This is a genomic window from Stenotrophomonas sp. CASM110 (genome assembly GCF_049384345.1).
Classification (GTDB): Bacteria; Pseudomonadota; Gammaproteobacteria; order Xanthomonadales; family Xanthomonadaceae; genus Stenotrophomonas; species Stenotrophomonas muris.
This window is the reverse complement of sequence record NZ_JBMRGI010000003.1, coordinates 165235-221656: the sequence shown is the minus strand read 5'-3', so window position 1 is coordinate 221656 and position 56422 is coordinate 165235. Positions and strand designations below refer to the sequence as shown.

Below are 56422 nucleotides of genomic sequence, written 5' to 3'. Positions count from 1 at the left end.
AACCGGTGCCGCAACCGCTGCGGCCCCTGCTGGAGAGCGTGTGCCGCCTGCTGTCGGCCCAGGCCAGCGCGCGTGGCCTGGCGCTGCACGTGCAGATCGATCCCGAGCTGGCGCCGGCCCACGAAGTGGACGGCGTGCGGCTGCGCCAGATCGTGTTCAACCTGCTCAGCAATGCCATCAAGTTCACCGCACAGGGCGAGGTGCGCCTGCAGCTGGAGGTGCTGGGGCCGACCAGCGAAGACGGCGTGCAACCGCTGTGCCTGAGCGTTACCGACACCGGCATCGGCATCGCACCGGAACAACTGCAGCACCTGTTCGCGCCCTTTACGCAGGCCGGTGCCTACATCCAGCGTGACCACGGCGGCACTGGCCTGGGATTGAGCATCTGCCAGCGACTGGTGCAGATGATGCAGGGCGAATTGACCCTGCACAGCACGCTGGGCGAAGGAACCCGCGCCGAAGTGCGGGTATCGCTGGTGGAGGCCGGCAGCGAGGACGCGGCGGCACTGCTGGCCGAGCAGGACCAGTCCGCGCTGCTGCCCGCCGCGCTGCGCCAGGCGCGGGTGCTGGTGATCGAGGACCACCCGACCAACCAGGCGATGATGGCGTGGCGGCTGCAGCAGCTGGGCGTGCCCCATGTGCTGCTGGGCGATGGCCAGCAGGCGCTGGATCGCCTGTCGTCGGAGAGCTTCGACCTGGTGATCACCGACTGCCGCATGCCGGTACTCGATGGATTTGGCTTCACCCGCCTGCTGCGCGAACGCGAGGGCCGTACCGGCCAGCCGCGGCTGACGGTGCTGGCGCTGACCGCCAGCGTGCTGGACGACGATGCGCGCCGCTGCCGCGAGGCCGGCATGGACGAGGTACTGGCCAAGCCGCTGTCGCTGGCCACGCTGCGTGCGGCGCTGCTGCGCTGGCTGCCGCAGGCCCAGGGCCAGTCGTTCGAGGTGCCGGTGCCGGAGGTTGCCGCCGACGACGGTGAAGCATTGCCTGATCTGGCCACCCTGCAGCAGCGCTTCGGCTCGCGCGTGGTGGCCGAGCAGCTGCGCGACAGCCTGTTGCAGGCCAGCGAGGGTGACCTGGCCGCCGTGCAGCGCGCCGTGCAGGCTGGCGACCGCCAGGCTGCGGCGCTGCACCTGCATCGCCAGGCCGGCGGGCTCGGGGCGATCGGGGCCACGGCACTGGCCCAGCAGGCCAATGCCCTGGTCGAGCGCCTGCAGGATGCGGCAGAGGCCGATACGGCGCCGTTGTTCGCCACCGTAACGACGTTCGTGGCGCGGCTGCAGCAACAGCTGCAGCGCCTGGCTCACTGAGCCGACTGCTGCTGCAGGTAGGCGATCACCAGGGCGCGGCGTTCTGCGCTGGGGAAGGCGTTGTACATGCGGGTGCCCGGCACCAGGTGCGTGGGTGACTGCAGGAAGGTATCCAGCGTCTGTGCGGTCCAGGTGATGTCGGCGCGGCGCATGCCGTCGGAATACCCATAGTCGGGCAGGCTGCCGGCGCGGCGGCCGATCACGCCGTGCAGGTTGGGTCCGAAGCGGTGGATGCCACCGGGCTGCACGGTGTGGCAGCCGGCACACAGTTCGAACGCGCGCTGCATGGCCTGCTGCCGGGCCTGTTCGGGCGTGGCCGGCACCGCGGGCGGGCGCTGGCAGGCCGTGGCAAGCAGGGCCACGGCAACGGCGGTGAGCAGGCGGCAGGCACGCATGGGTGGGCAGGATAGCGGTGCGGTGGAGCGGTCGGGCTGCGACACACGGTCGCAGCCCGGGGCGATCACATGCCCGAGTAGTTCGGGCCGCCGCCGCCCTGCGGGGTCACCCAGACGATGTTCTGGGTCGGATCCTTGATGTCGCAGGTCTTGCAGTGCACGCAGTTCTGCGCGTTGATCTGCAGGCGCGCGTTGTCGGCTTCGCCAACGAACTCGTACACACCGGCCGGGCAATAGCGGGCTTCCGGGCCTGCGTACTCGGCCAGGTTCACCTTCACCGGAATGCCGGGGTCCTTCAGCGTCAGGTGGCTGGGCTGGTTCTCGTCGTGGTTGGTGCTGCTCAGGAACACCGAGCTGAGGCGGTCGAAGGTCAGCACCCCATCCGGCTTCGGGTAGGCGATGCGGGTGTGCTTGGCGGCCGGTTCCAGGCAGGCATGATCCGGCTGCGTGCGGTGCAGGGTCCACGGCGGGTTGCGCACGCCCAGCTTCGGCAGCAGCCACTGCTCGACGCCGGTCATCAGCGTGGCCACGGTCTGGCCCTTCTTGAACCACTGCTTGAAGTTCTTGGCCTGCTGCAGTTCGGTGAACAGCCAGCTGGCTTCGAACGCCTTCGGGTAGGCGCTCAGTTCATCGTGCTGGCGGTCGGCGGCCAGCGCGTCGAACGCGGCGTCGGCGCACAGCATGCCGGTCTTGATCGCGGCATGGCTGCCCTTGATGCGGCTGGCGTTGAGGTAGCCGGCCTCGCAGCCGACCAGTGCACCGCCCGGGAACACCGTCTTCGGCAGCGACAGCAGGCCACCGGCGGTGATCGCACGCGCGCCGTAACCGATGCGGGTACCGCCTTCCAGATGCTTGCGGATGGACGGATGGGTCTTGAAGCGCTGGAACTCTTCGAATGGGCTCAGCCACGGGTTCCTGTAGTCCAGGCCTACCACGTAGCCGATGGCGACCTTGCCGCCGTCGGCGTGGTACAGGAACGCGCCGCCGTAGGTGTCGCTGTCCAGCGGCCAGCCGGCGGCGTGAACCACCAGACCCGGCTCATGCCGGGACGGGTCGATCTGCCACAGCTCCTTGATGCCGATGCCGTAGGCCTGCGGGTCCTTGCCTTCGTCCAGCGTGTAACGCGCGATCAACTGGCGGCCGAGATGGCCGCGCGCGCCTTCGGCGAAGATCGTGTATTTCGCCTGCAGCGCCATGCCGCGCTCGAACGCCGGGCCGATGCTGCCATCCTTCTCGATACCCATGTCGCCGGTGGCCACGCCGATCACTTCACCGTTGTCGCCGTACAGCACCTCGGCTGCGGCGAAGCCGGGGAAGATCGCCACTTCCAGCGCCTCGGCCTGCTGCGCCAGCCAGCGGGTCACTTCGCCCAGGCTGATGATGTAGTTGCCTTCGTTGTGGAAGCACTCCGGCAGCAGCGCGTTGGGCGTGCTGCGCGCGCCGGTTTCGCTGAGGAACAGGAATTCGTCACGGGTGACCTTCTGCTTCAGCGGTGCGCCGCGCTCGGCCCAGTCCGGGAACAGCTCGGTCAGCGCGCGCGGATCCATCACCGCACCAGACAGCACGTGCGCGCCTGGTTCGGACCCCTTCTCCAGCACGCACACCGACAACTCGCGGCCGGCTTCGAGCGCGCGCTGGCGCAGGCGGATCGCGGTGGCCAGGCCGGCGGGGCCGGCGCCGACGATCACCACGTCGAACTCCATTACTTCACGCGGGGGCAGGGCGTTGGCTTCAGCGCTCATCGATTGCATGACTCGTGGGTAGGGCCGGCATCGGGGCCACCGGCGGTGCCTGGGAATCGCGCGTGCGGCCACGGGCGAAACGGTTGTTTGAATGTGTCAGGGTACCGGGCCGCGCGTGATCGAGCTAGATCGCCGATGTTCACGTCACGATTGCTGCGGTGCAGCGTAAGGCTGCGGCCCGGGTGGGTGCCGACCCTGGTCGGCACGCTCTGCCCGGATGACCGACAATGGCCGGGTCCTGACTGCGCGTGAGTGCCATGGCTTTGCATCCGTACGATCTGTTCGATGTCCGTTCCCTGCTCAATGAGGAAGAGCGCGCGGTGCAGGAGAGCGTCGCCCGCTTCACCAACGAGCGCGTGCTGCCGATCATCGGCGATGCCTTCGACCAGGCCCGTTTCCCCTCTGAACTGGTGCCGGAGATCGCCTCGCTGGGCCTGCTGGGCGCCACCCTGCCGGCCGAATACGGCGGCGGTGATCTGGGTGCGGTCAGCTACGGCCTGATCTGCCAGGAGCTGGAGCGCGGCGATTCGGGCCTGCGCAGCTTCGTCTCGGTGCAGAGCTCGCTGTGCATGTACCCGATCTATGCCTACGGCAGCGAGGAACAGCGCCAGCAGTGGCTGCCGGCGATGGCACGCGGCGAGCTGATCGGCTGCTTTGGCCTGACCGAGGCGCATGGCGGTTCCGATCCGGCCAGCATGAAGACCCGCGCGGTGCGCGACGGCAGCGACTGGCGCATCAGCGGCAGCAAGATGTGGATCACCAGCGGCCCGGTGGCCGACCTGGCCATCGTCTGGGCGCAGACCGAGGACGGCATCCAGGGCTTCGTGCTGGAGAAGGGCATGGCCGGCTTCACCACGCAGGAGATCAAGCACAAGATGAGCCTGCGCGCGTCGCTGACCGGCGCGCTGTTCTTCGATGACGTGCGCGTGCCCGACAGCCATCGCCTGCCGAACGTGAAGGGCCTGAAGGGGCCGCTGGGCTGCCTGACCCAGGCCCGTTACGGCATCAGCTGGGGCCCGATCGGTGCCGCCGTTGCCTGCCTGGATGAAGCGCTGGGCTATGCCAAGGAGCGCGTGCTGTTCGGCCGCCCGCTGGCGGCCACCCAGAGCGCGCAGATCAAGCTGGCCGAAATGGCCCGCCGCATCACCACCGCGCAGCTGCTGGCCCTGCAGCTGGGCCGCCTGAAGGAAGCCGGGCAGCTGCAGCCGCAGCAGGTCAGCCTGGCCAAATGGAACAACTGCCGCATGGCGATCGACATCGCCCGCGAATGTCGCGATCTGCTGGGTGGGGCCGGCATCACCACCGAACACGTGGCGATCCGGCATGCACTGAACCTGGAATCGGTGATCACCTATGAAGGCACCGAGACCGTGCACCAGCTGGTGATCGGCCGCGAACTGACCGGCATCAACGCGTTCTGAAACCTGGTTCCGGTGGGTGCCAACCTTGGTTGGCACATCTTTCCAGAAGTTTCTGCAGCCGCCTTGACCTGTCTTTGGTAGGTGCCAACCTTGGTTGGCACACTCCTTCGGCACGCGACCGGGGAACAGTGCGGACCAAGGTCCGCACTCACCAGAAGCAGGTCACACCCACCAGCGGCGATCCACAGCCACCCCGGAGCGGTTTACGCGCCGCCGGCAAACCCATGCTGCCGCCACGCCTCGTACATCACCACGGCAACGGTGTTGGAAAGATTGAGGCTGCGGTTGCCCGGCCGCATCGGCAGGCGCAGGCGGCGGCCATCCGGCAGCGCATCGAGCACGTCCTGCGGCAGGCCACGGCTTTCCGGGCCGAACAGGAAGGCATCGCCATCTTCGAACGCCACGCTGTCGTAGCGGACGCTGGCACGCGTACTCAGGGCGAACAACCGCTTCGGTGCGATCCGCGCCAGCGCGGTGTCCAGGTCGGGGTGCACCTGCAGGCGCGAGTACTCGTGGTAGTCCAGGCCGGCGCGCTTGAGCTGCTTGTCTTCCAGTGCGAAGCCGAGCGGCTCGACCAGGTGCAGCTGCGCGCCGGTGTTGGCGCAGAGCCGGATCACATTGCCCGTGTTGGGCGGGATTTCCGGTTGGAACAGGATTACGTGGAACGGGGGCGCGGCATTCATCGGCGCAGTGTACCTGCGACGGCGGCCGCCTCTAGGGCGCACGCCCTGCGCTGGGCAGGGCGGCACCGCTTACGGGCGCAGCAGGACCTGGGCGGTTTCGGTGGCCAGGGCCTGCAGGTCGGCAGCGCTCGGACGCACCTGCAGGGCCGGCAGGTTGACGATCACCTGGTTGGCGACGCTGGTGGCAGCGGCAGCCAGGGTGGCGGCGTAGCGCTGGGCTTCCAGTTCGGCGGCCAGGGCGACGCGCTGTTCCAGGCTCGGGCGCACTTCCACCGAGGCCAGGGTGGTGATCGGCATCGCGGCGGCGACCGGGGCGGCGACGTAGCCGTTGCGCTCGGCCAGCTGGTCGGCGCTCGGGCGCACTTCCACGGTGGCCAGGGTCGGGATGCCGCTGGCCTGTTCCCAGGCCTGCTGGGCCAGCTGGTCGGCGGCCGGGCGAACCTGCACGGTGGCCAGGGTCTTGATGGATTCGGAGGCCTGCACCGACGAAACAACCGCGGTGCCGGCGATCAGGGCGATGGCGATGGCAATGGTCTTGGCGTTCATGACGGGGCCTGTTTAGTGTTGGTGATCAGTGGTGTGGTAGTAAGGTAGTACACCAATTCTGGGGATGCAAGAAGAATTTTCGATTTCCTGCATTTGTTCAGTCTTCAGTCAGTTTGCGTCTGAAGCCCTTCCTGGCGCAGGAAGTACCAAGCAATCCCCGTGCCAACTTTTATTCATTGATTTACAAGGGTTTTTTATCAATCGAAAAGTGTCCGGTGGGCGGACACCTGTCCATTCGATATGCCGCGGACACTGTCCGGACGCCTTCAGCCGGCACATGTGACGGTTCACGCCCCCCGGCTGGGGCCGGGCCGGATGGCCTTCAGGGCAAACACCCCCAGTGACTGGCGACCGATTCCTGCCGTTGCCTGCGCAGGCTAGGATCGGGATTCACCTATGTGACCAAGGATCCGGATATGTCTCTCGCCCTTCGCCCGCGCGCCGCATTGCTGGCCGTCGCCCTCAGCACCGCCCTGGGCACGCTTGCGCCCACCTCCGCGCTTGCCGCCAGGCCGACGGCACCGGCCAAGGTCGATATCCCGTACGAGCAGTTCACCCTGCCCAACGGCCTGCGCGTGATCGTGCATACCGATCGCAAGGCGCCGATCGTCGCGGTCAACGTCTGGTACCACGTGGGCAGCAAGGATGAGCCGGCCGGCCGCACCGGCTTCGCGCACCTGTTCGAGCACCTGATGTTCCAGGGCAGCGAGAACCACGACGGCGAATTCTTCGAACCGTTCAAGCAGGTCGGTGCCACCAACCAGAACGGCACCACCAACACCGACCGCACCAACTACTTCGAGAACGTGCCGACCACCGCGCTGGACATGGCGCTGTGGATGGAGTCGGACCGCATGGGCCATCTGGTCGGTGCGATCGACCAGGCTGCGCTGGACGAGCAGCGCGGCGTGGTGCAGAACGAGAAGCGCCAGGGCGAGAACCAGCCCTACGGCCAGGCCTGGGACCAGATCAACAAGGCGCTGTATCCGGTTGGCCACCCGTACCACCACGGCGTGATCGGCTCGATGAACGATCTCAACGCGGCCTCGCTGGATGACGTGAAGACCTGGTTCCGCACCTGGTATGGCCCGAACAACGCGGTGCTGGTGCTGGCCGGCGACATCGATCTGGCCACCGCCAAGGAGAAGGTCGCCAGGTACTTCGGCAGCATCCCTGCTGGCCCGACCATGGCGCAGCCGGCGGTGAACGTGGCCAAGCGCAGTGCCGATACCCGCGAGACGATGACCGACAAGGTGCCGCAGGCGCGCATCTACCGCGCCTGGAACGTGCCGCAGGTCGGCACCGCCGACATCGACCAGTTGCAACTGTTCTCCGAAGTGCTGGGCGGCGCCAAGTCCTCACGCCTGAGCCAGCGCCTGCAGCACCAGGACAAGCTGGTGGACAGCATCGGCTCGGGCCTGTCGACCTCGCAGCTGGGCTCCAACTTCGTGATCGTGGCGACCGTGAAGCAGGGCCAGGACCCGGCCAAGGTCGAGAAGATCATCGACGAGGAACTGGACCGCCTGATCAAGCAGGGCCCGACCGCGGCCGAGCTGGAGCGCGCCAAGACCGGCGCCCGTGCCGGCTTCATCCGTGGCATCGAGCGCATCGGTGGCTTCGGCGGCAAGGCCGATGCGCTGGCCGAGTGCGCGGTGTTCACCGGCGACCCGGGTTGCTTCCGCACCTCGCTGGCCAACATCGAGAAGGCCAGTGCCGCCGATCTGAGCCGCCTGGGCGCAGAGTGGCTGGACAAGGGCAGCCACACCCTGGTGATCGCACCGGGTGAGCGCGTGGCGCTGAAGGAAGAACCGAGCCAGACGCCGAAGCCGTTCACCGTGCCGGCGGTGGACCCGAAGTACAGCACCCTGCCGGAACAGGTGGACCGCAAGGCCGGCGTGCCGCAGACCCGCGAGTTCCCGCAGCTGAAGTTCCCGGCACTGCAGCGCGCCACGCTGAAGAACGGCACCCAGGTGATCCTGGCCGAACGCCACGAGATTCCGGTGGTGCAGTTCAGCTACCAGTTCCCGGGCGGCTTCAGCGCCGACCAGGGCCGCAAGCCCGGCACCGCCAACTTCACCATGAGCCTGATGACCGAAGGCGCCGGCAAGCTCGGTTCGCTGGCCTTCGCCGACGCCGCCGACGCACTGGGCGCCAGCCTGGATGCCTCGGCCGGCCTGGACTCGATGAGCGTGGACCTGTCGGCGCTGAAGGAAAACCTGGCACCGTCGCTGGCGCTGTACCGCGACCTGCTGCGCGAACCGCGTTTCGAGCAGGGCGAGATCGACCGGGTCAAGGCGACCTGGATCGCCGGCATCCAGCAGGAGAAGGTGAACCCGGGTGCGGTGGCCATGCGCGTGCTGCCGCCGCTGCTGTACGGCAAGGGCCACCCGTACGCCATCCCGTTCACCGGCAGCGGCGACGAGGCGGCGATCAACGGCCTCACCCGCGAAGATCTGGTTGATTTCCACCACGACTGGCTGCGCCCGCAGAATGGCACCCTGATCGTGGTCGGTGACACCACCCTGGCCGAGATCGTGCCGCTGCTGGACAAGCAGCTGGGTGACTGGAAGGCGACCGGCGAGGCGCCGCAGGTGAAGGCGGCCACCGATGTCGCGCTGCCGAAGGGCCCGCGCGTGTTCCTGATCGACCAGCCGGGTGCGGTGCAGGCCAACCTGTTCGCCGGCCAGGTGGTGGCGCCGTCCAGCGCCGCCAGTTCGACCCGCTTCGACATTGCCAACGGCGTGATCGGCGGCGACTTCACCTCGCGCCTGAACATGAACCTGCGCGAGGACAAGCACTGGTCGTACGGCGCGCGCAGCAGCGCGACCAGTTCGGTGGGCCAGCGCCCGTGGATGGCCAGTGCGCCGGTGCAGATCGACAAGACCGGCCCGGCACTGGCGGAAATGCGCAAGGAGATCGCCGCATTCGCCGACGGCAGCAAGCCGGCCACCGCTGCCGAAGTCAACCGCATCCGCAACATCCAGACCCTCAGCCTGCCCGGTGCCTACGAGACCGCCAGTGCCGTGGCCGCGACCATCGGTTCGATCGTGCAGTTCAAGCGCCCGGACGACTATGTGCTGCGTCGCAAGGCCGAGATCGAAGCGATGACCCCGGCGCAGGTGCAGCAGGCCGCTGCCGAGATCAAGCCGCAGGCCCTGACCTGGGTGGTGGTGGGCGATCTCAAGCAGACCGAAGCGGCCGTACGCGCGCTGAACCTGGGCGAGGTGACGGTGATCGACGCCGAGGGCAACCCGGTCAAGAAATAAGGCACGACCCGGCCCGCCTGTGGCGGGCCGGCTCCCCCGGTAGTGCCGGCCGCTGGCCGGCAACCCCTTAAGGGGTCGGAGCCCCCGCAGGGGGCTCTGACCCCTCCGCCGACCTGGGGTCGGATCCCCCGCAGGAGGCTCTGACCCCGGCCCCGGCTACCCCCGATTCAGGCTGTTCAGGCAGAATCGCCCCATACCCTTCCAGGATCTGCCCATGCGCGTTCTGCTGCTTTCCTCTCTGCTGCTCACCGTCACTGCCTGTACCTGGGTGCCGATCGAACCGGCCGGCAAGGCGACCCGCGTGTTGCCGGCAGGTCCGGTTCCGGCCGGCTGCATCGCCAAGGGCGAGGTGGTGGTCACCGTGAAGAGCAAGGTCGGCTTCTACAACCGCAACCCGCTGCGCGTGCAGGAAGAGCTGGAAACCCTGGCCCGCAACGAGGCCCCGAGTGCTGGCGCCAACGCCGTACAGGCCGCCGCCGCGCCCGCCGATGGCAGCCAGCGGTTCGCCGCGTTCCAGTGCCCGCCGCGCTGAACGCTTCACCATACGGCCAAGCCTGAATTCGTAAAGATGCGGTGAAGGCCCCGGGGGTTATAGAATAGCGCCCCCTTTTGCCTGAGCCTTGGCGCTAACCTCGATGCTCTTCAAGAATGTCTCGATCGCCGGCCTGGCACACGTTGATGCGCCGCATACGCTGACGACCAAGGAAATCAACGAGCGGCTGCAGCCGACGTTGGATCGCCTCGGTATCCGCACCGACGTGCTCGGCGATATCGCCGGCATCCATGCCCGCCGCCTGTGGGACAACGGCGTGCTTGCGTCCGATGCCGCCACCATGGCCGGCCGCAAGGCGCTGGAAGACGCAGGCATCGATGCGACGCAGGTCGGCCTGCTGGTCAACACCTCGGTCAGCCGCGACTACCTGGAGCCGTCCACCGCCTCGATCGTGTCGGGCAACCTCGGCGTCAGCGACGAGTGCATGACCTTCGACGTCGCCAATGCCTGCCTGGCCTTCATCAACGGCATGGATATCGCGGCGCGCATGATCGAGCGTGGCGACATCGACTACGCGCTGGTGGTGGATGGCGAGACCGCCAACCTGGTGTACGAGAAGACCCTGGAGCGCATGACCGCCCCGGACGTCACCGCCGACGACTTCCGCAACGAGCTGGCCGCCCTGACCACCGGTTCGGGCGCCGCCGCGATGGTGATGGCGCGCTCGGAACTGGTGCCGGATGCACCCCGCTACAAGGGTGGCGTGACCCGTTCGGCCACCGAGTGGAACCAGCTGTGCCTGGGCAATCTGGACCGCATGGTCACCGATACCCGCCTGCTGCTGATCGAAGGCATCAAGCTGGCCCAGAAGACCTTCACCGCCGCCAAGATCGCCTTGGGCTGGGCCGTGGAAGAGCTGGACCAGTTCGTGATCCATCAGGTCAGCCAGCCGCACACCGCTGCGTTCATCAAGAACTTCGGCATCGACCCGAAGAAGGTCATGACCATCTTCGGCGAGCACGGCAACATCGGCCCGGCCTCGGTGCCGATCGTGCTGAGCAAGCTCAAGCAGCTGGGCAAGCTGAAGAAGGGCGATCGCATTGCACTTCTGGGCATTGGTTCCGGCCTGAACTGCTCGATGGCTGAAGTGGTCTGGTAAGCAGCCCGCTGCCCGACCTCCTGTAGAGCCGAGCCATGCTCGGCTCACGCGCGCAGCGCGGCTCTTCCGCAGCGGACCGGAGAGCAGCCGAGCATCGGTTCGGCTCCACATTGCGCCGCGACTCTCCCTAGGTGCTCCGCATGCGCGATCTTCCCGGTTACCCCGCCCACCCGCAGCGCTTCGAGGTTCGCCCCGGCCTGTCGATGAACTATCTCGACGAAGGCCCGCGCGATGGCGAAGTGGTGGTGATGGTGCATGGCAACCCGTCGTGGAGCTATTACTGGCGCACGCTGGTGGCCGGCCTGTCGGACACATACCGCTGCATCGTGCCGGACCACATCGGCATGGGCCTGTCGGACAAGCCCGATGACAGCCGCTACGAGTACACGCTGCAGTCGCGCGTTGACGACCTCGATGCGCTGCTGAAGCACCTGGGCATCACCGGCCCGGTGACCCTGGCGGTGCACGACTGGGGCGGCATGATCGGTTTCGGCTGGGCGCTGTCGCACCACGACCAGGTCAAGCGCCTGGTGGTGCTCAATACCGCCGCGTTCCCGATGCCTGCGGCGAAGACGATGCCGTGGCAGATCGCGCTGGGCCGCCACTGGAAGATCGGCGAGTGGATCATCCGCAGCTTCAATGCGTTCTCGTCCGGTGCCTCGTGGCTGGGCGTGGAGCGGAAGATGCCGGCCGACGTGCGCCGCGCCTACGTGTCGCCGTACAACAGCTGGGCCAACCGCATCAGCACCATCCGTTTCATGCAGGACATCCCGCTGTCGCCGGCCGACAAGGCCTGGTCGCTGCTGGAGCGGGCCGGCAAGGCGCTGCCGTCGTTCGCCGACCGACCGGCCTTCCTCGGCTGGGGCCTGCGCGACTTCGTGTTCGACCACCACTTCCTGAAGGGCTTCCAGGCCGCGTTGCCGCAGGCCCAGGTGCATGCCTTCGAGGACGCCGGGCACTACGTGCTGGAAGACAAGCACGAAGTGCTGGTGCCGGAGATCCGCGCGTTCCTGGACGCCAACCCGATCTGATCGGTGTGCCGACCAACGGTCGGCACCCACCCCTTCCTCTTCCGGTGGGTGCCGACCGTTGGTCGGCACACCCGAAGGGTTCATGAGGTTGCCGGCCAGCGGCCGGCACTACTACGCCGCGACCGGTGCCTGCGGCGGTGAGGACGGGCTGTTGCCGTTGTCGTCCGGGTGATCGTCGTCATTATCGGCATCATCGCGCCAGCGCCAGTCGGCCAGCGTCAGCGGGTCCAGGCCATAGGCGATGCGTGCCTTGTCGCACTGCGGGCTGGCCTTGCCGTACTCCCACGATGCATCCACCTCACGGCACACGCTGGGCCGGTTGGGGTGGATGGTGCAGCGTGAGTACACGCCGATCTGCGCGTCCAGCGCCACGCAGCGCACCGGCTTGGAGTGGGTGCCGCGCATGCACAGGCGGTGCGGGTCCAGCACCTCGGTCAGCTGGTGCGGCACGCCGCCGGGGGTGACCTCGTCCGATTCCATCCAGTGGAAGGCCACGCGGTATTGGGTGCAGCAGGCGCCGCAGGTCATGCAGGGATGTTGCATGGGCAAGCCGCCTCGGGCGGCAGTCGGAATCAGGAACGAGGGTGCGGATTTTCCACGAAGTGGGCCGCCGCGCAAGAAATTCCGTAAGCGGCGACAATGAACGGATGAACCGACCCTGCAACATTGCCGCGCGCCTGCCTGAACTGGCGCGTGAACGCCCTGACCAGATCGCCATCCGCTGCCCGGGCCGCCGGGGCGCCGGCAACGGCATGGCCGCCTACGATGTCACCCTGGATTACCGCCAGTTGGACGCCCGCAGTGATGCCATGGCCGCCGGCCTGGCCGGCTATGGGATCGGCCGTGGAGTGCGCACGGTGGTAATGGTGCGGCCGTCGCCGGAGTTCTTCCTGCTGATGTTCGCGTTGTTCAAGCTGGGCGCGGTGCCGGTGCTGGTCGATCCGGGCATCGACAAGCGCGCGCTGAAACAGTGCCTGGACGAGGCGCAGCCGCAGGCCTTCATCGGCATTCCGTTGGCGCACGTGGCGCGGCTGGCGCTGCGCTGGGCGCCGTCGGCGACCCGCCTGGTCACCGTTGGCCGCCGCCTCGGCTGGGGTGGTACCAGCCTGGCTGCGCTGGAGCGCGCCGGCGCCAAGGGCGGGGCGATGCTGGCCGACACCGATGGCGAGGACATGGCGGCGATCCTGTTCACCAGCGGCTCCACCGGTGTGCCCAAGGGCGTGGTCTACCGCCACCGCCACTTCGTGGGCCAGATCCAGCTGCTGGGCAGCGCGTTCGGCATGGAAGCGGGCGGCGTGGACCTGCCGACCTTCCCGCCCTTTGCCTTGTTCGACCCGGCGCTGGGCCTGACCTCGGTGATCCCGGACATGGACCCGACCCGGCCGGCGCAGGCCGATCCGGCACGCCTGCACGATGCCATCCAGCGCTTCGGCGTGACCCAGCTGTTCGGCTCGCCGGCATTGATGCGGGTGCTGGCCCGGCATGGCCGGCCGTTGCCGACGGTGACCCGGGTGACCTCGGCCGGTGCGCCGGTGCCGCCGGACGTGGTCGCCACCATCCGCAGCCTGCTGCCCGCCGATGCGCAGTTCTGGACCCCGTACGGCGCCACCGAGTGCCTGCCGGTGGCGGTGGTCGAGGGGCGTGAGCTGGAGCGTACCCGCGCGGCCACCGAGGCCGGCGCCGGCACCTGCGTGGGCAGCGTGGTGGCCCCGAACGAAGTGCGCATCATCGCCATCGATGACGCGCCGCTGGCCGACTGGTCGCAGGCGCGCATGCTGGCGGTTGGCGAAGTGGGAGAAATCACGGTGGCTGGCCCGACCGCCACCGACAGCTACTTCAACCGCCCGCAGGCCACGGCCGCAGCTAAGATCCGCGAGACGCTGGCCGATGGCAGCACCCGCATCGTCCATCGCATGGGTGACGTGGGCTACTTCGATGCGCAGGGCCGGCTGTGGTTCTGCGGGCGCAAGACCCATCGCGTGGAAACCGCACAAGGGCCGCTGTACACCGAACAGGTCGAGCCGGTGTTCAATACCGTGCCCGGCGTGGCACGCACGGCACTGGTCGGCGTTGGCCCGGCGGGTGCGCAGGTACCGGTGCTGTGCGTGGAACTGCAGCGTGGCCAGAGCGACAGCCCGGCGTTGCAGGAAGCGCTGCGTGCGCATGCCGCAGCGCGCACCCCTGAGGCCGGCCTGCAGCACTTCCTGATGCATCCCGCGTTCCCCGTCGATATCCGTCACAACGCCAAGATCGGCCGCGAGAAGCTCGCCGTCTGGGCCAGCGCCGAACTGGAGAAGCGCGCATGAAGATCCTGGTCACCGGTGGTGGTGGTTTCCTTGGCCAGGCGCTGTGCCGCGGGCTGGTCGAACGTGGCCACCAGGTGCTGGCGTTCAACCGCAGCCACTACCCGGAACTGCAGGCCATGGGCGTGGGCCAGATCCGCGGCGATCTGGCCGATGCGCAGGCAGTGCTGCACGCGGTGGCCGGCGTCGATGCGGTGTTCCACAACGGCGCCAAGGCCGGCGCCTGGGGCAGCTATGACAGCTACCACCAGGCCAACGTGGTCGGCACCGACAATGTCATTGCGGCATGCCGCGCGCACGGCATCAACCGGCTGGTCTACACCTCAACGCCCAGCGTGACCCACCGCGCCACGCATCCGGTGGAAGGCCTGGGGGCTGACGAGGTGCCGTACGGCGAGGACTTCCAGGCACCGTATGCGGCGACCAAGGCGATCGCCGAACAGCGCGTGCTGGCCGCCAACGATGTATCGCTGGCGACGGTGGCACTGCGCCCGCGCCTGATCTGGGGCCCGGGTGACCAGCAGCTGGTGCCACGCCTGGCCGAGCGTGCACGTCAGGGTCGCCTGCGCTTGGTCGGCGACGGCAACAACAAGGTCGATACCACCTACATCGACAACGCCGCACTCGCGCATTTCCTCGCTTTCGAGGCATTGGCGCCGGGTGCCGCGTGTGCGGGCAAGGCCTACTTCATTTCCAACGGCGAACCGCTGCCCATGCGCGAGCTGGTCAACCGGCTGCTGGCCGCTGTTGGCGCGCCGACGGTGGACAAGGCGATCAGTTTCAAGACCGCCTATCGCATCGGCGCGGTCTGCGAACGGCTGTGGCCGCTGCTGCGCCTGCGTGGCGAGCCGCCGCTGACCCGCTTCCTGGCCGAGCAGCTGTGCACGCCGCACTGGTACAGCATGGAGCCGGCCCGCCGGGATTTCGGCTATGTGCCGCAGGTCAGCATCGAAGAAGGGCTGCGCAGGCTGAAGGCTTCATCTGCTGCATAGATCGCCGTCACTGGTTGCACACCGCAGGATCGGGAGGATGGACCCACGCCATCCAAGGCTCGACCACCCGCGAGGAGCGCCATGCTGCATTACGCCATCATTTTCTTTGTCATCGCCATCATCGCCGCCGTTCTGGGCTTTTCCGGCATTGCCGGCGCCGCAACGAACATCGCCTGGATCCTGTTCGTGGTGTTCCTGATCCTTGCGGTGATCTCGATGTTCCGCAAGCGCGGCTAGCCGGTAGTGCCGGCCGCTGGCCGGCATCGCTTTCCGCAGAGTCGAGCCATGCTCGGCTCTGCGGGCGATCACAACGCTACGCGGCGCTGTGCAATCCGCGATCGGCTTCGTGACGCTCCAGTGCCAGTTCGATCAGGCGCGTAATCAACGTCGTGTAATCGACTCCGCTGGCACCCCACAATTTCGGGTACATGCTGATGCGGGTGAAGCCCGGCAGCGTGTTGACCTCGTTGATGACGATCCCGCCGCCCGCAGTTAGGAATACGTCCACGCGCGCCATGCCGGCACACTCCAGCGCCTGGTAGGCCTGCAGTGCGATCTGCTGGATGCGCGCCTGGGTTGCGGCATCGATATCCGCAGGTACCACCACCTCGGCGCCAGTTTCGTTGATGTACTTGGTGTCGTAGGCGTAGAACTCGTCGTGCACCACCACCTCGCCGCACAGGCTGGCCTGCGGGTGCGCGTTGCCCAGTACCGCGCACTCGATCTCGCGGCCGACCACCGCCGATTCCACCAGCACCTTGTGGTCGTAGCGCAGCGCCAATGCCAGTGCGTCGGCGAAGCCCGCTGCGTCCTTGACCTTGCTCACGCCCACCGACGAACCCTGGTTGGCCGGCTTCACGAACAGCGGCAGACCGAGCTGTGCGATCACCGCATCGACATCGACCGTTGCCGCCTGGTGGCGACGGATGCACAGCCACGGTGCCACCTGCAGGCCAGCGTCGCGCAGCAGGCGCTTGGTCACGTCCTTGTCCATCGCCACTGCCGAACCCAGTACCGGCGAGCCGACGAAGGGCAGGTTGGCCATGCGCAGCAGGCCCTGCAGCGCACCGTCTTCGCCCAGCGGCCCATGCACGATCGGCAGCACCACATCGATCTGGCCCAGCGCGCTGGCCGGATCGGACGGCTGCAGCTGTGCCTGTTCCGCACCCGGGCGCACTGCCAGCGACTGGCCCGAGCGATGCAGCGCGATGCGCGACGGATCATCGGCGTTGATCAGGAAGGTGTCCGGCTGGTTCAGATGCCACTGGCCCTGCTTGTCGATGCCGACCAGCACCGGCTCGAAGCGCTCGCGATCAAGCGCATCGAGGATGTTCTTCGCCGACTGCAGTGAAACCTCGTGCTCGGAGGATTTGCCCCCGAAGATGATGCCGACCCGGGTCCGTGCCATGGGAATGCGATGTCCTGTGCGTTGCGTGGCCGTACAGCATGAACCTTCCATAGCCACCCAGGTGAGGCACAGATGAATCACCGGGCTGCCGGCTCGGGTAGCGGCCAACCATGGTTGGCCCCCTGACATCCAGCGCCGACCAAGGTCGGCATCTACCAACGCCAGATCCCATCAGCATTGGGGTCAGAGCCCGTTGCGCAGCAACGGGACCCACCCCGCCATCCCACGGATCGCCAGCTTTTGATGTTGATCTTGCCGGCCAGCGGCCGGCACTACCGCGGGTGCGGGGCGGCAGCCCGGCGCAAGCCCCCCACCCACGCAGGTAGAATGCGCACATGGCTCTTTCCCTGCTCAAGTCCCTCAAGCCGGTCGCTGGCCGCGCCCTGCAGATCGCCCTGAACCGCGCGCTGGCGCTGGATCCGGATACCCGCCATGCACTGGCCAGCCTCGATGGCCGGCACATCGACCTGACCCTGGAAGCGCCGTCGCTGGCGATGCGCATCAGCGTCGACGGCGACCAGCTGCGGGTCGGCCCGGTGGATGCGCAGGAAGCCGACCTGGCCGTGCGCAGCAGCCTGGCCGGTGTGCTGGCGCAGCTGCCGCTGCTGGCCAACGCACGGCGCGGCGAGTCCAACAACAAGGGCCGTGTACGCGTGGCCGGTGACGCCGAACTGGCGCGACGCCTGCAGCAGCTGGCCAAGGGTTTCGATCCGGACTGGCAGCAGCCGTTCGTCAGCGTGTTCGGCGAGGTACTGGGTGTGCAGGTGGCCAACACCCTGCGCAGCGCCCTGCAGCACGCGCGCCAGGGTGCGATCGATCTGGCCCACAGCGCTGCCGAGTTCATCACCGAGGAATCGCGCGACGTGGTACCGCGCGCCGAACTGGATGCCTTCCACGATGATGTGGACGTACTGCGTGATGACGTCGAGCGCCTTGGCGCGCGCGTCCAGCGCCTGCGGGGTGCCGCATGAAGGCCGTGCTGCGGGCAAGCCGCATCGGCCGGGTGATCCTGCGCTACCGCCTGGACGACCTGCTGCACGGCACGCCGGCTGAGCGCTGGCTGCGCCTGGCCAAACCGTTCGTGCCGCGTGCTTCGGCCGACATCGCTGTACAGTCGCGCGGTGCGCGCCTGCGCCTGGCGCTGCAGGATCTCGGTCCGATCTTCGTCAAGTTCGGCCAGATCCTGTCCACCCGCCGCGACCTGGTGCCGCCGGACGTGGCCAACGAACTGACCCTGCTGCAGGACCGGGTCAAGCCGTTCGACGGCGATACCGCGCGCCGCATCGTCGAGGAAGCACTCGGCCTGCCGGTCAGCGAGGCATTCGCCAGCTTCGATACCGAACCGCTGGCCTCGGCCTCGATCGCACAGGTGCATGCGGCCACGCTGGCCGATGGCCGCCAGGTGGTGGTCAAGGTGCTGCGCCCGGGCATCGAGAAGCAGATCGACGCCGACATCGCCCTGCTCAACTCGCTGGCCGCCCTGGTCGAGCGTACCCATCCGCGTGCCGACAAGATCCGTCCGCGCGAAGTGGTGGCCGAAGTCGAGAACACCCTGGCCGCTGAGCTGGACCTGCAGCGCGAAGGCGCCAATGCCAGCGTGCTGCGCCGCTTCTGGGAAAACAGCGACGACCTGTACGTGCCGGAAGTGATCTGGAGCCACACCGCCGAGCGCGCGCTGACCCTGGAGCGCGTGTGGGGCATTCCGTCCGATGACATCGCTGCACTGGACAAGGCCGGCATCGACCGCAAGGCGCTGGCCGCCAAGGGCGTGCGGGTGTTCTACACCCAGGTGTTCCGCGACAACTTCTTCCATGCCGATGCGCACGCCGGCAACATATGGGTCGATACCGATCCGTCGCGTCGCGCCAACCCGCGCTTCATCGCGCTGGACTTCGGCATCATGGGCCAGCTGTCGCAGGAAGATCAGTACTACCTGGCCGAGAACTTCATGGCCATCTTCAACCGCGATTATCGCCGCATCGCCGAACTGCACGTGCAGGCGCGCTGGATGCCGGACAACGTGCGCATCGATGATCTGGAAGCGGCCGTGCGTTCGGTGTGCGAGCCGTACTTCACCCGCCCGCTGTCGCAGATCTCGCTGGCCGAAGTGCTGATGAAGCTGTTCCGCGTGGCGCAGCGCTACCAGCTGACCCTGCAGCCGCAGCTGATCCTGCTGCAGAAGACCCTGCTGAACATCGAAGGTGTCGGGCGCCAGCTGGATCCGCAGATCGACATCTGGGCGGTGGCCAAGCCGGTGCTGGCGAAGATCCTGCGCGAGCGCTACAGCCCGCGTCGGGTCGTGCGCGAGATCGGCAAGCGCTTGCCGGAAATCATGACCCACGCGCCGGACATGCCGCGCCTGGTGCACGCCTGGCTGACCCAGCAGGTGGAGGGCCGCCATGAGCTGGCGATGCGCTCGCGCGATCTGGTCGCGCTCGATGCCAGCGTGCAGCGCCTGCAGAAGCGCGCGGTCGGTGCGATCACCGGCGTCGGCCTACTGGCCATCGCCGCACTGGTGTACGTGCTGCAACCGCCAGGCTGGTACTGGGGCGACCTGCCGATGTGGAGCTGGGTGTCCGGTGCCGTCGGCGCGCTGGCGCTGGCGCGCGCGTGGTGGCGCTGAAGCCTGTTGATCGAGGGTCGGCGGCGTCACGCGCCGCCGACCGGCCACGGCTCTACCAGTGGTAGCCCAGGCCCAGGTGCGACTGCACGCTCTGGAAGCGGTCCAGGCGCGTCCTGTGCCAGGTCTTGCCAATGCCCATGTCCAGCACCAGATGCTCCCCCAGCGGCTGGCTGCGGCGCAGGAAGGCACGACGTGCATCGTGTTCGCGCAGCAGCAGCGGATCGGAATCGGCGGTGTAGCCGGACGTACCGCTGCCCAGCCACAGCTGGGTCGAACCACCGCCCTGAGCATCCTTCAGGCGCAGTGACAGCGTGGTGCCATGGCCGTCGGGCCCATTGGACTGGCGATGCCGCTCGTGGCGCAGTGAGGTGGTCACGCGCGGGAAGTAGTGCGAGGCACCTACCGACCAGCCACTCACGTATGCGCCGGCATGGTACTGGGCGTACTTGCCGCCCACGCTCAGCACGGTCTGCGGTGCCACCTTCCACTGGAAGTCCTGGTTGAGCTGGCGGTTGACGAATACCGGGTCATCGTTGGAGGCGGTGAAGGCGGTGCGGGTCGAAAAGCGTTGACTCCAGCGCTGGTGCAGGGAGCCCTGCACCCGATTGCCGCTGAAGCGCTTGCTGCCGTAGTCGCGTTCACCATGGGCCAGGCCCAGATGCCAGCGGCTGTCACCGCTGCGACCGGCCACATCCACGGTCTGTACGTCGCGCTTGCCAAAGCCATCGGTGTAGTCGGCATGATCCAGCTGCACCGAGACCCGGTCGATGCCGGCATGGGCGCTGGACACAGCCAGCAGCAGGGCGCACGGCAGTGCGCCACGGATGATCAATCGCATGGGGTTACTCCAGGGGTTGGGAATGCAGCGACTGCAGCAGCCGGTAGCGACCGGGCGGCAGGTTTCGTTCCACGGTGATGCGCGGGCCGAACTGGCTGCCCGGGGCGACGATGCGACCGGGCAGGATGATCACGCCGACGCCCAGCGCGGCACCTTCGCCGATCCAGGCGCCGAGCTTGTCGCGCTGGCTGTCGATGACGGTGTCGCCGATGTGGACGGTGACCGTTGCGCCATCCAGGCGATGGTTGCTGGTACGCACCAGCGCGCCCAGGTAGGCACGGGCGTCGACGCGGCTGTCGGCGATGAAGCACTGCGGGCCGATGCAGGCGCCGTCGCCGATCAGTGCGTTCTTCAGTTCACTGGCAAAGCCGATGCGCACACCGTCACCGATGTGCAGCGGACCGCGCAGCAGTGCGTTGTTGCCGATCAGGCAGTCGCGGCCGATCGATACCGGCCCGTGCAGCTGGGCGCCGTCGCAGATGCGGCTGCCAGCGCCGATCCGTACCTCGCCCCGCACGATCGCACGCGGCGAAACCTGGGCGCTGGAATCGACGTGGGGTGGCAGCGTCGATAGCGCGTCGGCCATGGCGGCGAGGTCATTCCACCACATGCGGATACCTGGTCGGCTTGTCGCGTGCCGGCTCGCGGCCGGTAAACAGCCCGGCCACGCCATGCATCAGCCAGATCGCATAGGCGAGCAGCACGTACAGCATCGAGAACGCGGCGGCAGGGACCAGCGACGCGCGGCGGTGGTGGATCGCACTGATCACCGCCAGCAACATGACGATGCCGATCCAGAACAACGGCATCACCGACAGGGCGAGGCCACCCGGCCCATGCAGCTGGGCCGCACCGAACCAGACCTGCAGCGTCAGCACGATGCCGGCAAGGGCAAGCAGCATCATCGGCAGGATGCTGAACACGCCGAAGCGGGTCAGCAGCAGGCCGCGATGCAGGCGCATGCATACCGCATAGCCGACGATCCAGCGTCGCCAGCGCCGCCATTCCTCCACCAGCGTGTTGCATTCCTGCGGGTAGACCACGCAGCGCACGCTCTGGCGGACACGGTAGCCCTGCGCGACCAGCGACCAGGACATGTCCAGGTCTTCGACGCGGGTACGGTCGGAGAAACCGACCTTGCGCAGCACCGAGGTGCGGAACAGGCCACACGAGCCGGAGACGATGAACGGTGCGCCGCCCAGCCATTGCTGGAAGCTGCGCTTGATGACGATCATCGGCAGCTTCAGGCTGGCGCGCACATGCGGCAGGAAGCCGGCACCCTGCAGGCTGGACGAGGGTACGCCACCGACCGCATCGGCACCGCGCTCGATCTCGTCCAGCAGGTGGCCCAGGCCATGGCCGCGCGGATCGATGTGGGTGTCGGCGTCGGTCAGGAACACCTGCTCGGCGGTGGCGTGCCGCAGGCCATGCATCAGCGCGCCGCCCTTGCCGGTGTTGGCCTGGTGCACGGCCACGAGGCGCCCGGGCCAGCGCGCCTGCAGCGCATCAAGTACCTGGGCGGTGTTGTCGGTCGAACCGTCGTTCACGCAGATCACCCGTGCCACGTAGGGGTTCTGCAGCAGGCCGGTCAACGAGCGCTCCAGGCACGGCGCTTCGTTGTAGGCCGGCACGATCGCATCGATGCTGTACAGGCGCGTGCTGGGGCGACGCGAGGCCTGCACGCACACACGCACCAGGATGAAGGCACACATGGCCAGGAACAGCAGCGTTTTCATCACAGCACCAGCCGGTAGGGCACGAAGCCCTCACTGGGGCCGATGCCGATCTGCTGGCCGCGGAACTGCGCGTGACAGCGCAGGTGGTCCTCCTGCATGTAGTGGCGATCGCCCTGGCTGGCATGCTCGCGCAACGCATGGATCTTCAGGTCCAGTTGTGCGCTGATGTCCTCGAACACCTGCGGTGCGAACTGCGGCAGGGTGCTGGGGCTCTCGTAGCAGAGGATCTGCGGGATGCTGCGGCAGGCGATGATTGACGCTTCATGGACGGTGCGATGGTCCTGGTGGTGGTCTTCGCCGCACATCGTGTAGACGCGATGCGGTGCGATCTGCGCGCAGGCCTGCTCGATCACCGCGACGATGTCGTTGCGGCAGGCAGGAAAGCGCGTATCCGGGAAATCCTGCTGGATCACCTCGGTCACACCCAGGCGGCGCAACGCGCGGTGGGATTCGTCGCTGCGGTCGATGCCGGCATGGCAGCCACGGCCACCACGGCTGAGCACCAGCGCATGGATGCGTGCACCGTCGCGGGCCAGCTTGGCCAGGCTGCCGCCGCAACCGAGTTCGATGTCGTCGGGGTGGGCGCCGATTGCCAGAATGTCGAGAACCATGGCCGTGTCCTTGCGGAAACCAATGAGGGCCGCGGGCCGGTGGACCATCCCGCGTGAAGAAGGCGGGAACTATCGCAACCTCATCGGAGTACAGGCTTAAGAGAAGTACGAAATGTGGCCGGACAGGCCACAATGCTCACCCTTGCTGTGGCAAATGAAAGAAGCAATGACGATGCAGCTTTCGGAATTGAAGAACGAACTGGCACGCTTCGGTGCTGAAAACGACGCGCATGAAACCGAGCGCGCTCGGCGCATGCTCAACATCACGCCGGACACCGGTGAATTCCTGTCGGTGCTGGTGCGTTTCGGCAATGCGCGCCGGGTGCTGGAGATCGGCACCTCCAACGGTTACTCCACGCTGTGGATTGCCGAAGCCGCAGCCGCCATCGACGGCCACGTGACGACGCTGGAATACGCCGGAGACAAGGTGGCGATGGCGCGTGACACCTTCGCGCGCAGTGGCCTTGCCGATCGCATCACGCTGGTCCACGGCGATGCCGGGCAGTGGCTGGCACAGGCCGCCGATGCCAGCATTGACCTGCTGTTCCTCGATTCGGACCGCGAACAGTACGCCGGCTGGTGGCCGCAGCTGCGCCGTGTGCTGCGGCGGGGCGGCCTGCTGGTGGTGGACAACGCCACCTCGCACGCCGCGCAGATGGAACCGTTGCGCGCGTTGCTGGATGCCGATCCGGACTTCGGCACCAGCCTGGTGCCGGTGGGCAACGGCGAGCTTCTGGCCGTGCGCAACGCTTGACCGCCGCGCCACCAACCCGGGGTCAGATCCCTTTTCCGCAGGAAAAGGGATCTGACCCCGATCAGGGCGCCCGTATAATCCTGCGGTGAGCACCGAACCTGACACCCTCGCCGCGGTCGAGACCGAAACCGCGCCCCTGCAGCTGCTGCACCTGGACGAGCGCCTGGCCGTGGTCAACAAGCCCGCCGGGCTGATGGTCCACGACAGCAAGCTGGCCCGTGGCGAAGATGATTTCCTGGCCGACCGCCTGCGCGAGCAGCTGGGCCGCCCGATCTTCCTCGTGCACCGCCTGGACCGGGCCACCAGCGGCTGCCTGCTGCTGGCCTTCGACCGCGAGACCGCCAGTGCGCTGGGCAAGGCGTTGATGGGGGGTGAAGTGGCCAAGGACTACCTGACGGTCTGCCGGGGCTGGCCGGCCGAGCTGTCCTGGCGGGTGGACCATGACCTGGACGGCGGGCCGGGCAAGCCGGTGAAGAAGCCGGCGGTCACCGACTTCCAGCGCCTGGCCACCGGCGAGCTGTCGGTGCCGGTGGGTGAGTTCAGCAGTTCGCGCTACGCGCTGCTGCGCTGCCAGCCGCAGACCGGGCGCTTCCGGCAGATCCGCCGGCACCTCAAGCACCTGTCGCACCACATGATCGGCGACACCAGCCACGGCGATGGCCGCCACAACCGCATCTTCCGCATGCAGGGCGTGCACCGCATGCTGCTGCACGCCGAGCGCCTGCGCTTCCCGCACCCGGACGGTGGCAGCGTGGATGTCAGTGCGCCGCTGGATCGCGAGTTCCAGAAGGCGCTGGACCTGTTCGGCTGGCAGGTGGACGACGCCTGATGCTGCTGCGGTAAGCCGAGCGTGGGCTCGGCTCTACAGCCAGCGGCCGGGCGTGGCCCGGCGCACCCCGTTATTTCTTTTCCGGCTCGTTGACGATCGCTTCCAGGTCCTTCTGCAGATCCGCGAACAGCGGCTGCATGCGCGTCTGGATCGCCACCATCACGTTCTGCATCAGCGCCGGGGTCTTGTCCAGCAGGCTCTGGCCGGCCGCGCTCTCGTAGAACTCGGCCATTGCCAGCACGTCTTCCTTGCTGAAGGTCTTCTTGTACAGGTCCACGTACATGGGCCGCAGCTGTTGCCACGACATCGCCTGGCGCAGGGTCTGGCTGGTCCGGGCCTGGATCCGCTTCAGCTGTTCCTGCTGCTGGGCGGTGAGCTGGCGCTGCGCGGCCACCTGCTGGAACTGCTGCTGCTGCATGGCTTCGATCTGAGGCACCATGGTGTCGATCATGCTCTGCGCGCGCGAGGCCGACAGCAGGCGGTTGATGTCGCCGTCGGTCGGCGGGGCGGCCAGGGCCGGAACGCTGGCCACGGCCAGCGCCAGCAGCAGGGCGGCGCGGCGCAGCAGGGACGGCAGGGCGGGTGTGGAGCGGGTCATGCGGGGCTTCCTGCGGTACATGGGACCGCCAGCATACCCGCAGCCCAGGCGAAGGCGGCGTGTTCGGTGCCTGATCGGCGGCATACGGGGCGCGATGGCGTACTTCACCACGTGCCTGCCGCTACAATGCGCGGATGGGCAGTGGACCGGTCACCATCAGCGCGCAGCTTGAAATCCCCGACGGCGAGATCGTCGAGCGGTTCGTGCGCGCCAGTGGCGCCGGCGGCCAGAACGTCAACAAGGTGTCCACCGCGGTGGAACTGCGTTTCGACGTGGCCAACTCGCCCTCGTTGCCCGAACCGTTGCGCGCGCGCCTGCTGGCGCGGCGTGACCGGCGCATGACCGGCGAAGGCGTGCTGGTCATCGACGCGCAACGATTCCGCACCCAGGATCGCAATCGCGAGGATGCGCGCGAGCGGCTGGCGGCCTTCATCCAGGCCGGGCTGAGCGTGCCCAAACCGCGCAAGGCCACCAAGCCGACCCTCGGGTCGAAACTGCGTCGTCTGGACGCCAAACGCGGGCGCGCGCAGATCAAGCGCGGGCGCTCATCACGTGACTGGGAGTGATTGCTTGAACAACCCGACTTCGTTGCTGCCGGCCGTGCCGCCGCAGATGCCACAGGTCAAACCCAACGCCTTCCTGCGCTGGCTGGCGCGCTGCACCCTGCGCATGGGCGGCTGGAAGGTGACCGGCACCCTGCCTGACATTCCCAGGCTGGTCTTCATCATCGCCCCGCATTCGTCCAACTGGGACGGGCTGTGGGGCATGGCGGCCAAGATCGCGCTGGGCATGAAGGTGAAGGTGCTGGGCAAGGCCTCGCTGTTCTGGTGGCCGCTGGGCCCGCTGCTGCACAAGCTGGGCGTGATCCCGCTCGATCGCAGCTCGCCGCAGGGCACCGTCGGCCAGGCCGTGGACCTGCTGCGCAACAACGAGAAGATGTGGTTCGCCATCACGCCCGAGGGCACCCGCAAGGCCGTGAAGGACTGGAAGGCCGGCTTCCTGAAGATTGCCCGGATGGCTGACGTACCGATCCTGGCGGCGTATTTCCACTATCCGGAAAAGACCATCGGCATCGGTCCGCTGTTCACCCCGAGCGGCGACGATGTGGCCGACATGGCTGCCATCCGCGAGTTCTACCGGCCCTGGATCGGCAAGACCCGCGGCACGGTCTGAGCCGGTTGCAGGCCGCCGCATAGACGCCACGTCCGGCACATGCCGGGCGAGCGCGACAGGAGTAGGGTGGAGGGCTGGTATCCATACCGTCTGCCCAAGGAGCGTTTTACATGTCGCGTACCGTAGTCCTGGCCGCCGCCATCAGCCTGGCGCTGGCGGCCTGTTCCGGCAAGGAGTCCACCCCCGTGTCCGATGCCCAGAAGACCCCGGCCCAGCAGCCGGCCGAAGCCTCCACCAATCCGCTGCTGAGCGCGAGCACGCTGCCGTTCCAGGCACCGCCGTTCGACAAGATCAAGGACAGCGACTACCTGCCGGCGTTTGAAGAAGGCATGCGCCAGCACCTGGCCGACGTGCGCAGGATCGCCGACAGCAGCGAGCCGGCCACCTTCGACAACACCATCGTGGCGATGGAGCGCAGCGGCGAGACCCTGACCCGCGTGTCGCGCATCTTCTTCGGCCTGGTCCAGGCCGACACCAACGATGCGCGCCAGAAGATCCAGGAAGAAGTGGCGCCGAAGCTGGCCGCGCACCAGGACGAGATCAACCTCGACCCGAAGCTGTTCGCACGCGTGAAGTCGCTGTACGACCAGCGTGACACGCTGGAGCTGGACCCGGTGCAGAAGCGCCTGGTCGAGCACTACTACGATGGCCTGGTGCGCGCCGGTGCGCAGCTGTCCGACGCCGACAAGGCGACCCTGCGCAAGCTCAACGTGGAAGAGACCACCCTCTCCACCCAGTTCCATACCCGCCTGGTGGCCGCCACCGCCGCTGCGGCCGTTGTCGTCGACGACAAGGCCAAGCTGGCCGGCCTGGACGAGGGCGCTATCAACAACGCTGCCGCCGCCGCCAAGGACCGCAAGCTGGATGGCAAGTTCCTGCTGCCGCTGCAGAACACCACCCAGCAGCCGGTGCTCGGCTCGCTGAGCGACCGCGACCAGCGCGCCGCCGTGCTGAAGGCCTCGGAAACCCGCGCCGAGCGCGGCGATGCCAACGACACCCGGCAGACCGTGCAGCGCCTGGCCCAGCTGCGTGCGCAGAAGGCCAAGCTGCTCGGCTTTGACACCTTCGCCGACTACCAGCTGGGCGACCAGATGGCCAAGACCCCGGCCGCCGCGCTCAAGCTGCTGACCGATACCGTGCCGGCCGCCACTGCCAAGGCGCGTGCCGAAGCCGGTGAGATCCAGAAGGTGATCGACGCGCAGAAGGGCGGATTCCAGGTGGCCGCTTCGGACTGGGACTTCTACGCCGAGCAGGTGCGCAAGGCCAAGTACGATCTGGACGAGTCGCAGATCAAACCGTACTTCGAACTGGACAACGTGCTGCAGAACGGCGTCTTCTACGCCGCCACCCAGCTGTACGGCATCACCTTCAAGCCGCGCACCGACATTCCGACCTACAACCCGGACATGAAGGTGTACGAAGTGTTCGACAAGGACGGCACCTCGCTGGCGCTGTTCTACACCGACTACTTCAAGCGTGACAGCAAGTCCGGTGGCGCCTGGATGGACGTGTTCGTCGAACAGGACGGCCTGACCGGTGCCAAGCCGGTGGTCTACAACGTCTGCAACTTCACCAAGCCGGCCGCCGGCCAGCCTGCGCTGATCAGCTTCGACGACGTCACCACCATGTTCCATGAGTTCGGCCATGCGCTGCACGGCATGTTCTCGAACGTGAAGTACCCGTCGATCGCCGGCACCGCGACCTCGCGCGACTTCGTCGAGTTCCCGTCGCAGTTCAACGAGCACTGGGCGCTGGACCCGAAGGTGTTCGCCAACTACGCCAAGCACTACAAGACCGGCGAGGCGATGCCGCAGGAGCTGGTCGACAAGATCCTCAAGGCACGCAGCTTCAACCAGGGCTACGCGACGACCGAGTACCTGTCGGCCGCGCTGCTGGACCTGGCCTGGCACACGCAGAAGGCCGACGCGCCGCTGCAGGATGTCGGCGCCTTTGAAGCCAGCGCGCTGAAGAAGTTCAAGGTCGACCTGCCGCAGGTGCCGCCGCGCTACCGCACCACCTACTTCGACCATATCTGGGGTGGCGGTTACTCGGCCGGCTACTACGCCTACTTCTGGGCCGAAGTGCTCGACCATGACGCCTACCAGTGGTTCACCGAGCACGGTGGCCTGACCGCGGCCAATGGCCAGGAGTTCCGCGACAAGATCCTCTCGCGCGGCAACAGCGTGGAACTGTCGACCCTGTACCGCGATTTCCGTGGCAAGGACCCGTCGGTGGAACCGCTGCTGAAGTTCCGCGGGTTGAAGTAAGAAAGCGAAGACGGCGGGGGCAACCCCGCCGTTTTTCTTTCTGTAGCGTCGAGCCATGCTCGACGTTCTTCTGTAGAGCCGAGCCCACGCTCGGCTGATGCTTCCTGGAAAGGCAGCCGAGCATGGGCTCGGCTCTACAAACAGCGTTACGTTCCCACGTGCACCCGGTTGGCCTGCTCGGCCAGGCCCAGGTGATCCAGCGCGATATCCAGCGCCAGCACGTAACTCTGCGCGCCGTAGCCGGCGGCGATGCCCAGGCGCTGGCCGACACCAGCCGGCAGGCACGGCTCGGCTACCGCGCCGTCGTCATGCACTTCCACATAGGCGTTGTGCAGGTACGGCAGCAGGCGCTGCAGGCGCAGGCTGTTGGCACACGCGCCCGGGTCGAGCAGGGTCACCTCGCCGCGGCTGTGGTCGGCCACGCGCAGGGCGTCCAGCAGTTCCTGTTCCGAACCACAGGCACGGATCGCCACGCTGGTGCCGGCGTCGATCGCACGATGCACCAGTGACTTCAGGACCGGTGCCGGCAGCGGCATCGCGGTGCGGATCAGGGCGCCGGCCGCTTCCGGGCCACGGATGATGAAGATCGACATGGCTCAGCCCTCCTGTGCCAGGCGGCGGCCGACAATGGCCAGCGACAACGGGTAGCCGGCCTGCTGGCTGCGCTGGTCGACCACCACGGCGGCGGGACCGTGCTGCAGGCGCAGGCGTGCCTCCAGACCGGGTTCGCTGGGGGCCTGCAGTTCGATGTACTGCGCCGGCAGCCGTTCCAGCGCCGCCTGCAGCGCGCCACCTTCGGCCTGCCATTGCGCCTCGTCAGCGGTACCGACATCCAGCAGTACCCAGTCGGCCGAGCGCGCCTGCGGCTGGCACAGGCACTGGCGTACCTCGGACAGGCTGGCGCAGTCGCTGCACAGCACGCGATGGCCGGCCAGCTGCGTCGGCAGTTGGGGACGCGGTGCCGACGAAGAGGCGTGGCGGATCACCAGGAGGGTCATACAACACCTTGCGGAATGCGCCCTGCGGCGCGGTGGGCACACGATGCGCGTGCCGCCCGTAAAGGTGCGATGCCCGCGGCCGGTCCCGCGCGTAAAACCTGCGTAACCCTTCCTGTAGAGCCGAGCCTGCGCTCGGCTGCTCTGCGCCCCAGTCGGGCAACCTCGACGCTGCAAGGAACAAGCCGAGCGTGGGCTCGGCTCTACCGGATCGCGTCGCGGGAACCTCTCCCGCCTGGATGTGGTCTGATGCAGCTACCACCTACCCGGAGCCTGTCATGGATGCTGCTGCCCGTCCTCCCTTGTCCGAACGCGCGCTGGTCTGGCTGAAGAAGGAAGCATTGCCGCTGCTGGTGATGCTCGGCCTGCTCGCCGCCGCCCGCGATACCCTCGCCAACCACTACGTGGTGCCGAGTGGCTCGATGCAGCCGACCCTGCAGCCGGGCGACCGGGTGGTGGTGGACATGCGCGCCTACGGCCTGCGCCTGCCGTTCACCGGCAAGGAACTGATGGCCACCGGCGTCCCGCAGCGCGGTGAAGTGGCGGTGTTCGATTCACCGGCCGACGGCACCCGCCTGATCAAGCGCGTGGCGGCGGTGGCCGGTGACCACGTGCAGATGCGCGAGGGCCATCTGAGCATCAACGGCCAGCCGCTGCAGATCGCCGATCTGCAGGACGTGGAAGCCTTCGGCGAGCGCCGTGCCCGCCTCGACCTAGACATGGGCGGCGGTCCGGACATCGCCGATCTGGTGGTGCCGGCCGGCAAGGTGCTGGTGCTGGGTGACCACCGCGGCAACAGCTTCGACGGCCGCTTCTTCGGCTTCGTCGACGCCGACAAGGTCTACGGCCGTGCGGTGGCGGTGTACTACCGCCGCGGCGACGGTTTCGAGTGGCAGCGCCTGTAAGCTGAATTGATACTTCTTGGGTATCAATCCTGACTTATCAGGTTATGGATCGACTGGATCGACAGGCCTAGTCTGAGGCCCGTTCCCTCCCATGCCCGGCCGCCCCACCGGCCCTTCGATCCCATGACTGGCGAAACCGCGGCGGCCGTCGAGCGCCGCCCCCCCACTGTCGATCCCATCGCCGAGACCCGCATCCAGCAGGGCACGCCGGCCTTCCGCCGCACCGCGCTGGCACTGTTCCTGGCCGGCTTCTCCACCTTCGGCCTGCTGTACACCGTGCAGCCGCTGCTGCCCGAGTTCAGCCGCCACTTCGGCGTGTCCGCCGCAGGCAGCGCGATGTCGTTGTCGCTGACCACCGGCACGCTGGCGGTGGCGATGCTGTTGGCCGGCCTGCTGTCCGATGCGGTCGGCCGCCGCCCGTTGATGATTGCCGCGCTGCTGGCCTCGGCCATGCTGTCGCTGAGCACGGCGCTGGTGGACGACTGGACCACGCTGCTGGTGCTGCGCACCCTGCTTGGCCTGGCGCTGAGCGGCGTGCCGGCAGTGGCGATGACCTACCTGGTCGAGGAGATGGACAGCCGCGCGCTGGGCCTGGCGATGGGCCTGTACATCGGCGGCAACGCCATCGGTGGCATGAGCGGGCGCCTGCTGGCCGGCATCATCGCCGATCACTGGGGCTGGCGCTGGGGCATCGGCGTGGTCTCGATCATCGCCGTGGCCAGCACCGTGCTGCTGTGGCTGCAGCTGCCGCCGTCGCGCCATTTCAGCGCGCGACGCGATGGCCTGCGCGAGTTGCCGTCGCGCTGGCGCACGCTGTTCGCCGACCGGGGCCTGCCGTGGCTGTTCGCCACCTCGTTCGTGCTGATGGGCGTGTTCGTCACCCTCTACAACTACCTGGGCTATCACTTGCTGGCGCCGCCGTACCACCTCAGCCAGACCGTGGTCGGGCTGATCTTCAGCGTGTACCTGGTGGGCACCTTCAGTTCGGCGTGGATGGGCCAGCAGGCTACGCGGTACGGGCGCGGCCGCATCCTGTCGATCTCGTTCGCGCTGATCGGCGCCGGCATCGCGCTGCTGGCGATGCCGTGGCTGAGCACGATGGCACTGGGCATCGCGCTGGTGACCTTCGGCTTCTTCGGTGGCCACTCGGTGGCCAGCAGCTGGGTCGGCAGCCGTGCCGGTACGATGCGCGCGGAAGCGTCGGCGCTGTACCTGTTCGCCTACTACCTGGGCTCCAGCGTGCTGGGCGGGGTGGGTGGCCTGGCCTACGCGGCCTGGGACTGGCTGGGCGTGTGCGCGTTCGCTGCCGTGCTGACCCTGATCGGGGGCGGCATCGTCTGGGCGCTGCAGCAGCGCGCGCCGCAGCCGGTCACGGCCTGACGCCAGCCTCGCGTTCCGCACGGGCGCGGCGTTGCTCTGGTAGATGCCGACCTTGGTCGGCGCTCTGGCACGGCAGCCAACCAAGGTTGGCGTCTACCAAACCTAGGTGGGTGGCACTTCATCCTTCGGCGAACGCCCCGCGCAGCAGCCCGGCGAAGTTGCGGATCAGCGGCGTGACGCCCTCGCGATGCCACGCCAGCTGCACCTCCGAATGCGCACCGGCGTCGGCCAGCGCCACGAAGCGCGCGCCTTCCACGCGGATGTGATCGCAGGACGAGGGCAGGATCGCCGCACCCAGGCCTGCAGCCGCAAGACTAATCAATGTCGATGCCTCACCGGCTTCCTGCACGATGCGCGGCGTGAACCCGGCGGCCGCGCACAGCGCGATCATGTGGTCATGGATGCCCGCGCCCGCGCTGCGGCGAAATGCCACGAACGGCTCCTGCGCGAAGTCGCGTAGCGACAACGTGCCCTGCTTCGACAGCCTGCGCAGGGCAGGGTGGTCGGCATGCACGATCAACGCCAGTGGATCGACGAACAGGCTGTGCGCCACCAGCTCCGGCGGCAATGCGCGCTTGCGGATGATGCCCACGTCCAGTGAACCGTCGAGCAGCGCATCGATCTGCTGCAGCGTGTTCATCTCGCTCAGCTGCAGCCGCACCTGTGGGTACTGCTGGCGGTAGCGCAGGATCGAACGCGGAATCTGCGGCGACAGCGGCGTGGCCCGGGTCAGGCCGATACGCAGTTCGCCCTGCTCGCCGCGCTGCGCGCGCTGTACCTCGTCCACCGCGGTTTCCACCTGCTGCACGATGGCCCGTGCGCGCTCCTGCAGCAGCTCACCCGCAGGCGTCAGCTGCACACGACGATGGCTGCGCACGAACAGGCGCGCCCCGATCAGGTCTTCCAGCTGGCGGATCTGCTGGCTGAGCGGCGGTTGCGACATGCCCAGCCGCTCCGCCGCCTGGCCGAAGTGCAGCGTATCGGCAACGGCGAGGAAGTAACGCAGGTGGCGGAGTTCGATGGACATGCGCCCAGTCTATGCATCGCCAGCCACAAATGGGGTCAGATCCGTTTTCCTGCGGAAAACGGATCTGACCCCGGTCACCCGTCATCCACGCATGGCGTGGATCTACCGTGTCGACCAAGGTCGACACCCACCAACAGCAGCGACCAACTGTCAGAGGCGGGGCGGTGTGGGTGGGCAGGACCGTTGGCGCCATGGATGGCGCCATCGAGCCCCCAAGGAGGGGTTCACGGCGTGTCCTGCCCACCCACACCGCCCCGCCATCTACGGAATGCCCGCTTTTGACGTTGCCGTTGACGTTGATTCGGCAGGTGCAGGGCGCAGCCCTGCCGAACACCCCTCACCGCTCCGAATGCCCGCTCTGGTCGTAATCGCGCGGACTGAACAACTCCGGCTGGATCAGCTCGATGAACGCGCGCGCCTGCGCCGACAGCGCCTTGCCCCGGCGCACGATCACCCCGTAACTGCGCTCGGGGAACCAGCGCTTCATCGACCGCGCCGCCAACCGCTCGCGGTCGGCCTCGTTCAGGCACAGCGCCGGCACGATGGAAATGCCCATGCCCATCGCCACGTACTGCTTGATCACCTCCCAGCCGCCCACTTCCAGTGCCACGGTGTAGGCGATGCGGTGGCGCTGGAATACCTGGTCAACCAGCCGGTAGGTGATCTGCCGCTTCGGCGGCAGCACCAGCGGGTAGCGCGCGATGTCGGCCAGCTCCAGCTCGCCGCCACTGGCCAGCGGATGGTCGTGCGGCGCGATCAGTACCTGCTCGAAGCGGTAGGCCGGGGCGTAGGTCAGGTCGGCCGGTACATCGGTCATCGAACCGATCGCCAGGTCGGCGGCGTCCTCGCGCAGCAGGTCGGTGCCATCGGCGCTGATCGCGTTGTGCAGGGTCAGGCGCACGTCCGGGTGGTGCAGGCGGAAGCGCTCGACGATCTTCGGCAGCAGGTACAGGATCGTCGAGCTGTTGGCGGCGATGTTCAGCTCGCCCGCATCCAGGCCGCGCACCTTGTCGCGGAAGCGCGCCTCCAGCCCGTCCAGGTTCTCCACCAGCGGCTGCGCCATCTCGTACAGCAGCTGGCCCTCGCGGCTGGGTACCAGGCGGCGCCCACTGCGCTCGAACAACGGCACCCCCAGTTCCCGTTCCAGGGCCTGCAACTGCAGGCTGATGGCCGGCTGGCTGACGAAAAGTGCCTCAGCCGCCCGTGAGACCGAGCCCAGGCGCACCGTCTGGCAGAACGCACGCAATGGCTTCAGCCGGTCGGATTTGTAGGAAAAACGCGGACTTGGCGGGGTGCGTGTGCTCATCGTGTCACAAGTATTAGCACAACTTATGTCGAACATTGCAAAAACTATTTTGCCAAATACTCCGGCCCAGCGGCACCGTGGAGACGTTCCCCCACCGCTGGAGTCGCCCCATGTCCGCCGTCGCTTCCGCTGTTCCCACCCCTGCCAGCAAGGCTACCCCCGGCATCGCCCTGGCGACCCGCGTGGCCGGCCAGGACACCGTGCTGCCGGCGCCGCTGCTGGCCCTGCTGGTGTCGCTGCACCGTGCGGTGGAACCGGGCCGGCAGGCACGGCTGCAGGCGCGCCGCGAGCGCCAGGCGTTCTTCGACGAGGGCGGCCTGCCGGACTTCCGCGAGGACACCGCTGCGATCCGTAGCGGCGACTGGCGCGTTGCGCCGCTGCCGGCCGCGCTGCAGGACCGCCGCGTCGAGATCACCGGCCCGACCGATCCGAAGATGGTCATCAACGCGCTGAACTCCGGCGCCAAGGTGTTCATGGCCGACTTCGAGGATTCGACCTCGCCGACCTGGCGCAACCTGCTGGCCGGGCAGCAGTCGCTGGCCGCCGCGGTGCGTGGCGATCTCGACTACACCGCCCCCAATGGCAAGCACTACACGCTGCGCCCGTATGACGAGCAGGCGGTGCTGATCGTGCGCCCGCGTGGCTGGCACCTGGACGAAAAGCACGTGCGCATCGATGGCCAGTTCATCGCCGGCGGCCTGTTCGACGCGGCGGTGTTCGCCTTCCACAACGCCCGCACCCTGCAGGCGAAGGACCGCGGCCCGTACTTCTACCTGCCCAAGCTGCAGAGCATGGAAGAGGCGGCGCTGTGGGAAACCGCGCTGTCGCACATCGAAGGCATGCTCGGCCTGCCGCACGGCCAGATCAAGGTAACCGTGCTGATCGAAACGCTGCCGGCGGTGTTCGAGATGGATGAGATCCTGCACGCGCTGCGTGACCGCATCGTCGGCCTGAACTGTGGGCGCTGGGACTACATCTTCTCGTACCTGAAGACCTTCCGGCGCCACGCCGACCGCGTGCTGCCCGAGCGCGGCCAGGTGACCATGACCCAGCCGTTCCTGAAGGCCTATTCGGAACTGCTGATCCAGACCTGCCATCGCCGTGGTGCACATGCGATGGGTGGCATGGCCGCGCAGATTCCGATCAACAACGATGCCGCCGCCAACGAACAGGCGATGGCCCGCGTGCGCGCTGACAAGCTGCGCGAAGTGACCGCCGGCCACGACGGCACCTGGGTCGCGCATCCGGCGCTGATTCCGGTGGCGATGGCGATCTTCGACGAACACATGCCCGGTGCGAACCAGCACAGCGTGCTGCGCCAGGATGTGTGCGTCGGCCGCGACGAACTGATCGCACGGCCGCCCGGCACCATCACCCGCGCCGGCTTCGAAGGCAACGTGGAAGTCTGCGTGCGCTACCTGGCGGCATGGCTGGATGGCAACGGCTGCGTGCCGATCCACCACCTGATGGAGGACGCGGCCACCGCCGAGATCAGCCGCAGCCAGTTGTGGCAGTGGCTGCATACGCCGGGCCAGCAGCTGGACGATGGCACCGCCATCGACCTGGCACTGCTGGATGCCACGCTGGCACAGCTGCCGGCACGGCTGGGTGACACCGCCACGCTGCCCGGTGGCGCACGCATCGGCGAGGCCATCGCCCTGCTCGGCGAACTGAGCCGCAGCGACGAACTGACCGATTTCCTGACCCTGCCGGCCTACGCGCGCATCGACTGATCGCCGCCCGCGTTTCCCGCCGTTTCCCTCCCCGCTGCACGCACGAACCGAACTGGAGAAAGACATGAGCAAGCTGCCCACTGCCGAACAGATCCAGCACGACTGGGATACCAACCCGCGCTGGGAAGGCATCCAGCGCAACTACAGTGCCGCCGACGTGGTGCGCCTGCGCGGCACCGTCCACATCGAGCATTCGCTGGCCCGCCTGGGTGCGGAGAAGCTGTGGGCATCGCTGCATGAGCGCGAGTTCGTCAACGCGCTGGGTGCATTGACCGGCAACCAGGCCATGCAGCAGGTCAAGGCGGGCCTGAAGGCGATCTACCTGTCCGGTTGGCAGGTGGCGGCCGACGCCAACCTGGCCGGGCAGATGTATCCGGACCAGTCGCTGTACCCGGCCGATTCGGTGCCGGCAGTGGTCAAGCGCATCAACAACACGCTGCTGCGCGCCGACCAGCTGCACCACGCCGAAGGCAAGGACGACATCGACTTCCTGCAGCCGATCGTCGCCGATGCGGAGGCCGGTTTCGGCGGCGTGCTCAATGCGTTCGAGCTGATGAAGGCGATGATCGAGGCCGGTGCCGCCGGCGTGCATTTCGAAGACCAGTTGGCGTCGGTGAAGAAGTGCGGGCACATGGGCGGCAAGGTGCTGGTGCCGACCCGCGAGGCGATCGAGAAGCTCAATGCCGCGCGCCTGGCCGCCGATGTGCTGGGTGTGCCGACCCTGCTGGTGGCGCGCACCGATGCCGAAGCGGCTGATCTGCTGACCAGCGACATCGACGGCAACGACAAGCCGTTCACCACCGGCGAGCGCACCGTCGAAGGCTTCTACAAGACCCGCAACGGCCTGGACCAGGCGATCAGCCGTGGCCTGGCCTACGCGCCCTACGCCGACCTGGTGTGGTGCGAGACCGGCAAGCCGGACCTGGAATTCGCACGCAAGTTCGCCGAGGCGATCCATGCGAAGTTCCCGGGCAAGCTGCTGGCCTACAACTGCTCGCCCAGCTTCAACTGGAAGAAGAACCTGGACGACGCCACCATTGCGAAGTTCCAGCGCGAACTGGGCAGCTACGGCTACAAGTTCCAGTTCATCACCCTGGCCGGGTTCCATGCGTTGAACTACGGCATGTTCAATCTGGCCCACGGCTACGCACGCCGCCAGATGAGCGCGTTCGTCGAGTTGCAGGAAGCCGAGTTCGAAGCGGCCGAGCGCGGCTTCACTGCGGTCAAGCACCAGCGCGAGGTCGGTACCGGCTACTTCGATGCGGTGACCCAGGCGATCCAGCAGGGCCAGTCGTCGACCACCGCGCTGACCGGCTCGACCGAGGAAGAACAGTTCCATGGCGGGCGCAGCGAACGCGCGGCGTGATGCGGCGCGCCGCGTGATCCGGTGGTGCCGGCCGCTGGCCGGCAACCCATCGATGTTTCCGAAGCCCATGCAGTTGCCGGCCAGCGGCCGGCACTACCGGGCTCCGGGTGATCAGGGTGGCCAGGGAAGGGCCAGACAACGCCGGCCGGTCGGGGGACCTGCCGGCGTTGTTGTATCGATGCAAGGGCGCAGCACGCGCGGAGCGTCAATCAGGCGCACCCCGGTGCCGGCAACTTGGCCGAAACCCTGTGAAACCCGGCATCGGATTGATCCAGCAGGAGTTTTGCCCGGACACCCGTGACCAGAACGGGCCATCACCGATCTTCACATCAATCAAGATCGGCAGAAGGGTCAAAATGAGATAGGGCGCACACTTTAAAGCGGTGCTATGCTCCGCGGCTCACCAGGGGACGCTGGCGGCGGGTGCAGGGAATGACCGGCAGGGGTGCGGCCGAGAACAGTGATGTGACGACAGGTATCGCCCGGGTGGCGATGGCCGAGATCGTGCACGCTCTGTTGTCCGATGCCGAGGTGGCATTGTTCGCCAGATTCGCCCGCGCATGCAAGCTCCGTGCCGGACAGTGGCTGTTCCAGCGTGGCCACCGCGGCGAGCGCATGTATGTGATCCTCGAAGGCCAGATCGAACTGGACTTCGGCGAGGACCTGGTGATCAAGACGCTCGGGCAGCACGAGTTCTTCGGAGAACTGGGCCTGCTGGTCGGCGACCACCTGCGCAGCGCCAGTGCGCGCGCGCTGGTCGACTGCGATGTGCTGGAGCTGGGCCCGGCCGATTTCCATCGGCTGGTCGAATCCGATCCCGGCCTGGTGGCCTATTTCCTGCGCCGCACGATCATGCGCGTGCTGGCCAACGAACAGGCACTGATCGCACAGCTGCGCCGGCGCAACCACGATCTGGAAACCGCGCTGGACAATCTGTACATCACTACCCATCAGTTGACCCACACCCGTGAGCTGGTGCGTACCGATGAACTGACCGGGCTGCACAACCGGCGAGGCCTCACCCTGTACCTGCAGGAGTGCCGCGAGCGGGCCGAGGGGCCGCCGCAGGCGCTGCTGCTGATCGATTGCGACCGCTTCAAGCAGATCAACGACCGCCACGGCCACCAGGCCGGCGACCGCGTGCTGCAGAGCATGGGCAACATCCTGCGCTCGATGGCCGGCGAGCAGGACCTGGCCTGCCGGCTTGGTGGCGATGAGTTCTGCCTGATCCTGCGCCGTGGCAACCGCGAGATCGCGCAGCACGCGGCCGAGTTCATCATCAGTGCGGTGCATGGCCTGCTCGAGCGCAGCCATGGCACGCCGCATGTGAGCCTGGTCAGCATCGGCGCCTGCCTGCTGGCGCCGGAGGCAGGCTGGAGCGAGTGGTATGCCTGCGCGGATCGTGCGCTGTACCAGGCCAAGCGCGATGGCGGCAACTGCCTGCGCTGGGCGGATGATCCGGACGGCCAATAGGGAGAGGCAGGCGATGAATGGCGACAACGGAACGTCAGCCCCGCATAGCCCACAGCTGCGCGCCCTGCTGTTCACCGATCTGTGTGATTCGCTGCAGCTGGTCGAGCGGATCGGCGATGTGGCGGCGGCAAGCCTGTTCCAGGAACACGATCGCCTGGTACTGGTGCTGCAGCAGCGCTGGAACGGCCAGCTGATCGATCGCTCCGATGGCTTGTTCATGCTGTTCGAGCGCGCCGTCGACGCACTGGGCTTCGCCCTGGACTACCAGCGCGAACTGCACGCGCTGGGCCAGCAGCGCGCGATTGAACTGCGCGCGCGCGCCGGCCTGCACGTGGGCGACGTGCTGACCTGGGAGAACAGTGCCGAGGCGGTCCGTGCCGGTGCCAAGTCGATGGAGGTGGAAGGCCTGGCCAAGCCGATGGCGGCGCGCCTGATGATGCTGGCCCGCCCCGGCCAGATCCTGCTGTCGGCGGTGGCCGAATCGCTGACCCGCCGTGCCACCGATGCACTGGGCGAGCGTGGCACGCGCCTGCTGTGGAAATCGCACGGGCGCTGGCGCTTCAAGGGCGTGCCGGTGGTGCAGGAAGTGATCGAAGTGGGCGAGATCGGTTCGGCGCCGCTGCGCATGCCGCGCGCCAACGCCAAGGCGCGCCGCGACCTGCCGCTGTGGCGGCAACCGCTGGTGCTGGCCGCCGAAGGCCTGATCCTTGCCGCGGCCGTGCTGGGCGGCTGGCTGCTGCTGCGGTCGGAGCCGGCCATTGCCTTCGCCGAACGTGACTGGGTGGTGCTTGGCGATGTCGACAACCTCACCGGCGATCCGATCTTCGATGACTCGATGCGGCACGCGATCCGGATCGCGCTGGAACAGTCGCGCTACGTGAACGTGCTGTCGGAAGGCAAGATCCGCGAAAGCCTGGAAATGGCGCGGCTCTCGGGCGATACCCGGCTCAACCGCGATACCGCGGTCGATGTGGCGGTGCGGGAGGGCGCGCGCGCGGTGCTGCTGCCGACCGTGCGGCAGAAGATCGGTGGCTACGAGCTGGCCATCGATGTTGCCGCACCGGGCAGTGGCCAGGTGATCCAGACCTTCACCGCCACCGCCGATCGATCCGACCAGATGGTGTTCGCCGTGGACGACGTGGTCGGTCGCCTGCGTCGCGGACTGGGCGAGTCGGTGGCCAGCCTGGAGCAATCCCTGCCGCTGCCGCGCGCCTCGACCCAGGACCTGCGCGCACTGCGTGCGTTCGCGCTGGCCGAGAGCGCACTGGGTCAGCGTCGCTTCGAAGAAGCACGCAACCTCTACCAGGCCGCGATCGACATCGATCCCGGTTTTGCCTTGGCCTACATGGGCGTGGCCAAGCTGCATGCGCGCACCGCGCAGGTCGCGGACGCGCGTGACGCGCTGGAGCACGCGCTGGCCCAGCAGCAGCGCCTGCCCGCGCGTGAGCGCCTGTACCTGAAGGGCTGGCAGGCCGAACTGGAACCCGGTGGCTGGCCGCTGGAACAGTGGCGTGCACTGGCCAAGATCTATCCGGATTCGTTTGCTGGGCTGTCCAATACCTCCTGGGGGTTGCTGCAGGACAATCGCTTCACCGAGGCCGAGCCCTATGCGCGCGCCGCGACGGTGCCTCAGGACCCGTTGCGGCTGTATCCGACCATCCATCTGGCGCGGGCACAGCTGGGCCTCGGCCAGCCGCAGCAGGCAATGCGCACCTTGCGCCAGGCACGGATGCTGCGCGGCAATGACGAGGCCGACGACCTGGATGTGGACGTGCTGGTTGCGCAGGGCCTGGATGCACAGGCGCAGCAGCTGTTGATGCGGTTGCCGCGGGGAGACGACCTGCAACAGCGCATGCGCCTGCGGGCCCACCTGCTGGTGGCTGCGGAGCAGCGTGATTGCAGCAGTTTGCATGCCGCGATTGCTGCGGACGGTCCAGCACCGGATCTGATCGACTACCAGATCCATCAACGCCTGCAGCACGCCACCGTGACCACGCTGTGCACGGCCGGCGATGCGAAGGAGCTTGAATCCATTGCCGCCGTGCTGCGGCCGCTGCTGCGGAACAACGACGACTCCGCCGTGGGCAGCCGCAGCCTGCAGCTGCTGGCCCTGACTTATCTGGCCCAGCGCCAGGGCCAGCATGCGCTGGCCGCAGAGTGGCTGCGCGACCATGGCGAACTGCTGGAGCGGCAGCGCAGCCCTGTGGTGGGCAAGTGGCGTCGGGTTGTGTTGGCGATGGCCGAACTGGCGCAACAGCGTCCGCGGGCGGCACGCCATCTGCTCGAGCCCACCTTTGATGGCAGCGAACCTGTGCAGGCCCACGTTGTGCTGCTGCAGGCACTGCGTGCCGAGCAGGACACTGCCGGCGTGCGTCGCGAGCAGGCCTGGCTGGCCCGGCACCATGGCCAGGCCATTGCCGAGGTGGCGTCCATGCAGGTCTGGCAACCCCTGAATGTGCACGACATCGCCACCGAGGCGACGTCGGTGCGAGTGTCGCGCTGATGCGGACTCAGGCGTTGACGCGCTCGTCGATGCGGTCGGCTTCGAAGCAGAACACCACGGTCATCGAGGCGGTCGAGGTACTCAGGTACGCATGCAGCGAATCACGGGTGCGGCTCAGCTCCTCGACCGAGGCCAGGGTGCCGATCTTCATGCAGTCGTTTTCGCCAACGGCACCGTCCAGCCCGATCGAGGCCAGGGCCTTGGCCGGCGAAGCGGTGAAGTGGCTGCGGAACGCTTCGCTGCCGATCAGGTGGTCCAGCAGGGTGCTGGCGTCGGCGGCGGAAAGACGGGGATGGCTCATGGGGATTGTCCGTAGGTGGAGCTACTCGTATCGGCCGCGACAGCCTGCCATTGAGGGCCGCGCTGTGCACGTCGCTAAAGTTGGCCGCGCTGCGGTCGTTGCTGCTATGCCGGCTGTGCGGCACAAGGAAGGAAACCGATGCGCCTGCGCCGCTGCGCCAGCCTGATGTTCGAGCCTCGCGAGGCGGTCACCCTGGACCTGCGCGCGATGCTGGCCGGCCACGCCGAGATGGACAGCCAGATCAGCTGGGTGGCGCTGGCCGCCCACCTGGACCAGCCACTGCCGGTGGACGCCGAGGAGCGCCAGCTGCTGGGCGGGCTCAGCGCGCACCGCTGGAGCGAACCGCCCGCCGATGCCTGCCCGGCCATGCTGGCCCGCCTGGTCGAACAGGGCCTGCTGTTGACCGACCCACCGAGCGAGGTGGGGCACCAGATGCGCGACGAGGCGCTGCGGCGCAGCCAGTGGTGGCCATTGGCTGCGCTGGCCCATCGCCATGCGCGCTGGCAGGCCGTGGACAGCGTGGAGGACATGCGCCGGCAGGGGTTGGACACCGCGGCCGGCCTGCGCCAGCGCCTGGGGCCGCCACCGCCGGTGGTGCAGCCGATGCAGGGCGACTACCAGCCGCTGCCGCGCAGCGAAGAGGACGCGTTCGATGCACTGCTGGCGCGTCGCACCACCTGCCGCAATTTCGACCCGCAGCGCGCGTTGCCGCTGCCGCTGCTGGCCCAGGTGCTGCAGCGTACGCTGATGGCGCACGCGGTGCAGAAGGTCGAGCGCGATACCGAGTTCCTGAAGAAGAACGTGCCTTCCGGTGGCGGCCTGCATCCCACCGAGGGCTTCCTGCTGGTGCAGAACGTGGAAGGACTGGCACCGGGCTTGTACCACTATCATCCGGTGCAGCACGCCGTGCTGCCGCTACCCTCGCCACCGCCGCAGGCGTTGCCTGCGATGGCGCGGCGGATGCTGTCCGGGCAGGCGTGGTTCGCCGATGCGCCAGCGCTGCTGGTACTGGCACCGCGTTATGACCGCTGCTTCTGGAAGTATCGCAACCATGCCAAGGCGCACCGTGCGGTGACGCTGGACGTGGGCCACATTTCGCAGTTGCTGTACCTGTGCGCCACCGAGCGCGGGCTGGCAGCATTCGTGACAGCGGCGATCAACGATGCCGATGTCGATCGTGCTTTTGGGTTCGATGGCATCGGCCAGAGCGCGATGGCCATCTGTGGCCTGGGCTGGCGCAGTGCCACGCTGGACACGGCCGAATTCGATCCGGCCGGGCGGGTGGCGACGGGCGACGACCGCTGAGCGGCCGTCGCCCCGGCGATCAGGTCGCCTCGAAGTCCACCAGCACCGCGCCGTCGCCGACCTGGTCGCCGGCCTTGGCACGGTAACCCTTCACCGTGCCATCGGCCGGTGCCTGCAGGGTGTGCTCCATCTTCATCGCTTCCAGCACCACCAGCGGCGTGCCGCGCTTGACCTCGGTACCGGCTGCGACCAGCGTGGCCACGATCCTGCCCGGCATGGGTGCCAGCAGGCTGCCGGCGTCGGCCACGGCGTGGTCCGATTCACCCACTGGATCATGCAGGGTGAAGCGGTGCTGGCCGTCGGCGCCGAACAGGTACAGCTGGTTACCGTCGCGCAGCAGCTGCAGCGACCCGCGGCGCTCGCCCAGCTGCACCGTCAGGCCGTGCACATCGGCCGTGCCGATCATCCGCACCGGTGCAGCGTCATCGCACTGCACGCGCCAGCCATCGGCCTGCGCCCACACCTTCAGCGTGTGCTTGCGTTCGCCCTGCTGCAGCGGCACTACGCGCGGCGCGGACGCGCCGAGGCGCCAGCCATCCTGTGACCGCCACGGCGAATGCGGATCGCGCACGTCGGTGCTGGCGGGCGCCGTGCTTGCCACCGCGGCCACGGCGGCGAGCAGCCACAGGTCCGCACCCGCGTCGCCCAGGGCACTCAATGCCGCCTGTTCGCGTTCGATCAGCGCCGTATCCAGCCTGGCGTGCGCGAACGAATCGGTATTCACCAGGCGGCGCAGGAAGCCGGCGTTGGTGGTCACGCCCACCACCTGGCAGTCGGCCAGGGCCTGGCTCATGCGGCGCAGCGCGGCGTCGCGGTCCACGTCCCAGACGATCAGCTTGGCGATCATCGGATCGTAGTACGGGGTGATGCTGTCGCCTTCCTCCACGCCGGTATCGACGCGCACGTTGGCCGACGCTGCCGGCAGGCGCAGGCGGCGCAGGGTGCCGGTGGAGGGCAGGAAGCCACGGTCGGCATCCTCGGCGTACAGCCGCGCTTCGATCGCGTGGCCATGGATGGCCAGCTGGTCCTGGCGCAGCGGCAGCGGTTGGCCCGAAGCCACGCGCAGCTGCCACTCCACCAGGTCGGTGCCGGTGATGTATTCGGTGACCGGGTGCTCGACCTGCAGGCGGGTGTTCATTTCCATGAAGTAGAAATCGCCGTCCGGGCCGGCGATGAATTCCACCGTGCCCGCACCCTCATAGCCCACTGCGCGTGCGGCATCGACCGCGGCCTTGCCCATTGCAGCACGACGTTCGGGGCTCATGCCCGGCGCGGGTGCTTCTTCCAGCACCTTCTGGTGGCGGCGCTGCACCGAGCAGTCGCGCTCGAACAGGTAGACCGCCTCACCGTGGCTGTCGCCGAACACCTGGATCTCGATATGGCGCGGGCGCTCGACGTACTTCTCGACCAGCACGTGGTCGTTGCCGAACGCCGAGGCCGCCTCGCGCTGGCAGCTGGCCAGCGCATCGACGAAGTCCTCGCTGCGTTCGACCTTGCGCATGCCCTTGCCACCGCCACCGGCGCTGGCCTTGATCAGCACCGGGTAGCCGATGCCATCGGCCTGCGCGCGCAGGAAGTCCGGCGCCTGCTGGTCACCGTGGTAACCCGGCGTCAGCGGCACACCGGCCTTGGCCATCAGCGCCTTGGCCGCGCTCTTGTCACCCATCGCTCGGATCGCGCTGGGCGGTGGCCCGATGAAGGTGATGCCGGCGGCGGCGCAGGCATCGGCGAAGTCGGCATTCTCGGACAGGAAGCCGTAACCGGGGTGGATGGCCTGTGCGCCGGTAGTGCGCGCGGCATCAAGCAGGGCATCGCCACGCAGGTAGCTCTCGCGTGCGGCGGCCGGGCCGATGTGGACGGCTTCGTCGGCCAGGCGCACATGGCGTGCGTTGCGGTCGGCATCGGAATACACCGCCACGGTGGCGATGCCGAGGCGGCGGCAGGTGGCGATGACGCGGCAGGCGATCTCGCCGCGGTTGGCGATCAGGACTTTGCTGAACATGGCAACGTGCTTCATAGGAGCGTGCTCGGTCATGGCACGGGTCACATGCGGAACACGCCGAAGCGCGTCTGCTGCGGGGCGGCGTTGAGGCTGGCCGACAGCGCCAGCGCCAGCACCTGGCGGGTGTCGGCCGGATCGATCACGCCGTCGTCCCACAGGCGCGCGCTGGCGTAGTACGGGTGGCCCTGCTGTTCGAACTGGTCGCGGATCGGTGCCTTGAAGGCATCCTCTTCCGCCGCCGGCCACTGGCCGCCCTTGGCTTCAATGCCATCGCGCTTGACCGTGGCCAGCACACTGGCGGCCTGCTCGCCGCCCATCACGCCGATGCGCGCGTTCGGCCACATCCACAGGAAGTTCGGCGAGTACGCACGGCCGCACATGCCGTAGTTGCCGGCACCGAACGAGCCGCCGATCACCACGGTGAACTTGGGCACCCTGGCACAGGCCACCGCCATCACCAGCTTGGCGCCGTCCTTGGCGATGCCGCCCTGTTCGTACTTGCGGCCGACCATGAAGCCGGTGATGTTCTGCAGGAACACCAGCGGGATGTTGCGCTGGGTGCACAGCTCGATGAAGTGCGCGCCCTTCAGGGCCGACTCGGAGAACAGGATCCCGTTGTTGGCGATGATGCCGATCGGGTAGCCGTTCAGATGGGCGAAACCGGTCACCAGCGTTGCGCCGTAGCGCGGCTTGAACTCGTCGAAGCGCGAGCCATCCACCAGCCGCGCGATCACTTCGCGAACGTCGTAGGGTTTGCGCGTATCGGCCGGGATCACGCCATACAGCTCATGGGCCGGCAGCAATGGCGCTTCAGGGGGCCGCACCGCCATCGCCGGTTCCGGCTTGCGCCAGTTGAGCTGGGCGATGATCGCGCGCACCCGTGCCAGTGCCTGCAGATCGTTGTCGGCCATGTGGTCGGCCACGCCGGAGATGCGGGTGTGCACGTCGGCGCCACCCAGTTCCTCGGCCGTGACCACTTCACCGGTGGCCGCCTTCACCAGCGGCGGGCCGCCGAGGAAGATCGTGCCCTGCTCGCGCACGATCACGGTCTCGTCGCTCATCGCCGGCACATAGGCGCCACCGGCGGTGCAGCTGCCCATCACGCAGGCGATCTGCGGAATGCCCTGCGCCGACAGGTTGGCCTGGTTGTAGAAGATGCGGCCGAAATGGTCGCGGTCGGGGAAGACTTCGTCCTGCAGCGGCAGGAACGCGCCACCGGAATCGACCAGGTAGATGCACGGCAGGTGGTTCTGCTCGGCGATCTCCTGCGCGCGCAGGTGCTTCTTCACCGTCATCGGGTAATAGGTGCCGCCCTTGACCGTGGCGTCGTTGGCCACGATCACGCATTCCACGCCGCTCACCCGGCCGATGCCGGCCACCACGCCCGCGGCGGGCACGGCGTCTTCATACATGCCGTGCGCGGCCAACGGCGCGATTTCCAGGAAGGCGCTGCCGGGGTCGAGCAGGGCGTCGATGCGGTCGCGCACCAGCAGCTTGCCGCGCGCGGTGTGCTTGGCGCGTGCCGCCTCACTGCCACCCAGCGCGGTGCGCGCGAGGGTGGCATGCAGGTCGTCGACTACGGCCTGCATGGCCGCGCGGTTGCTTTCAAACGTTTCGCTGCCCGGTTGCAGCTGGCTGTTCAGGACGGTCATCGCGGTGGCCTTACAGGGTGCGCTGGAACAGTTCGCGGCCGATCAGCATGCGGCGGATCTCCGAGGTGCCGGCGCCGATTTCATACAGCTTGGCGTCGCGCCACAAGCGGCCGGTCGGGTATTCGTTGATGTAGCCGTTGCCGCCGAGGATCTGGATCGCCTGGCCGGTCAGCCAGGTGGCCTTCTCGGCGGCGTACAGGATCGCACCGGCGGCGTCCTGGCGGGTGGTGCGGCCCTGGTCGCAGGCGCGCGCCACGGCATAGACATACGCGCGGCAGGCACCCAGGCCCACGTACATGTCGGCGATCTTGGCCTGGATCAGCTGGAAGCTGCCGATCGGTTCGCCGAACTGGTGGCGCTCGTGCACATAGGGCATGACCACGTCCATGGCCGCGGCCATCAGGCCCAGCGGGCCACCGGACAGCACCACGCGCTCGTAGTCCAGGCCGGACATCAGTACGCGCACGCCACCGCCGACCTGGCCCAGCACGTTCTCTTCGGGAATCTCGCAGTCCTGGAACACCAGCTCGCAGGTGGGCGAGGAGCGCATGCCGAGCTTGTCCAGCTTCTGCGCGGTGGAGAAGCCCTTCATGCCCTTCTCGACCAGGAACGCGGTGATGCCCTTGGCACCGGCCTCCATGTCGGTCTTGGCGTAGACCACCAGCACGTCGGCATCCGGGCCGTTGGTGATCCACATCTTGTTGCCGTTGAGCACGTAGCGGTCGCCGCGCTTGTCGGCGCGCAGCTTCATCGACACCACGTCCGAACCGGCACCCGGTTCGCTCATCGCCAGCGCGCCGACCAGGCTGCCGTTGCACAGGCCGGGCAGGAAGCGCTGCTTCTGTTCTTCGTTGCCGTTCTTGCGCAGCTGGTTCACGCACAGGTTGGAGTGCGCGCCATAGGACAGGCCGATGCCGCCGGAGGCGCGCGAGATTTCTTCCATCGCCACCACGTGGGCCAGGTAGCCCATGCCGGTACCACCGTATTCTTCTTCCACGGTGAGGCCGAGCAGGCCCTGTTCGCCCAGCTTCGGCCACAGGGCCAGCGGGAACTGGTTGCTGGCATCAGCCTCGGCGGCCAGCGGTGCGACCTCGGCGGCGGCAAAATGGGCCACGCTCTGGCGCAGCAGGTCGATGTCTTCGCCAAGATCGAAGTTCAGGGATGGCACGTGCATTGTGGTGGCTCCACGGCGGGATGGCAGGGAATGGACGCACCCGGCGGGGGAGCGGGCGGCGGTCGGCAGGACCGCCACCCGCACGGGCGATGGCCCCAGCGTAGCGGGGTTCGGATAAGAAGTGAATACGAATTCAAAAATTGAAACTAGAATCAGAACATGGCCTATAAACGCTCTGCATTGATGGAAGAACGCCTGGCGGGCGCCCGTGAACGGATCCTGCTGGCCACCCGCGAGCTGGTCGCCACCGGCGGCTGGCGCAACGCCCCGGTGACCGCCGTGGCGACCCAGGCGGGGGTGTCCACCGGCCTGATCTATCGCCACTTCCCGTCCAAGGCCGAGCTGTTCGTGGAGGTGCTCAACGCCGCGGTGGCCCACGAGGTCGCGATCATGGAGCGCATCGCCAGCGGTCCGGAGATGGCCAGCGAGCGCCTGCGGCTGGCAATCACCGCCTTCGTCCGCCGCGCCCTGGCCGGGCCGGGGCTGGCGCACGCCTTCATCGTCGAACCGGTCGATCCGGACGTGGAGGCCGAGCGCATGCGCGGACGTCGCGCGTTCGGCGACGTGTTCCTGCGGCTGGTGGAGGAAGGCGTGGCCGCCGGTGAGCTGCCGGCGCAGGACGCGCATGTGGCCGCCGCGTGCCTGGTCGGCGCCTTCACCGAGGCGATGGTCGGCCCGACCGCGCCCAGCCGCGAAGCGCACCGCGACGAAGACGCGCTGGTGGATGCGATCTGCAGCTTCTGCCTGCGCGCGATCGGTGCCCCGGTAATCCGGTAGCGCCGGCCGCTGGCCGGCTTCTGTTGCTGGGGTCAGATCCCTTTTGCGGCGCAAAAGGGATCTGACCCCATCCCCGACCCCAGCCCCCGGCATGTTGCGCCGCACCAGCAGTGACGCCTGTTGTCGCACGCAAGGCGCGTTCTATACTCGGTCCATCACGCAGTCGCTCAGCCGTGGTCCAACGACTATCAGCCAGGGGTAACGAAGAGTGCGGAATTACGATCTGGAGTTCCTGAAACGCTTCTCCATGGTGATCGCGCTGCTGGCGACCATCACCCTCGGCCTCATCCTCCTTGCCGCCTACATCCACACCCGGATTCCGCCCGAGGTGTCGCCGACCGCGGCCAAGCGCACCGAACAGCGCATCTCGCCCACCGGCGCGGTCTATGCTGGCAGCACCGGCGCCGCCGCGCAGGCCGCTGCCAAGGCTGCCGCTCTGGCCAAGGCCGCCTCGCAGGTGGCCTACGGCGGCACCAAGGATGGCAAGGTGATCTTCGACAACCTGTGCACCGCCTGCCACACCAACGGTGTGGGCATGGCACCGACGCTGGACCATTCGCATTGGGACAAGCGCATCGCGCAGGGCAAGGACACCCTCTACAAGCACGCCATCGAGGGCTATACCGGCCCCGACGGCGGCATCATGCCGCCCAAGGGCGGCAACCCGGCGCTGACCGAAGAACAGATCCATGCCACCGTGGACTGGATGCTGGGCAACCTGAAGTAACCGCCGCAACGCGCCGCTTCCTGTAGAGCCGAGCCCGCGCTCGGCTGCTCTCCGCGCGGTGTGGCCAGGTGCAGCCGAGCATGGGCTCGGCTCTACGATCCCCCGGCTTTGCCCACCGAGGCCTGATCGCTCATATGCCCCCGCTGCGCAGGCGGGGTTTCGCATTTCAGGGTTAGTCTGTGCGCCTCTTCCATGGAGTCGCCCGTTGATGCGCCGCCGTTCCCTCGCCCTTGCCCTGTCCCTGCTGCTGCCGGCCGGCGCCTTTGCCCAGGCCCAGCCGCAGGCCACGCCGGTCGCGCCCTCCGTCGCGCGCGGCAGCGCCACTGTGGTGCTGACCGCCGCGCCGGCCGACTGGCGCGCGCTGGATGGGCAGCGCGTGCGCATCGCCGCGCCGCTTACCCTGGCCGGTACCGATGGCCTGCAGCACTTCGGCCAGCTCACGGTGGCGTTCGATGGCCGCCTCTGGCAGCCGACCGAAGTGGCCGCGCCGGGCACTGCCGGCTATGAGCAGGTGATGGCCGACAACCAGCGCCGCCGCTTGGTGCTAGAGGATGGCAGCGATGCCCGCGACCCCGCCAGCGTGCCCTACCTGCCGGGCAACCCGGTGCTGCGCACCGGCATGCAACTGCGCAACGTGGAGGGCATCGTGCGCGTGGACGCGCAGGGCCATCCGCGCCTGCAGGTCGAAGGCGCGCTGAAGCTGCCGGAACTGAAGCGCCCGGCAGTACCCACGGTGCCGGGAAGCCTGCACGTGGCCGCCTTCAACCTGGAGAATTTCTTCAATGGTGACGGCCAGGGCGGTGGCTTCCCGACGCTGCGCGGCGCGCGCACGCTGGACGAGCACAAGGCGCAGCTCGCCAAGCTGGTCACCACGGTCAATGCGTTGGGCGCCGATGTCGCTGCGCTGATGGAACTGGAGAACGACGGCTACGGCCCGCAGTCGGCCATCGCCGAACTGGTCGATGCGCTCAACCGCGACCGCGGCGCGCAGGGCGACTGGCGCTTCGTCGACGCCGGCAACGGCCCCGGCGACAACCCGATCCGGGTCGGCATCATCTATCGCAGCACGCGCCTGCAGCCGGTCGGCAAGCCGGCCACGCTGACCGGCGGCCCGTTCGTCGAGCACAGCCGCGTACCGTTGGCGCAGGCCTTCCAGGGCAAGCAGGGGGCGCCGTTCGTGGTGGTTGCCAACCATTTCAAATCGAAGGGTTGCCGTGACGCGGCCGGTGCCGACGCCGACCGCAACGACAATCAGGGCTGCTGGAACGCCACCCGTGTGACGTCGGCGCAGCAGCTGCACGCCTGGCTGCAGACCGATCCGACCGGTACCGGCGCCAGGGACGCGGTGCTGCTGGGTGACTTCAATGCCTACGCGATGGAAGACCCGATCCGCGCCCTGCATGATCTGGGCTGGCAGGACGCGTTCAAGGTTGCCAAGGTCGAGCATCCCTACAGCTACGTCTACAACGGCTACACCGGCCGCCTCGACCACGCGCTGCTGAACCCGGGCATGGCCAGGCGCCTGCGCGGTGCCGCCGAATGGCACAGCAACGCCGACGAGCAGGACGCCAGCGGCTACCAGGGCCGCAACGTGCAGGGCCCGTGGCGCAGCTCCGACCACGACCCGCTGCTGCTGGGCTTCGACAAGTAACGCGCCAGGCCGGGGTCGGATCCCATTCCCACGGAATGGGCTCTGACCCAAGGCATCGCGGGGTCTGAGGCGTAGGGGTCAGAGCCCATTCCGTGGGAATGGGATCCGACCCCGGGTATCGCTCACCCCCAGGCGATCATCCCGATCGCCAGCACCGCCAGTGCCAGGCCGGCGCGGTTCCACTTCGTGGTGGCCTCGCCGAAGACGAACATGCCTACCAGCGCGCCCAGCACCACCACGCCGATGTTCATGCCGGCGAACACGGTGGCCGGGCTCTCTGGCATCGCCTGGTGCGCATGCACATAGAACAGGATGTTGCCGCCATTGAGCAGGCCCAGCAGTGCACCCGCGCCGAGGTTGCGCCAGGCCAGCCGGCTGCGGCCACTGACATGCCGCCACAGCTGCATTGCCAGCATCAGCACGAAGGCGACGCTGAAACTGGCCAGCACCGCCGCCATCGACGGCGTGCCGGACAGCGCCACCTGCTTGAGCAGCACGTCCACCACTGCGAATCCGGCCCATACGCCCAGCAGCCAGCCCCAGCCGCCGGGTGAGGACGCCACCGCCGGGCCGCGCGGGCGCAGGCTGATGGCCACCATCGCCAGCAGGCCCAGGCCCAGGCCGGCCAGTTTCCAGGGCGTTGCGGTCTGGCCGAAGCACAGGAAGGCGGCGGCCAGGGAAAGCAGCAACGACAGCCGCTGCGCCACGTCGCTGCGGACGATGCCGGCCACCGCCACCGCGCGGCCCAGTACCAGGAAGATCGAGGGCAGCACCACCGCCAGCGCCAGCAGTGACAGCCACGGCGCATGCGGCGCGCGCAGCGCATCCAGCGGTGGCTGCAGCACCACGGCGGTGAGCGTTGCCGCCACCAGATAGTTCCAGGTGACCATCTGCGCAACATCCAGCTGGCGGCGTGCGGCCACCTTCAACAACACCGAAACCAGCACACTGCAGATCACGGCCAGTGACAGATAGAGCATGGGGCGGGCACAGGGCAGGGGCGGGGGACGGTATCATGGTGCCATGCACAAGCCCTTGTTCCCCGTCGCCCCCGGCGAAACCGCCTGCCTCGAACTGGACGGCCCGGCCGGCCCGCTGGAAGTGGTCGTCGACCTGCCCAAGGCCGATGTGCCGGTGCAGCCGATCGTGGCCATCGTCTGCCATCCGCTGTCCACCGAAGGTGGCACCCTGCACAACAAGGTGGTCACCATGACCGCCTCCACCCTGCGCGAGCTGGGCATCGCCACGGTGCGCTTCAACTTCCGCAGCGTGGGTGGTTCGGCTGGCACCTTCGATGGCGGCGTGGGCGAGCAGGATGACCTGAAGGCCGTCGCGGCCTGGGTGCGCAGCCAGCGCCCGGATGACCGCCTGTGGCTGGCCGGTTTCAGCTTCGGTGCGTTCGTGTCGCTGAAGGCCGCCGCCACGCTGCAGCCGGAAGCGCTGATCTCGATCGCGCCGCCGGCCGGTCGCTGGGATTTCGACGGCATCGCGCCGCCGGCGCGCTGGCTGGTGATCCAGGGCGAGCAGGACGAGATCGTCGACCCGCAGGCCGTCTACCAGTGGCTGGACACGCTGGACGCCCCGCATGAGCTGGTACGCATGCCCGAGACCAGCCACTTCTTCCACCGCAAGCTGATCGACCTGCGCGGCGCGCTGACCCACGGCGTCAAGCACTGGCTGGGCGCGGCGGCATGAGTGCACCCGAGCTGACCCCGTCGCAGCGGTATGCGGAAGGGGTTGCCCGTGGCGACTGGCAGAACGATCCGGCCCAGCATGCGGCGCTGGCCGAGCTGGACCGCATCCACCTGGGCCTGCTGGACAGTGCCGAGGATGGCTGGCTGGACCGCCTGTCTTCGTTCTGGAAGAAGCCCGAGCCGATCAAGGGCCTGTACTTCTGGGGCGGCGTCGGCCGTGGCAAGACCTTCCTGGTCGACCTGTTCTACGACGGGCTGCCGATCAAGCAGAAGTACCGCACCCATTTCCACCGCTTCATGCGCAGCGTCCATGAGCGCCTGCGCGAGCACCAGGGCCAGAGCGACCCGCTGGCGAAGATCGCCCAGGAATGGCGCAGCAACCTGCGCGTGCTGGTGCTGGACGAGTTCTTCGTCACCGACATCGGCGATGCGATGCTGCTGGCGCGGCTGCTCGAGCGCCTGTTCGCCGAGGGCGTGACCCTGGTCACCACCTCCAACACCGCAGTGGAGAACCTGTACCTCAACGGCCTGCAGCGCGAGAGCTTCCTGCCGGCCATCGGCCTGCTGCAGCGCTTCTGCGTGGAGCTGTACGCCGAAGGTACCGAGGATTACCGGATGCGCGCGCTGACCCGCTCGCCGGTATACCGCGCACCGCTGGCGGCCGACAGCGACGACTGGCTGGCCACGCGCTGGAACGAGCTGAGCGGCGGCCAGCCGGCCAAGCCCGGCAACATCGAGATCGAGGGCCGCAAGATCCCGGTGCGTGGCCGCGGCAAGAGCATTGCCTGGTTCGATTTCGCCGCGCTGTGCGAAGGCCCGCGCGGGCCCTCGGATTACATCGAGATCGCGCACGAGTTCAACACGGTGCTGCTGGGCGGCATTCCCGCCTTCGACCGCTTGAATGAGGATGCCGCGCGCCGCTTCGTCAACCTGATCGACGAGCTGTACGACCGCCACGTCAACCTGGTCTGCACCGCCAGCACCTCGCCGATCGAGCTGTACACCGGCCAGCGCCTGCAGGGCGCGTTCGAGCGCACCGCCTCGCGCCTGATCGAGATGCAGAGCGCCGAGTACCTGGGTACCCCGCACCGGGCGTGAGGGCGGTTTACTGTAGGGCCGAGCCCACGCTCGGCTGCTTCTGGATGATGTGCCGAAAGGGAGCCGAGCATGGGCTCGGCTCTACAGCAGCGCCGCGCAGCTATCGGGAAGGCGCCACCGCATTCCCACGCGGCCGCTCATCCGGCCCGGCCGACACCTGCAGGCCCGAGCCATCGCCGTGCTCCACCCGAACGCTCTCGCTGCGCTCCAGCAGCCGCAGCGGTTGGCCTTGGTAGCGCACTTCCAGCGCGTCATGGGTGTCGGCCAGCGACTGCACCAGCGGGCACAGCGACTGTGCTTGGGCCTCGATGCGTTCGGCGCGGCCTTCCAGCTGCTGTTCCATCTGCGCGTCCAGACGGTCGGCGCGTGCCTCCATCGCATCGCTGCGTCCGGTGAAGATCTGCCACAGCATGCTGCGGGCGATGGAGGCGGACAGCGACTCGGCCATGTCCTGCACCTTGGCCTCGAAGCCTGGCCCGAACACAGCCTGTTCCCAGTAGCCCTTGCCCAGCGTGCCGCCGATCCAGTCATCGGCCTGCCGGCGCAGGCGCCGGACCTTGCGGCTGTTGGCGGTACCGGTGAGGCTTTCATAGACCCCGTCGAGCACGTCGAAGCTCAGTCCGCTCACTTCATGGGCCAGCGCCGTGGCGGCCGGCATCAGCTGCCGTGCCCCGGCCTCCATCTGCCGAAGGCGGGCCGCGTCGGCCTCGCTGACCGGCACGACCGTGTCGTCCAGGCTCAGCACGCCATCGTGGAACACCACCTCGTGCGGTGCCTGCGGGCCATGCCGCAGCCAGATGCCACCGCTGTCCACCAGCACGTCATAGTCGGTGTGGATACCGCACTGGTCCGCGCGCAGCTTCGGGGTGTCAGCGGCAATTGCAGGTACGGTGACCACAGCAGCCAGCAGGGCCAAGGCGGGTGCTGACAGGCGCATGGTGGAATCCTTTCCGGTCATTGCAGGACCCCAGCATCCCGCGTTCGGCAGGCGCCGTCACCCGCCGAAAGTCACTGCGCGTGGCGATTCGTCCGGCCATACCGGCTTTCCCACCGGCTGCCCACCACCTATCCACAGGGTTGTCCCTAGCCAGTTTCATCACTGTCATGTGAAGCTGTCATTGTTCCGTTTTCGCGGTGCGTTGTGCCACCGCAATGACGCCTTTCGGGCTTGACTGCGCAGCCCGTTCCGGCAGGTCTGAAGCGTCTGATCCGGGCGCCGATGGCACGATCCTTGCGGCGCAAGGGATTGCCGAATTTCACTACATTTGGCGTTGACGGACCCCATGACCCCCACTATCTTGTGGCCGTCGGTCGCAGCAACCCCCATTCCAGGGGTTGCCCCGGGGTACCCATCCGCGATCGTCAACGGCAGTGGCAGGCGCAGGGTCTCATCCCCTGCGACGCCGTCCTGCCATCCTGGGCTGTCATGTCCCGGGCCGCGTCACCCGATGCATCGAGCACCCCCAAATCACGCCAAGAGGACACACGCCGTGAGCACCGAATCCAGCGCCACCATCGAGAAGGAAAGCGAATTCCTGTTGACGTCGCCGCCGACGGCCAACGCGATGAGTGTGACCAAGCGCAATGGGACCACCGAACTGGTGGACCTGAACAAGATCGTGCGTGCGGTGCAGCGTTCCTCCGAAGGCCTGCACGCCGTCGACCCGATGCGCGTGGCCACCCGCACCATTTCCGGCCTGTACAACGGTGCCACCACCCGCGAGCTGGACGAACTGTCCATCCGCACCGCCGCCCTGCTGATCGGTGAAGAGCCCGAGTACGGCCGTCTCGCCGCGCGCCTGCTGGCCAACTACATCGCCAAGGAAGTCTCGGGCCAGGAAATCTACGCCTTCTCGCAGTCGGTCAGCCGTGGCCATGAAGTCGGCCTGATCAACGACCGCCTGCTGAACTTCGTGCAGACCAACGCACGCAAGCTCAACGATGCCATCGACATCTCGCTGGACCTGAACTTCGATTACTTCGGCCTGCGTACCCTGTACGACCGTTACCTGCTGCGCCACCCGCACACCCGCAAGGTGATCGAGACCCCGCAGCAGTTCTTCCTGCGCATCGCCAGCGCGCTGAGCGAGGACGTGTCCGAGACCCTGGCGCTGTACAAGCGCATGGGCAACCTGGACTACCTGCCGTCCAGCCCGACCCTGTTCAATTCCGGCACCACCCACGAGCAGCTGTCCTCGTGCTTCCTGCTGGACTCGCCGCAGGACTCGCTGGAATCGATCTATTCCAAGTACGGCGACATCGCCCAGCTGTCGAAGTTCTCCGGCGGCATCGGCGTCAGCTACACCCGCGTGCGTTCGCGTGGTTCGCTGATCAAGTCGACCAACGGCCATTCCAACGGCATCGTGCCGTGGCTGAAGACCATGGATTCGTCGGTGGCCGCAGTGAACCAGGGCGGCAAGCGCAAGGGCGCGGCCTGCGTGTACCTGGAAACCTGGCACGCCGACATCGAGGACTTCCTCGAGCTGCGCGACAACACCGGTGACGAAGCCCGTCGTGCGCACAACCTGAACCTGGCCAACTGGGTGCCGGACCTGTTCATGAAGCGCGTCGAAGCCGACCAGGAATGGTCGCTGTTCGATCCGCGCGTCGTGCCGGAGTTCACCGACCTGTTCGGCGAAGCCTTCGAGCAGGCCTACCTGCAGGCCGAAGCCCAGGGCAAGGCCAACCGCACCATCTCCGCGCGCAAGCTGTATGCCCGCATGATGCGTACCCTGGCCGAGACCGGCAACGGCTGGATGACCTTCAAGGACAAGTGCAACCGCGCCAGCAACCAGACCCTGCGCCCGGGCAACGTGATCCACCTGTCCAACCTGTGCACCGAAATCCTGGAAGTCACTTCCAACGATGAAACCGCCGTGTGCAACCTGGGTTCGATCAACCTGGGCAACCACTTCGACGAGCACAACGAGTTCGACTTCGACAAGCTGGCCGAGACCGTTCGCCTGGCCGTGCGCCAGCTCGACCGCGTCATCGACCTGAACTTCTACCCGATCGAAACCGCCCGCCGCGCCAACCTGCGCTGGCGTCCGGTCGGCCTGGGCTGCATGGGCCTGCAGGACGTGTTCTTCCGCAAGCGCCTGCCGTTCGACAGCGCCGAAGCCCGCGCCCTGTCGAAGAAGATTGCCGAAGCGATCTACTTCCACGCGCTGGA

At 67.7% G+C, this 56422-nt stretch carries 50 protein-coding genes (2 of these 50 running past the window's edge); 29 read left to right on the top strand and 21 right to left on the bottom strand.

Going from position 1 to position 56422, the window contains the following annotated elements:
• Positions 1–1313 carry the 3' end of an ATP-binding protein gene (locus VG561_RS03755; RefSeq protein ID WP_423179378.1) on the top strand. Its footprint begins 2287 nt before the window's first position, so the window shows 1313 of its 3600 coding nt (coding positions 2288–3600); its start codon lies off the left edge, out of view; it ends in the stop codon at positions 1311–1313.
• Here the strand turns inward: VG561_RS03755 and VG561_RS03750 are convergent.
• A complete protein-coding gene (locus VG561_RS03750) occupies positions 1307–1708 on the bottom strand; it encodes a c-type cytochrome (RefSeq protein WP_014645538.1) in 402 nt (133 codons plus the stop codon). The two genes, VG561_RS03755 and VG561_RS03750, sit on opposite strands and share 7 nt — an antisense overlap.
• Positions 1709–1773: 65 nt before the next feature.
• The gene (locus VG561_RS03745; RefSeq protein WP_423179377.1) at positions 1774–3450 is read right to left on the bottom strand and encodes an electron transfer flavoprotein-ubiquinone oxidoreductase; all 1677 of its coding nucleotides are present in this window, start codon (positions 3448–3450) and stop codon (positions 1774–1776) included.
• Between the two features lie 257 nt (positions 3451–3707).
• Between VG561_RS03745 and VG561_RS03740 the strand changes: the two genes are divergently transcribed.
• Positions 3708–4871, top strand: coding sequence for an acyl-CoA dehydrogenase family protein (locus VG561_RS03740; protein WP_046427898.1), 1164 nt, complete (start codon positions 3708–3710; stop codon positions 4869–4871).
• Positions 4872–5074: 203 nt separating this feature from the next.
• Here VG561_RS03740 and VG561_RS03735 read toward each other — a convergent pair whose 3' ends face one another.
• The gene (locus VG561_RS03735; protein ID WP_049441773.1) at positions 5075–5554 is read right to left on the bottom strand and encodes a tRNA (cytidine(34)-2'-O)-methyltransferase; all 480 of its coding nucleotides are present in this window, start codon (positions 5552–5554) and stop codon (positions 5075–5077) included.
• 69 nt (positions 5555–5623) lie between these two features.
• Positions 5624–6100 carry a hypothetical protein gene (locus tag VG561_RS03730; protein WP_014645542.1) on the bottom strand — a complete coding sequence of 159 codons (477 nt, stop codon included), beginning with the start codon at positions 6098–6100 and terminating at the stop codon, positions 5624–5626.
• Between the two features lie 416 nt (positions 6101–6516).
• Between VG561_RS03730 and VG561_RS03725 the strand changes: the two genes are divergently transcribed.
• The 4 genes from VG561_RS03725 (at position 6517) to VG561_RS03710 (ending at position 12049) form a co-directional block, all read left to right on the top strand.
• Positions 6517–9366, top strand: a complete 2850-nt coding sequence (locus tag VG561_RS03725; RefSeq protein WP_049441774.1) for a M16 family metallopeptidase — start codon at positions 6517–6519, stop codon at positions 9364–9366.
• Positions 9367–9580: 214 nt separating this feature from the next.
• Positions 9581–9898, top strand: coding sequence for a DUF4156 domain-containing protein (locus VG561_RS03720; RefSeq protein WP_005407628.1), 318 nt, complete (start codon positions 9581–9583; stop codon positions 9896–9898).
• 103 nt (positions 9899–10001) lie between these two features.
• On the top strand, positions 10002–11018 hold the full coding sequence (locus tag VG561_RS03715) for a 3-oxoacyl-ACP synthase III (protein ID WP_014035559.1): 1017 nt from the start codon (positions 10002–10004) through the stop codon (positions 11016–11018).
• A 140-nt stretch (positions 11019–11158) separates the two neighbouring features.
• The gene (locus VG561_RS03710) at positions 11159–12049 is read left to right on the top strand and encodes an alpha/beta fold hydrolase (protein ID WP_049405193.1); all 891 of its coding nucleotides are present in this window, start codon (positions 11159–11161) and stop codon (positions 12047–12049) included.
• 111 nt (positions 12050–12160) lie between these two features.
• Here VG561_RS03710 and VG561_RS03705 read toward each other — a convergent pair whose 3' ends face one another.
• A complete protein-coding gene (locus VG561_RS03705) occupies positions 12161–12592 on the bottom strand; it encodes a YkgJ family cysteine cluster protein (RefSeq protein WP_029380125.1) in 432 nt (143 codons plus the stop codon).
• A gap of 104 nt (positions 12593–12696) precedes the next feature.
• Here VG561_RS03705 and oleC point away from each other — a divergent pair, with 104 nt between their 5' ends.
• The 3 genes from oleC (at position 12697) to VG561_RS03690 (ending at position 15581) form a co-directional block, all read left to right on the top strand.
• Positions 12697–14355 (top strand): olefin beta-lactone synthetase, encoded by a 1659-nt coding sequence (gene oleC / locus VG561_RS03700; protein ID WP_134808402.1) that lies wholly within the window; start codon positions 12697–12699, stop codon positions 14353–14355.
• Positions 14352–15344, top strand: a complete 993-nt coding sequence (gene oleD, locus VG561_RS03695; protein ID WP_014645546.1) for a 2-alkyl-3-oxoalkanoate reductase — start codon at positions 14352–14354, stop codon at positions 15342–15344. The genes oleC and oleD overlap by 4 nt, the downstream gene beginning before the upstream one ends.
• 81 nt (positions 15345–15425) lie before the next feature.
• Positions 15426–15581: a DUF1328 domain-containing protein gene (locus VG561_RS03690; protein WP_005407633.1), complete on the top strand. Its 156-nt coding sequence runs from the start codon at positions 15426–15428 to the stop codon at positions 15579–15581.
• A gap of 76 nt (positions 15582–15657) precedes the next feature.
• On the opposite strand, the gene ddlA is transcribed toward VG561_RS03690, so the two are convergent.
• Complete coding sequence (gene ddlA, locus VG561_RS03685) at positions 15658–16752, bottom strand: D-alanine--D-alanine ligase (protein WP_053494686.1); 1095 nt, start codon at positions 16750–16752, stop codon at positions 15658–15660.
• A gap of 335 nt (positions 16753–17087) precedes the next feature.
• Between ddlA and VG561_RS03680 the strand changes: the two genes are divergently transcribed.
• Positions 17088–17723: a ubiquinone biosynthesis accessory factor UbiJ gene (locus tag VG561_RS03680; protein ID WP_005420772.1), complete on the top strand. Its 636-nt coding sequence runs from the start codon at positions 17088–17090 to the stop codon at positions 17721–17723.
• The gene (gene ubiB, locus VG561_RS03675; protein WP_014645548.1) at positions 17720–19375 is read left to right on the top strand and encodes a ubiquinone biosynthesis regulatory protein kinase UbiB; all 1656 of its coding nucleotides are present in this window, start codon (positions 17720–17722) and stop codon (positions 19373–19375) included. The genes VG561_RS03680 and ubiB overlap by 4 nt, the downstream gene beginning before the upstream one ends.
• A gap of 52 nt (positions 19376–19427) precedes the next feature.
• On the opposite strand, the gene VG561_RS03670 is transcribed toward ubiB, so the two are convergent.
• Genes VG561_RS03670 through VG561_RS03655 form a run of 4 tightly spaced genes read right to left on the bottom strand, consistent with a single transcriptional unit; the run spans position 19428 to position 22560 of the window.
• Positions 19428–20213, bottom strand: a complete 786-nt coding sequence (locus VG561_RS03670; protein ID WP_032962225.1) for a YaiO family outer membrane beta-barrel protein — start codon at positions 20211–20213, stop codon at positions 19428–19430.
• Positions 20214–20217: 4 nt separating this feature from the next.
• Entirely contained in the window at positions 20218–20823 is a 606-nt protein-coding gene (locus VG561_RS03665) for an acetyltransferase (RefSeq protein WP_032962223.1), read from the bottom strand.
• Complete coding sequence (locus VG561_RS03660) at positions 20810–21949, bottom strand: glycosyltransferase (RefSeq protein ID WP_014645551.1); 1140 nt, start codon at positions 21947–21949, stop codon at positions 20810–20812. Before VG561_RS03660 ends, VG561_RS03665 begins: the two co-directional genes overlap by 14 nt.
• Positions 21949–22560, bottom strand: coding sequence for a PIG-L deacetylase family protein (locus tag VG561_RS03655; RefSeq protein ID WP_014645552.1), 612 nt, complete (start codon positions 22558–22560; stop codon positions 21949–21951). The genes VG561_RS03660 and VG561_RS03655 overlap by 1 nt, the downstream gene beginning before the upstream one ends.
• Before the next feature lie 166 nt (positions 22561–22726).
• Here VG561_RS03655 and VG561_RS03650 point away from each other — a divergent pair, with 166 nt between their 5' ends.
• Positions 22727–23314 carry a class I SAM-dependent methyltransferase gene (locus VG561_RS03650; RefSeq protein WP_049441784.1) on the top strand — a complete coding sequence of 196 codons (588 nt, stop codon included), beginning with the start codon at positions 22727–22729 and terminating at the stop codon, positions 23312–23314.
• Between the two features lie 85 nt (positions 23315–23399).
• A complete protein-coding gene (locus VG561_RS03645) occupies positions 23400–24143 on the top strand; it encodes a pseudouridine synthase (RefSeq protein ID WP_014645554.1) in 744 nt (247 codons plus the stop codon).
• Positions 24144–24213: 70 nt separating this feature from the next.
• Here VG561_RS03645 and VG561_RS03640 read toward each other — a convergent pair whose 3' ends face one another.
• The gene (locus VG561_RS03640) at positions 24214–24762 is read right to left on the bottom strand and encodes a DUF2059 domain-containing protein (protein WP_423179376.1); all 549 of its coding nucleotides are present in this window, start codon (positions 24760–24762) and stop codon (positions 24214–24216) included.
• 113 nt (positions 24763–24875) lie between these two features.
• On the opposite strand from VG561_RS03640, the gene arfB reads away from it, so the two are divergent.
• From arfB to dcp, 3 genes are all read left to right on the top strand, one after another.
• Positions 24876–25307 (top strand): alternative ribosome rescue aminoacyl-tRNA hydrolase ArfB, encoded by a 432-nt coding sequence (arfB, locus tag VG561_RS03635; RefSeq protein ID WP_005420755.1) that lies wholly within the window; start codon positions 24876–24878, stop codon positions 25305–25307.
• A 4-nt stretch (positions 25308–25311) separates the two neighbouring features.
• Positions 25312–25914 carry a lysophospholipid acyltransferase family protein gene (locus VG561_RS03630; protein ID WP_049405171.1) on the top strand — a complete coding sequence of 201 codons (603 nt, stop codon included), beginning with the start codon at positions 25312–25314 and terminating at the stop codon, positions 25912–25914.
• A 110-nt stretch (positions 25915–26024) separates the two neighbouring features.
• Entirely contained in the window at positions 26025–28181 is a 2157-nt protein-coding gene (gene dcp / locus VG561_RS03625) for a peptidyl-dipeptidase Dcp (RefSeq protein WP_142235528.1), read from the top strand.
• A 146-nt stretch (positions 28182–28327) separates the two neighbouring features.
• On the opposite strand, the gene VG561_RS03620 is transcribed toward dcp, so the two are convergent.
• Entirely contained in the window at positions 28328–28774 is a 447-nt protein-coding gene (locus VG561_RS03620; RefSeq protein WP_004153636.1) for a 3-dehydroquinate dehydratase, read from the bottom strand.
• A 3-nt stretch (positions 28775–28777) separates the two neighbouring features.
• Positions 28778–29179: a hypothetical protein gene (locus VG561_RS03615; protein ID WP_014645558.1), complete on the bottom strand. Its 402-nt coding sequence runs from the start codon at positions 29177–29179 to the stop codon at positions 28778–28780.
• 275 nt (positions 29180–29454) lie between these two features.
• On the opposite strand from VG561_RS03615, the gene lepB reads away from it, so the two are divergent.
• A complete protein-coding gene (lepB, locus tag VG561_RS03610) occupies positions 29455–30081 on the top strand; it encodes a signal peptidase I (protein ID WP_014645559.1) in 627 nt (208 codons plus the stop codon).
• Between the two features lie 123 nt (positions 30082–30204).
• The gene (locus VG561_RS03605) at positions 30205–31461 is read left to right on the top strand and encodes an MFS transporter (RefSeq protein ID WP_014645560.1); all 1257 of its coding nucleotides are present in this window, start codon (positions 30205–30207) and stop codon (positions 31459–31461) included.
• Positions 31462–31579: 118 nt separating this feature from the next.
• Here the strand turns inward: VG561_RS03605 and VG561_RS03600 are convergent, their stop codons facing one another.
• Both VG561_RS03600 and VG561_RS03595 read right to left on the bottom strand, forming a co-directional pair.
• Complete coding sequence (locus VG561_RS03600; RefSeq protein WP_014645561.1) at positions 31580–32488, bottom strand: LysR family transcriptional regulator; 909 nt, start codon at positions 32486–32488, stop codon at positions 31580–31582.
• A 337-nt stretch (positions 32489–32825) separates the two neighbouring features.
• The gene (locus VG561_RS03595) at positions 32826–33794 is read right to left on the bottom strand and encodes a LysR family transcriptional regulator (protein ID WP_046427979.1); all 969 of its coding nucleotides are present in this window, start codon (positions 33792–33794) and stop codon (positions 32826–32828) included.
• Positions 33795–33904: 110 nt separating this feature from the next.
• Between VG561_RS03595 and aceB the strand changes: the two genes are divergently transcribed.
• The 4 genes from aceB to VG561_RS03575 all read left to right on the top strand — a co-directional run bounded on the left by aceB (position 33905) and on the right by VG561_RS03575 (position 40869).
• Positions 33905–35527, top strand: coding sequence for a malate synthase A (aceB, locus tag VG561_RS03590; protein ID WP_049441789.1), 1623 nt, complete (start codon positions 33905–33907; stop codon positions 35525–35527).
• Between the two features lie 64 nt (positions 35528–35591).
• On the top strand, positions 35592–36893 hold the full coding sequence (aceA, locus tag VG561_RS03585) for an isocitrate lyase (protein ID WP_019661879.1): 1302 nt from the start codon (positions 35592–35594) through the stop codon (positions 36891–36893).
• A gap of 432 nt (positions 36894–37325) precedes the next feature.
• Positions 37326–38366, top strand: a complete 1041-nt coding sequence (locus VG561_RS03580) for a GGDEF domain-containing protein (RefSeq protein WP_041862962.1) — start codon at positions 37326–37328, stop codon at positions 38364–38366.
• A 13-nt stretch (positions 38367–38379) separates the two neighbouring features.
• Positions 38380–40869, top strand: a complete 2490-nt coding sequence (locus VG561_RS03575; RefSeq protein ID WP_014645566.1) for a putative peptide modification system cyclase — start codon at positions 38380–38382, stop codon at positions 40867–40869.
• 7 nt (positions 40870–40876) lie between these two features.
• Here the strand turns inward: VG561_RS03575 and VG561_RS03570 are convergent, their stop codons facing one another.
• Positions 40877–41170 (bottom strand): NHLP-related RiPP peptide, encoded by a 294-nt coding sequence (locus tag VG561_RS03570; RefSeq protein ID WP_014645567.1) that lies wholly within the window; start codon positions 41168–41170, stop codon positions 40877–40879.
• 138 nt (positions 41171–41308) lie between these two features.
• Between VG561_RS03570 and VG561_RS03565 the strand changes: the two genes are divergently transcribed.
• Positions 41309–42475: a putative peptide maturation dehydrogenase gene (locus VG561_RS03565; RefSeq protein ID WP_164077232.1), complete on the top strand. Its 1167-nt coding sequence runs from the start codon at positions 41309–41311 to the stop codon at positions 42473–42475.
• Between the two features lie 19 nt (positions 42476–42494).
• Here the strand turns inward: VG561_RS03565 and VG561_RS03560 are convergent, their stop codons facing one another.
• From VG561_RS03560 to VG561_RS03550, 3 genes are read right to left on the bottom strand one after another with little or no spacing between them, the layout of a single operon-like run.
• On the bottom strand, positions 42495–44510 hold the full coding sequence (locus tag VG561_RS03560) for an acetyl-CoA carboxylase biotin carboxylase subunit (protein ID WP_401730561.1): 2016 nt from the start codon (positions 44508–44510) through the stop codon (positions 42495–42497).
• An 8-nt stretch (positions 44511–44518) separates the two neighbouring features.
• Positions 44519–46129 (bottom strand): carboxyl transferase domain-containing protein, encoded by a 1611-nt coding sequence (locus VG561_RS03555; protein ID WP_014645570.1) that lies wholly within the window; start codon positions 46127–46129, stop codon positions 44519–44521.
• Positions 46130–46139: 10 nt separating this feature from the next.
• Positions 46140–47303 (bottom strand): isovaleryl-CoA dehydrogenase, encoded by a 1164-nt coding sequence (locus tag VG561_RS03550; protein WP_014645571.1) that lies wholly within the window; start codon positions 47301–47303, stop codon positions 46140–46142.
• 159 nt (positions 47304–47462) lie between these two features.
• On the opposite strand from VG561_RS03550, the gene VG561_RS03545 reads away from it, so the two are divergent.
• The 3 genes from VG561_RS03545 (at position 47463) to VG561_RS03535 (ending at position 50458) form a co-directional block, all read left to right on the top strand.
• Complete coding sequence (locus VG561_RS03545; protein WP_053495856.1) at positions 47463–48080, top strand: TetR/AcrR family transcriptional regulator; 618 nt, start codon at positions 47463–47465, stop codon at positions 48078–48080.
• 208 nt (positions 48081–48288) lie between these two features.
• Entirely contained in the window at positions 48289–48807 is a 519-nt protein-coding gene (locus VG561_RS03540) for a c-type cytochrome (protein ID WP_014035592.1), read from the top strand.
• Between the two features lie 208 nt (positions 48808–49015).
• The gene (locus VG561_RS03535) at positions 49016–50458 is read left to right on the top strand and encodes an ExeM/NucH family extracellular endonuclease (protein ID WP_401730989.1); all 1443 of its coding nucleotides are present in this window, start codon (positions 49016–49018) and stop codon (positions 50456–50458) included.
• 122 nt (positions 50459–50580) lie between these two features.
• Here the strand turns inward: VG561_RS03535 and VG561_RS03530 are convergent, their stop codons facing one another.
• Positions 50581–51438, bottom strand: a complete 858-nt coding sequence (locus tag VG561_RS03530) for a membrane protein (RefSeq protein WP_046428023.1) — start codon at positions 51436–51438, stop codon at positions 50581–50583.
• A gap of 43 nt (positions 51439–51481) precedes the next feature.
• On the opposite strand from VG561_RS03530, the gene VG561_RS03525 reads away from it, so the two are divergent.
• On the top strand, positions 51482–52153 hold the full coding sequence (locus VG561_RS03525; RefSeq protein ID WP_014645576.1) for an alpha/beta hydrolase: 672 nt from the start codon (positions 51482–51484) through the stop codon (positions 52151–52153).
• Positions 52150–53250 (top strand): cell division protein ZapE, encoded by a 1101-nt coding sequence (zapE, locus tag VG561_RS03520; RefSeq protein WP_049441797.1) that lies wholly within the window; start codon positions 52150–52152, stop codon positions 53248–53250. Before VG561_RS03525 ends, zapE begins: the two co-directional genes overlap by 4 nt.
• 100 nt (positions 53251–53350) lie before the next feature.
• Here zapE and VG561_RS03515 read toward each other — a convergent pair whose 3' ends face one another.
• Complete coding sequence (locus VG561_RS03515) at positions 53351–54187, bottom strand: DUF2884 family protein (RefSeq protein WP_032956617.1); 837 nt, start codon at positions 54185–54187, stop codon at positions 53351–53353.
• Between the two features lie 553 nt (positions 54188–54740).
• Between VG561_RS03515 and VG561_RS03510 the strand changes: the two genes are divergently transcribed.
• Positions 54741–56422: the 5' portion of a ribonucleoside-diphosphate reductase subunit alpha gene (locus VG561_RS03510; RefSeq protein WP_075076407.1), read on the top strand. The gene runs 721 nt beyond the window's last position; only the first 1682 of its 2403 coding nucleotides appear in the window; its start codon is at positions 54741–54743; its stop codon lies off the right edge, out of view.

Excerpts from the sequence above, each read along its gene's own strand:
- VG561_RS03680 (WP_005420772.1), top strand. The coding sequence starts at position 17,088 with ATGGCTCTTTCCCTGCTCAAGTCCCTCAAGCCGGTCGCTGGCCGCGCC.
- VG561_RS03620 (WP_004153636.1), bottom strand. The coding sequence starts at position 28,774 with ATGTCGATCTTCATCATCCGTGGCCCGGAAGCGGCCGGCGCCCTGATC.
- VG561_RS03730 (WP_014645542.1), bottom strand. The coding sequence starts at position 6,100 with ATGAACGCCAAGACCATTGCCATCGCCATCGCCCTGATCGCCGGCACC.
- VG561_RS03535 (WP_401730989.1), top strand. The coding sequence starts at position 49,016 with ATGCGCCGCCGTTCCCTCGCCCTTGCCCTGTCCCTGCTGCTGCCGGCC.
- VG561_RS03600 (WP_014645561.1), bottom strand. The coding sequence starts at position 32,488 with ATGTCCATCGAACTCCGCCACCTGCGTTACTTCCTCGCCGTTGCCGAT.
- VG561_RS03670 (WP_032962225.1), bottom strand. The coding sequence starts at position 20,213 with ATGCGATTGATCATCCGTGGCGCACTGCCGTGCGCCCTGCTGCTGGCT.
- oleC (WP_134808402.1), top strand. The coding sequence starts at position 12,697 with ATGAACCGACCCTGCAACATTGCCGCGCGCCTGCCTGAACTGGCGCGT.
- VG561_RS03525 (WP_014645576.1), top strand. The coding sequence starts at position 51,482 with ATGCACAAGCCCTTGTTCCCCGTCGCCCCCGGCGAAACCGCCTGCCTC.
- VG561_RS03705 (WP_029380125.1), bottom strand. The coding sequence starts at position 12,592 with ATGCAACATCCCTGCATGACCTGCGGCGCCTGCTGCACCCAATACCGC.
- VG561_RS03580 (WP_041862962.1), top strand. The coding sequence starts at position 37,326 with ATGACCGGCAGGGGTGCGGCCGAGAACAGTGATGTGACGACAGGTATC.
- zapE (WP_049441797.1), top strand. The coding sequence starts at position 52,150 with ATGAGTGCACCCGAGCTGACCCCGTCGCAGCGGTATGCGGAAGGGGTT.
- VG561_RS03720 (WP_005407628.1), top strand. The coding sequence starts at position 9,581 with ATGCGCGTTCTGCTGCTTTCCTCTCTGCTGCTCACCGTCACTGCCTGT.
- VG561_RS03750 (WP_014645538.1), bottom strand. The coding sequence starts at position 1,708 with ATGCGTGCCTGCCGCCTGCTCACCGCCGTTGCCGTGGCCCTGCTTGCC.
- VG561_RS03615 (WP_014645558.1), bottom strand. The coding sequence starts at position 29,179 with ATGACCCTCCTGGTGATCCGCCACGCCTCTTCGTCGGCACCGCGTCCC.
- VG561_RS03650 (WP_049441784.1), top strand. The coding sequence starts at position 22,727 with ATGACGATGCAGCTTTCGGAATTGAAGAACGAACTGGCACGCTTCGGT.
- VG561_RS03575 (WP_014645566.1), top strand. The coding sequence starts at position 38,380 with ATGAATGGCGACAACGGAACGTCAGCCCCGCATAGCCCACAGCTGCGC.
- VG561_RS03690 (WP_005407633.1), top strand. The coding sequence starts at position 15,426 with ATGCTGCATTACGCCATCATTTTCTTTGTCATCGCCATCATCGCCGCC.
- ubiB (WP_014645548.1), top strand. The coding sequence starts at position 17,720 with ATGAAGGCCGTGCTGCGGGCAAGCCGCATCGGCCGGGTGATCCTGCGC.
- dcp (WP_142235528.1), top strand. The coding sequence starts at position 26,025 with ATGTCGCGTACCGTAGTCCTGGCCGCCGCCATCAGCCTGGCGCTGGCG.
- VG561_RS03565 (WP_164077232.1), top strand. The coding sequence starts at position 41,309 with ATGCGCCTGCGCCGCTGCGCCAGCCTGATGTTCGAGCCTCGCGAGGCG.
- VG561_RS03735 (WP_049441773.1), bottom strand. The coding sequence starts at position 5,554 with ATGAATGCCGCGCCCCCGTTCCACGTAATCCTGTTCCAACCGGAAATC.
- VG561_RS03530 (WP_046428023.1), bottom strand. The coding sequence starts at position 51,438 with ATGCTCTATCTGTCACTGGCCGTGATCTGCAGTGTGCTGGTTTCGGTG.
- VG561_RS03715 (WP_014035559.1), top strand. The coding sequence starts at position 10,002 with ATGCTCTTCAAGAATGTCTCGATCGCCGGCCTGGCACACGTTGATGCG.
- VG561_RS03665 (WP_032962223.1), bottom strand. The coding sequence starts at position 20,823 with ATGTGGTGGAATGACCTCGCCGCCATGGCCGACGCGCTATCGACGCTG.
- VG561_RS03570 (WP_014645567.1), bottom strand. The coding sequence starts at position 41,170 with ATGAGCCATCCCCGTCTTTCCGCCGCCGACGCCAGCACCCTGCTGGAC.
- VG561_RS03515 (WP_032956617.1), bottom strand. The coding sequence starts at position 54,187 with ATGCGCCTGTCAGCACCCGCCTTGGCCCTGCTGGCTGCTGTGGTCACC.
- aceA (WP_019661879.1), top strand. The coding sequence starts at position 35,592 with ATGAGCAAGCTGCCCACTGCCGAACAGATCCAGCACGACTGGGATACC.
- arfB (WP_005420755.1), top strand. The coding sequence starts at position 24,876 with ATGGGCAGTGGACCGGTCACCATCAGCGCGCAGCTTGAAATCCCCGAC.
- VG561_RS03660 (WP_014645551.1), bottom strand. The coding sequence starts at position 21,949 with ATGAAAACGCTGCTGTTCCTGGCCATGTGTGCCTTCATCCTGGTGCGT.
- VG561_RS03655 (WP_014645552.1), bottom strand. The coding sequence starts at position 22,560 with ATGGTTCTCGACATTCTGGCAATCGGCGCCCACCCCGACGACATCGAA.
- lepB (WP_014645559.1), top strand. The coding sequence starts at position 29,455 with ATGGATGCTGCTGCCCGTCCTCCCTTGTCCGAACGCGCGCTGGTCTGG.
- VG561_RS03640 (WP_423179376.1), bottom strand. The coding sequence starts at position 24,762 with ATGTACCGCAGGAAGCCCCGCATGACCCGCTCCACACCCGCCCTGCCG.
- VG561_RS03545 (WP_053495856.1), top strand. The coding sequence starts at position 47,463 with ATGGCCTATAAACGCTCTGCATTGATGGAAGAACGCCTGGCGGGCGCC.
- oleD (WP_014645546.1), top strand. The coding sequence starts at position 14,352 with ATGAAGATCCTGGTCACCGGTGGTGGTGGTTTCCTTGGCCAGGCGCTG.
- VG561_RS03560 (WP_401730561.1), bottom strand. The coding sequence starts at position 44,510 with ATGACCGAGCACGCTCCTATGAAGCACGTTGCCATGTTCAGCAAAGTC.
- VG561_RS03745 (WP_423179377.1), bottom strand. The coding sequence starts at position 3,450 with ATGAGCGCTGAAGCCAACGCCCTGCCCCCGCGTGAAGTAATGGAGTTC.
- VG561_RS03725 (WP_049441774.1), top strand. The coding sequence starts at position 6,517 with ATGTCTCTCGCCCTTCGCCCGCGCGCCGCATTGCTGGCCGTCGCCCTC.
- VG561_RS03605 (WP_014645560.1), top strand. The coding sequence starts at position 30,205 with ATGACTGGCGAAACCGCGGCGGCCGTCGAGCGCCGCCCCCCCACTGTC.
- VG561_RS03595 (WP_046427979.1), bottom strand. The coding sequence starts at position 33,794 with ATGAGCACACGCACCCCGCCAAGTCCGCGTTTTTCCTACAAATCCGAC.
- VG561_RS03555 (WP_014645570.1), bottom strand. The coding sequence starts at position 46,129 with ATGACCGTCCTGAACAGCCAGCTGCAACCGGGCAGCGAAACGTTTGAA.
- ddlA (WP_053494686.1), bottom strand. The coding sequence starts at position 16,752 with ATGGCACGGACCCGGGTCGGCATCATCTTCGGGGGCAAATCCTCCGAG.
- VG561_RS03740 (WP_046427898.1), top strand. The coding sequence starts at position 3,708 with ATGGCTTTGCATCCGTACGATCTGTTCGATGTCCGTTCCCTGCTCAAT.
- aceB (WP_049441789.1), top strand. The coding sequence starts at position 33,905 with ATGTCCGCCGTCGCTTCCGCTGTTCCCACCCCTGCCAGCAAGGCTACC.
- VG561_RS03710 (WP_049405193.1), top strand. The coding sequence starts at position 11,159 with ATGCGCGATCTTCCCGGTTACCCCGCCCACCCGCAGCGCTTCGAGGTT.
- VG561_RS03550 (WP_014645571.1), bottom strand. The coding sequence starts at position 47,303 with ATGCACGTGCCATCCCTGAACTTCGATCTTGGCGAAGACATCGACCTG.